The sequence below is a fragment of the Pseudomonas sp. OTU5201 genome, from assembly GCF_038440135.1.
Classification (GTDB): Bacteria; Pseudomonadota; Gammaproteobacteria; order Pseudomonadales; family Pseudomonadaceae; genus Metapseudomonas; species Metapseudomonas resinovorans.
Window position 1 is genome coordinate 110,337 of record NZ_JASATC010000007.1, and the last position, 53,626, is coordinate 163,962.

Annotated in this window: 44 protein-coding genes and 1 pseudogene (1 of these 45 running past the window's edge); 26 read left to right on the forward strand and 19 right to left on the reverse strand. The window is 63.6% G+C overall.

The window, feature by feature from the left end:
• Positions 1 to 352, forward strand: partial view of an SDR family NAD(P)-dependent oxidoreductase gene (locus AAHM40_RS06640; protein ID WP_342243936.1) — the 3' end only. It extends 422 nt beyond the left edge of the window; 352 of the gene's 774 nt are visible here — the last part of the coding sequence; its start codon lies beyond the left edge, outside the window; its stop codon occupies positions 350 to 352.
• Between the two features lie 64 nt (positions 353 to 416).
• The gene (locus AAHM40_RS06645; RefSeq protein ID WP_342243937.1) at positions 417 to 1,991 is read left to right on the forward strand and encodes a FadD3 family acyl-CoA ligase; all 1,575 of its coding nucleotides are present in this window, start codon (positions 417 to 419) and stop codon (positions 1,989 to 1,991) included.
• Between the two features lie 38 nt (positions 1,992 to 2,029).
• On the opposite strand, the gene AAHM40_RS06650 is transcribed toward AAHM40_RS06645, so the two are convergent.
• The 5 genes from AAHM40_RS06650 to AAHM40_RS06670 form a co-directional block, all read right to left on the reverse strand.
• Positions 2,030 to 2,728, reverse strand: a complete 699-nt coding sequence (locus AAHM40_RS06650) for a transglutaminase-like cysteine peptidase (RefSeq protein WP_342243938.1) — start codon at positions 2,726 to 2,728, stop codon at positions 2,030 to 2,032.
• Between the two features lie 301 nt (positions 2,729 to 3,029).
• Positions 3,030 to 3,329: a hypothetical protein gene (locus AAHM40_RS06655; RefSeq protein ID WP_342243939.1), complete on the reverse strand. Its 300-nt coding sequence runs from the start codon at positions 3,327 to 3,329 to the stop codon at positions 3,030 to 3,032.
• A gap of 292 nt (positions 3,330 to 3,621) precedes the next feature.
• Complete coding sequence (adeC, locus tag AAHM40_RS06660; protein WP_342243940.1) at positions 3,622 to 5,055, reverse strand: AdeC/AdeK/OprM family multidrug efflux complex outer membrane factor; 1,434 nt, start codon at positions 5,053 to 5,055, stop codon at positions 3,622 to 3,624.
• Positions 5,052 to 8,186 (reverse strand): efflux RND transporter permease subunit, encoded by a 3,135-nt coding sequence (locus AAHM40_RS06665; RefSeq protein WP_342243941.1) that lies wholly within the window; start codon positions 8,184 to 8,186, stop codon positions 5,052 to 5,054. The genes adeC and AAHM40_RS06665 overlap by 4 nt, the downstream gene beginning before the upstream one ends.
• 11 nt (positions 8,187 to 8,197) lie before the next feature.
• Positions 8,198 to 9,340 carry an efflux RND transporter periplasmic adaptor subunit gene (locus tag AAHM40_RS06670; RefSeq protein ID WP_342243942.1) on the reverse strand — a complete coding sequence of 381 codons (1,143 nt, stop codon included), beginning with the start codon at positions 9,338 to 9,340 and terminating at the stop codon, positions 8,198 to 8,200.
• 201 nt (positions 9,341 to 9,541) lie between these two features.
• Between AAHM40_RS06670 and AAHM40_RS06675 the strand changes: the two genes are divergently transcribed.
• From AAHM40_RS06675 to AAHM40_RS06690, 4 genes are all read left to right on the forward strand, one after another.
• Positions 9,542 to 10,183: a TetR family transcriptional regulator gene (locus tag AAHM40_RS06675; RefSeq protein ID WP_342243943.1), complete on the forward strand. Its 642-nt coding sequence runs from the start codon at positions 9,542 to 9,544 to the stop codon at positions 10,181 to 10,183.
• Between the two features lie 345 nt (positions 10,184 to 10,528).
• On the forward strand, positions 10,529 to 12,265 hold the full coding sequence (locus tag AAHM40_RS06680) for a type I secretion system permease/ATPase (RefSeq protein WP_342243944.1): 1,737 nt from the start codon (positions 10,529 to 10,531) through the stop codon (positions 12,263 to 12,265).
• A 66-nt stretch (positions 12,266 to 12,331) separates the two neighbouring features.
• The gene (locus AAHM40_RS06685) at positions 12,332 to 13,615 is read left to right on the forward strand and encodes an HlyD family type I secretion periplasmic adaptor subunit (RefSeq protein ID WP_446731542.1); all 1,284 of its coding nucleotides are present in this window, start codon (positions 12,332 to 12,334) and stop codon (positions 13,613 to 13,615) included.
• Position 13,616: 1 nt separating this feature from the next.
• On the forward strand, positions 13,617 to 14,960 hold the full coding sequence (locus AAHM40_RS06690; protein WP_342243946.1) for a TolC family outer membrane protein: 1,344 nt from the start codon (positions 13,617 to 13,619) through the stop codon (positions 14,958 to 14,960).
• 97 nt (positions 14,961 to 15,057) lie between these two features.
• Here the strand turns inward: AAHM40_RS06690 and metR are convergent, their stop codons facing one another.
• Positions 15,058 to 15,975 (reverse strand): transcriptional regulator MetR, encoded by a 918-nt coding sequence (metR, locus tag AAHM40_RS06695; RefSeq protein ID WP_342243947.1) that lies wholly within the window; start codon positions 15,973 to 15,975, stop codon positions 15,058 to 15,060.
• Between the two features lie 109 nt (positions 15,976 to 16,084).
• On the opposite strand from metR, the gene metE reads away from it, so the two are divergent.
• A complete protein-coding gene (gene metE, locus AAHM40_RS06700) occupies positions 16,085 to 18,379 on the forward strand; it encodes a 5-methyltetrahydropteroyltriglutamate--homocysteine S-methyltransferase (RefSeq protein WP_342243948.1) in 2,295 nt (764 codons plus the stop codon).
• 41 nt (positions 18,380 to 18,420) lie between these two features.
• On the opposite strand, the gene AAHM40_RS06705 is transcribed toward metE, so the two are convergent.
• Positions 18,421 to 19,326, reverse strand: coding sequence for a LysR family transcriptional regulator (locus AAHM40_RS06705; RefSeq protein WP_342243949.1), 906 nt, complete (start codon positions 19,324 to 19,326; stop codon positions 18,421 to 18,423).
• A 168-nt stretch (positions 19,327 to 19,494) separates the two neighbouring features.
• Between AAHM40_RS06705 and AAHM40_RS06710 the strand changes: the two genes are divergently transcribed.
• The 5 genes from AAHM40_RS06710 (at position 19,495) to AAHM40_RS06730 (ending at position 25,596) form a co-directional block, all read left to right on the forward strand.
• Positions 19,495 to 21,003, forward strand: a complete 1,509-nt coding sequence (locus AAHM40_RS06710) for an aldehyde dehydrogenase family protein (RefSeq protein ID WP_342243950.1) — start codon at positions 19,495 to 19,497, stop codon at positions 21,001 to 21,003.
• A gap of 99 nt (positions 21,004 to 21,102) precedes the next feature.
• Positions 21,103 to 21,276: a hypothetical protein gene (locus AAHM40_RS06715; RefSeq protein WP_169338764.1), complete on the forward strand. Its 174-nt coding sequence runs from the start codon at positions 21,103 to 21,105 to the stop codon at positions 21,274 to 21,276.
• Between the two features lie 3 nt (positions 21,277 to 21,279).
• On the forward strand, positions 21,280 to 22,761 hold the full coding sequence (locus AAHM40_RS06720) for a purine-cytosine permease family protein (protein ID WP_342243951.1): 1,482 nt from the start codon (positions 21,280 to 21,282) through the stop codon (positions 22,759 to 22,761).
• The gene (gene betA / locus AAHM40_RS06725) at positions 22,754 to 24,439 is read left to right on the forward strand and encodes a choline dehydrogenase (RefSeq protein WP_342243952.1); all 1,686 of its coding nucleotides are present in this window, start codon (positions 22,754 to 22,756) and stop codon (positions 24,437 to 24,439) included. Before AAHM40_RS06720 ends, betA begins: the two co-directional genes overlap by 8 nt.
• Positions 24,440 to 24,597: 158 nt before the next feature.
• The gene (locus AAHM40_RS06730; RefSeq protein ID WP_342243953.1) at positions 24,598 to 25,596 is read left to right on the forward strand and encodes an alpha/beta hydrolase; all 999 of its coding nucleotides are present in this window, start codon (positions 24,598 to 24,600) and stop codon (positions 25,594 to 25,596) included.
• A gap of 46 nt (positions 25,597 to 25,642) precedes the next feature.
• Here AAHM40_RS06730 and glpD read toward each other — a convergent pair whose 3' ends face one another.
• Positions 25,643 to 27,172: a glycerol-3-phosphate dehydrogenase gene (glpD, locus tag AAHM40_RS06735; protein WP_342243954.1), complete on the reverse strand. Its 1,530-nt coding sequence runs from the start codon at positions 27,170 to 27,172 to the stop codon at positions 25,643 to 25,645.
• A 137-nt stretch (positions 27,173 to 27,309) separates the two neighbouring features.
• Complete coding sequence (locus AAHM40_RS06740) at positions 27,310 to 28,068, reverse strand: DeoR/GlpR family DNA-binding transcription regulator (RefSeq protein ID WP_342243955.1); 759 nt, start codon at positions 28,066 to 28,068, stop codon at positions 27,310 to 27,312.
• Between the two features lie 102 nt (positions 28,069 to 28,170).
• Here AAHM40_RS06740 and ybaK point away from each other — a divergent pair, with 102 nt between their 5' ends.
• The 3 genes from ybaK to AAHM40_RS06755 all read left to right on the forward strand — a co-directional run bounded on the left by ybaK (position 28,171) and on the right by AAHM40_RS06755 (position 31,354).
• Complete coding sequence (gene ybaK / locus AAHM40_RS06745; RefSeq protein ID WP_342243956.1) at positions 28,171 to 28,641, forward strand: Cys-tRNA(Pro) deacylase; 471 nt, start codon at positions 28,171 to 28,173, stop codon at positions 28,639 to 28,641.
• A gap of 32 nt (positions 28,642 to 28,673) precedes the next feature.
• Entirely contained in the window at positions 28,674 to 30,161 is a 1,488-nt protein-coding gene (glpK, locus tag AAHM40_RS06750; protein ID WP_342243957.1) for a glycerol kinase GlpK, read from the forward strand.
• A 410-nt stretch (positions 30,162 to 30,571) separates the two neighbouring features.
• Positions 30,572 to 31,354 carry a PhzF family phenazine biosynthesis protein gene (locus AAHM40_RS06755; protein ID WP_342243958.1) on the forward strand — a complete coding sequence of 261 codons (783 nt, stop codon included), beginning with the start codon at positions 30,572 to 30,574 and terminating at the stop codon, positions 31,352 to 31,354.
• An 80-nt stretch (positions 31,355 to 31,434) separates the two neighbouring features.
• Here AAHM40_RS06755 and AAHM40_RS06760 read toward each other — a convergent pair whose 3' ends face one another.
• A complete protein-coding gene (locus AAHM40_RS06760; protein WP_342243959.1) occupies positions 31,435 to 32,544 on the reverse strand; it encodes an ABC transporter ATP-binding protein in 1,110 nt (369 codons plus the stop codon).
• Positions 32,541 to 33,458, reverse strand: coding sequence for an ornithine carbamoyltransferase (gene argF, locus AAHM40_RS06765; protein ID WP_342243960.1), 918 nt, complete (start codon positions 33,456 to 33,458; stop codon positions 32,541 to 32,543). The genes AAHM40_RS06760 and argF overlap by 4 nt, the downstream gene beginning before the upstream one ends.
• A 371-nt stretch (positions 33,459 to 33,829) precedes the next feature.
• Between argF and AAHM40_RS06770 the strand changes: the two genes are divergently transcribed.
• From AAHM40_RS06770 to grxD, 4 genes are all read left to right on the forward strand, one after another.
• Positions 33,830 to 35,353, forward strand: coding sequence for a sensor domain-containing diguanylate cyclase (locus tag AAHM40_RS06770; RefSeq protein ID WP_342243961.1), 1,524 nt, complete (start codon positions 33,830 to 33,832; stop codon positions 35,351 to 35,353).
• A gap of 196 nt (positions 35,354 to 35,549) precedes the next feature.
• Positions 35,550 to 35,987 carry a hypothetical protein gene (locus AAHM40_RS06775; RefSeq protein WP_342243962.1) on the forward strand — a complete coding sequence of 146 codons (438 nt, stop codon included), beginning with the start codon at positions 35,550 to 35,552 and terminating at the stop codon, positions 35,985 to 35,987.
• Between the two features lie 135 nt (positions 35,988 to 36,122).
• Positions 36,123 to 38,231: a molybdopterin oxidoreductase family protein gene (locus AAHM40_RS06780; RefSeq protein ID WP_342243963.1), complete on the forward strand. Its 2,109-nt coding sequence runs from the start codon at positions 36,123 to 36,125 to the stop codon at positions 38,229 to 38,231.
• A 93-nt stretch (positions 38,232 to 38,324) separates the two neighbouring features.
• A complete protein-coding gene (gene grxD / locus AAHM40_RS06785) occupies positions 38,325 to 38,651 on the forward strand; it encodes a Grx4 family monothiol glutaredoxin (RefSeq protein ID WP_280282182.1) in 327 nt (108 codons plus the stop codon).
• Positions 38,652 to 38,830: 179 nt separating this feature from the next.
• Here grxD and bfr read toward each other — a convergent pair whose 3' ends face one another.
• Positions 38,831 to 39,301 (reverse strand): bacterioferritin, encoded by a 471-nt coding sequence (gene bfr, locus AAHM40_RS06790; RefSeq protein ID WP_342243964.1) that lies wholly within the window; start codon positions 39,299 to 39,301, stop codon positions 38,831 to 38,833.
• A 204-nt stretch (positions 39,302 to 39,505) separates the two neighbouring features.
• Positions 39,506 to 39,724, reverse strand: a complete 219-nt coding sequence (locus tag AAHM40_RS06795) for a bacterioferritin-associated ferredoxin (protein WP_028626297.1) — start codon at positions 39,722 to 39,724, stop codon at positions 39,506 to 39,508.
• Between the two features lie 285 nt (positions 39,725 to 40,009).
• Between AAHM40_RS06795 and AAHM40_RS06800 the strand changes: the two genes are divergently transcribed.
• Positions 40,010 to 40,612, forward strand: coding sequence for a peroxiredoxin (locus tag AAHM40_RS06800; RefSeq protein ID WP_280282180.1), 603 nt, complete (start codon positions 40,010 to 40,012; stop codon positions 40,610 to 40,612).
• A 70-nt stretch (positions 40,613 to 40,682) separates the two neighbouring features.
• Here the strand turns inward: AAHM40_RS06800 and rnt are convergent, their stop codons facing one another.
• A complete protein-coding gene (gene rnt, locus AAHM40_RS06805) occupies positions 40,683 to 41,357 on the reverse strand; it encodes a ribonuclease T (protein WP_028626299.1) in 675 nt (224 codons plus the stop codon).
• Positions 41,354 to 42,400, reverse strand: coding sequence for a dihydroorotase (gene pyrC, locus AAHM40_RS06810; protein ID WP_342243965.1), 1,047 nt, complete (start codon positions 42,398 to 42,400; stop codon positions 41,354 to 41,356). Before pyrC ends, rnt begins: the two co-directional genes overlap by 4 nt.
• A gap of 166 nt (positions 42,401 to 42,566) precedes the next feature.
• Here pyrC and AAHM40_RS06815 point away from each other — a divergent pair, with 166 nt between their 5' ends.
• From AAHM40_RS06815 to modC, 6 genes are all read left to right on the forward strand, one after another.
• Positions 42,567 to 43,565 (forward strand): flagellar protein MotY, encoded by a 999-nt coding sequence (locus tag AAHM40_RS06815; RefSeq protein WP_342243966.1) that lies wholly within the window; start codon positions 42,567 to 42,569, stop codon positions 43,563 to 43,565.
• Between the two features lie 129 nt (positions 43,566 to 43,694).
• Positions 43,695 to 44,912: an argininosuccinate synthase gene (locus tag AAHM40_RS06820; protein WP_342243967.1), complete on the forward strand. Its 1,218-nt coding sequence runs from the start codon at positions 43,695 to 43,697 to the stop codon at positions 44,910 to 44,912.
• 234 nt (positions 44,913 to 45,146) lie between these two features.
• Positions 45,147 to 45,539, forward strand: a complete 393-nt coding sequence (gene gloA / locus AAHM40_RS06825) for a lactoylglutathione lyase (RefSeq protein ID WP_342243968.1) — start codon at positions 45,147 to 45,149, stop codon at positions 45,537 to 45,539.
• A gap of 57 nt (positions 45,540 to 45,596) precedes the next feature.
• Positions 45,597 to 46,637 carry a sensor domain-containing diguanylate cyclase gene (locus AAHM40_RS06830; RefSeq protein WP_342243969.1) on the forward strand — a complete coding sequence of 347 codons (1,041 nt, stop codon included), beginning with the start codon at positions 45,597 to 45,599 and terminating at the stop codon, positions 46,635 to 46,637.
• 75 nt (positions 46,638 to 46,712) lie between these two features.
• The gene (modB, locus tag AAHM40_RS06835; protein ID WP_342243970.1) at positions 46,713 to 47,399 is read left to right on the forward strand and encodes a molybdate ABC transporter permease subunit; all 687 of its coding nucleotides are present in this window, start codon (positions 46,713 to 46,715) and stop codon (positions 47,397 to 47,399) included.
• A 3-nt stretch (positions 47,400 to 47,402) separates the two neighbouring features.
• A complete protein-coding gene (gene modC / locus AAHM40_RS06840; RefSeq protein ID WP_342243971.1) occupies positions 47,403 to 48,488 on the forward strand; it encodes a molybdenum ABC transporter ATP-binding protein in 1,086 nt (361 codons plus the stop codon).
• 62 nt (positions 48,489 to 48,550) lie between these two features.
• Here the strand turns inward: modC and AAHM40_RS06845 are convergent, their stop codons facing one another.
• The 4 genes and pseudogenes from AAHM40_RS06845 to AAHM40_RS06860 form a co-directional block, all read right to left on the reverse strand.
• Positions 48,551 to 50,044: a sensor domain-containing diguanylate cyclase gene (locus AAHM40_RS06845; protein ID WP_342243972.1), complete on the reverse strand. Its 1,494-nt coding sequence runs from the start codon at positions 50,042 to 50,044 to the stop codon at positions 48,551 to 48,553.
• 55 nt (positions 50,045 to 50,099) lie between these two features.
• Positions 50,100 to 50,954, reverse strand: a complete 855-nt coding sequence (locus tag AAHM40_RS06850) for a DUF4824 family protein (RefSeq protein ID WP_342243973.1) — start codon at positions 50,952 to 50,954, stop codon at positions 50,100 to 50,102.
• Positions 50,951 to 52,021, reverse strand: coding sequence for a DUF2157 domain-containing protein (locus AAHM40_RS06855; RefSeq protein WP_342243974.1), 1,071 nt, complete (start codon positions 52,019 to 52,021; stop codon positions 50,951 to 50,953). The genes AAHM40_RS06850 and AAHM40_RS06855 overlap by 4 nt, the downstream gene beginning before the upstream one ends.
• Positions 52,022 to 52,219: 198 nt before the next feature.
• Positions 52,220 to 53,494: pseudogene (locus AAHM40_RS06860) on the reverse strand (carboxyltransferase domain-containing protein); the annotation flags it as partial.
• Positions 53,495 to 53,626 lie beyond the last annotated feature (132 nt).

The window sequence follows — 53,626 nt, forward strand, 5'->3', positions numbered from 1 at the left end:
GATCTTCGGTGAGCAGGGCTGCGACAACAACACCGCCTACAACGTCTCCAAGGGCGGCATCAGCCAGCTCACCCGTTCCCTGGCTATCGACTACGGCCATGCCAACATCCGTGTCAACGGCCTTTGCCCGGGGCTGATCGACACCCCCATGACCCAGATGGTCAAGGAGCAGGAGGCCTTCCACGCTTTCTTCGCCTCCCAGCACATGCTGTGCCGCGCGGGGCGTCCGGAGGAGGTGGCCAATGTCGCGCTGTTCCTCGCCTCGGACGATGCTTCCTTTGTCAGCGGGCAGATGATCGGCGTCGACGGCGGCTTCTCCGCCGGTCGCCGCTTCGCACCGCCACAAGCCTGATTTCTTTGCCTTCACCACGGCCGGGGTTACCCGGCCGCTGTCCCGTCGCGCCCGAGAAAAGCCCATGCCAAACCTGGAAAGCGCCCTGACCATTCCTGAACTGCTGGCCGCTGCTGCAACGCGCTACGGCGAGTCCATGGCCATCGAGGACGACTGCACCCGCATCAGCTATCACCGGCTCGACCAGCTGCGCCGTCAGGCCGCGCGCGCCTTGTTGGCGCTGGAGGTGCAGTCCGGTGAGCGAGTGGCGATCTGGGCCCCGAACATCCACGAATGGATAGTCGCCGCCATCGCCCTGCAGAGCGTAGGGGCGGTACTGGTGCCGCTGAACACGCGGATGAAGGGCGCCGAGGCGGGTTTCATCCTGCGTGAGAGCGGCGCCAGTCTGCTGTTCGTGATCGGAGAGTTCCTCGGCACGGACTACCCGGCATTGCTGGCCGGTGAGGCGCTGCCGGCGTTGCGTACGCGGGTCTGCCTGCGTGGCATGGCGGAGGGCTGCCTGGGCTGGGACGTCTTCATGACACTCGCCGAGGAGGTTTCTCCGGCGGAATTGGCGGTGCGCGAAAGCCAGATTGGCCAGCACAGCCTGTCCGACCTGCTGTTCACCTCAGGCACCACCGGCAAACCCAAGGGCGTGATGACGGGGCATGGCCAGAACCTGCGTATCGTCCGTGACTGGAGCGCGATGGTCGGTTTGCGTCCCGGTGATCGCTACCTGATCGTGAATCCGTTCTTCCACAGCTTCGGCTACAAGGCCGGCTGGCTGGCGGCGTTGATGCGTGGCTGCTGCATCCTGCCGCAGCAAGTGTTCGACGTGCCGGCAATGTTGGAGCGCATTGCTCGCGAACGGGTCAGCGTCCTGCCCGGCCCGCCGACGTTGTACCAGTCGATCCTGGCTTTCCCCGAGCGTGAGCGTTATGACCTGTCCAGCCTGCGGGTAGCGGTGACCGGCGCTGCCTCGGTGCCGGTGGAGATGGTACGGCGCATGGGGCGCGAGCTGGGTTTCGAAACCATCGTCACCGCCTATGGCCTGACCGAAGCCTGTGGTTTCGTCACGATCTGCCGGCCGGGGGACTCCGCGGAACGGGTGGCTACTACCTCGGGCCGCGCCTTTCCGGATGTGGAGGTGCGCTGCGTGGATGGCACCGGCCAGCCCGTGCTACCGGGACAACCGGGGGAATTGCTGGTACGGGGCTACAACCTGATGCAGGGCTACTTCAACGACCCGGAGGCGACGGCCGAAGCCATCGATGCCGAGGGTTGGCTGCACACCGGGGATATCGGGGTACTGGACGAGGACGGCTACCTGCGGATCACCGACCGCATCAAGGACATGTTCATCACGGGTGGCTTCAACGTGTACCCGGCGGAGATCGAGCAAGTCATCCTGCGTTATCCGGGCATCGCGCAGGCAGCGGTGATCGGTATCCCCGACGAACGCCTGGGGGAAGTGGCCATGGCTTTCCTGCTGCCGGCTGCCGGGCAGCATGTGGATACCTGTGACTTCCTCGCCTGGTGCCGCGAGCAGATGGCCAACTACAAGGTGCCGCGCCGCGCGCAGGTGGTGGAAGCCATGCCGCTGAACGCGGCGGGCAAGGTCACCAAGGATGCGTTACGCAGGATGGTGGAAGTCAGTTGAGTTCGTCCTGACCAGGAAGGATGCCGAGGCCACACGGCTCAGAGCGTGAAGCCTTCCTTCTCCATTCGCGCCAGCAAGCCTTGCCAGAACGGCAGTTCGGTGGTGCTGCCGACGCGTCTGATCGCCCGGCCATTCATCGCGTAGAGGCCTTGGGTGTCGAAGGCGTAGCGCAAGGCCAGGTCCCTGCGGCGGGAGGCGGGGAGGATGTCGTCGACCAGGTTGTCTAGCACCAGGGGCTCGGCATCAGGGGTTTCGTAGTAGGTCACCACCATATGCGCCTGGTTCAGCTCCAGCGCGCGTGCGTAGGTGATGCGCAGCTTGTCCGGGGCGACGCCCAGCTGCAGCAGGGTGAAGTACTTGGCGAGGGCGAAGTCCTCGCAGTCGCCCGCGCCCTTGGCCAGGGTTTCCACGGGAGTCGCCCAGTAGTCGCGGCGCTGCCAGAGTGCAGTGTCGTCGCTGAAGCGTACTTGGCGGTTGATCTCGCGGTTGACCGCTTGCAGTTGTTGCCGCTCGGTCAATCGACGTCCGCTTTCCAGCAGGTCGTGCCAGGCCTGGAGACGGTCTTTGGCCGGGCCGCTGCGGCCGTAGCGTTTTTCCGCCTTGCGCAGTACTGGATCGACGCTCCAGGCGGCGCTCGCATCGCCAGTGCCGAGCAGCAGGCTGCAGCTGAAAAGGGCGAATGCCAGCAATTGCCAGGAAAGGGGTACGCCGAAGCGGCGTGAGACGGGCTTCTGCAACGGGTTGACTCTCCAGTGGAAAGCGGCCGGAGCCGGGTTCAGCGGTGGATCAATCCGTTGAGCGAATCACCGGCAAAGGAAATACCCTCCGCCAGTTCGAGGATGTGGGAACACTAGGGTCAGTACATGTGACGCTGCAAGCAGCAGGAGACGCACGGCAGAGGTGCCGGAGTCCCGCGAGCGGCTCAATGGCTCTGGGGCGAGGTCCGGCGGTTCTGGCCGGTTGTCGGAAACTTCGCTAACGGTCTGCCCGGCGGGCGCGTAGGTTTGGGCGCGCACCCGACGGGCGGTCATTACGGGGTTACTTCCCGTACTCGACCCTCTGTTGGTGGATCAACGACTGATACTTCGGCGTTTGTCGCCCATCGGAACGCATGCCTTCATCCTCATAAGATTGGCCAGCCGCGGTTGGCTGTTCCTCGACCATCCGCGTAAAGCTCTCGCTGGAATCCTCCCTCATCTGCAGCAGTTGCTGGTTGCGTATCCGGTACTCGTCCAGGCGGTCGCTTCCATTCTCCGCGAGGACCGTACCCGGTCCCGTTGTCACCGCCAGGGCCAGAAAAAGGCCGCTGAGGGTGGTCGTGCTGAATGTCGATTTCATCGTCGTTTCCTCTTGTTGCCCACTCGCCTCCCCACGAGTTGGATGAACAGGATCGGCCATTGTTACAGCCCGTGGCGGTGGCCTGACCGATGGCAAGGAAATGGACCGGCGGACACAGGCAAGCCAATGAATGGCATGGAGTTTTCCGAGTTTCATGCCCGTTTTGAGTGCCCTGTTGCAGGGCATCGGGGTGCTTGCGGCAGGCTGCGATGGGCGGAAAAAGTACGCCCCCGCCAAGACTGGCGAGGGCGCCGCGTGGATTCCTCGTCCCTGAGGATAGGGGAGTCGCGGATCAAGCGTTAGGGGAGCTTTCTCCCTGTTCTTTCCAGCCGCCGCCGAGGGCCTTGTACAGGTTCACTTCGCTGGCGAGCTGGTTGAGGCGGTCACCGATCAGTTGCTGGCGGGCGCTGAACAGCTGGCGCTGGGCGTCCAGCAGGGTCAGGTAGCTGTCGACGCCGGTGCGGTAGCGACGCTCGGCGAGGCGGTAGTACTCCTCGGTGGTTTTTACCAGGGCGCGCTGCGCGCCGAGCTGTTGTTGGTAGGTCGTGCGCGCTGCGAGGCCATCGGAAACTTCCTGGAAGGCCAGTTGGATGGCTTTCTCGTATTGCGCCACCTGGACGTCTTTCTGCAGCTCGGTGTAGTCGAGGTTTGCCTTCAGACGACCGGCGTTGAAGATTGGCAGGCTGATGCTCGGCTGGAATAGCCAGCTGCCGGAGCCGGCGTCGAACAGCCCGGAGAGCTCGTTGCTCATGCTGCCGGCGTTGGCGGTCAGGCTGACGCTGGGGAAGAAGGCCGCGCGCGCCGCACCGATATTGGCGTTGGCTGCCTTCAGCTGGTGTTCCGCCTGGACCACGTCCGGCCGACGCTGCAGCAAGTCGGACGGCAGGCCCGGCGGTACTTCAGCGAGCAGGTCCGCGTCCAGCGCCAGGCCCTTGGGCAGGTCCGCCGGCAAGCCGGTGCCCACCAGTTGCGCCAGGGCATTGCGGTCCTGGGCCACCAGACGGGTGTACTGCGCCAGGCTGACTTGGGCACTTTCCACGGCGGTTCGCGCCTGGCTCAGGGCCAGTGCGTCGGCAACTCCTACGTCGAAGCTGCGCTGGGTAAGGGCGTAGCTTTCCTGGTAGGCCTTGAGGGTGTCCCGGGTCAGTTGCAGCAGGGCCTGGTCGGCTTGCCAGTCGAGATAGGCGGTGGCCACCGAGGCCACCAGGCTTATCTGGGTGCTGCGACGCGCCTGCTCTGTGGCGAAATACTGTTCCAGGGACTGTTCGTTCAGGCTGCGCAGGCGGCCGAAGAAGTCCAGCTCCCAAGCGCTGGTGCCGAGGGTGGCGCTGTACTGGCCGCTGGTGGTGGCCTGGCCACTTTCGCTCAGGGAGCCGGGGAGGCGCTGGCGAGTACCGGTGCCGTCGGCCGAAACGCTGGGAAACAGCTCCGAACGCTGGATGCGGTAGAGCGCGCGGTAGGCCTCGACGTTCAGCGCGGCGGTGCGCAGGTCACGGTTGTTGTCCAGGGCGAGCTGCACCAGTTGCTGCAGCGCCGGGTCCTGGAAGAAGTCGCGCCAGTCGAGGTCGGCAGCGACGGTGCTTACCTGGGCCTCGCCTTGGCTGTACGCCTCGCCCTGGGGCCAGGCGTTGTCCACTGGCGCTTCTGGGCGCTGGTAGTCGGGGATCATGGAGCAGCCACCGAGCAGGGTCGCGGCGATGGCCAGGGAAATCAGGGAACGCCTCACTGCAGGGCCTCCTTCTTGATCGCGGCCTTGCTCGCCTTGTCTTTGAACAGCGAGCAGACCAGCACGTAGAACAGCGGCACCCAGAAGATGGCCAGGACGGTGGCGGTGAACATGCCGCCGATCACGCCGGTACCAATGGCGTGCTGGCTGCCGGAGCCGGCGCCGTTGGAGATGGCCAGAGGCACCACGCCGAGGATGAACGCCAGCGAGGTCATGATGATCGGGCGCAGGCGCATACGGCAGGCTTCCACGGCGGCGTCGAACAGGCTCTTGCCCTGCTCGTGCAACTCCTTGGCGAACTCGACGATGAGGATCGCGTTCTTCGCCGAGAGACCGATCGTGGTGAGCAGGCCGACCTGGAAGAACACGTCGTTGGACAGGCCGCGCATGCTGGTGAACATCAGCGCGCCGATTACACCCAGCGGAACCACCAGCATCACCGAGAACGGAATCGACCAGCTCTCATACAGGGCCGCCAGGCAGAGGAACACCACCAGTAGCGACAGTGCGTAGAGGGCCGGGGCCTGGGAGCCGGACAGGCGCTCCTCGTAGGAGAGGCCGGTCCAGGAGTAGCCAATGCCCGCCGGCAGTTGCTTGGCGATCTCTTCCACGGCAGCCATGGCTTCACCCGAGCTGTGGCCCGGAGCCGCCTCGCCGAGGATTTCCACCGCCGGCACGCCGTTGTAGCGGGCAAGCTTGGGTGCCCCGTAGGTCCATTCGCCGCTGGCAAAGGCACTGAACGGCACCATCTGGCCCTGGTCGTTGCGTACGTACCACTTGTTCAGGTCTTCCGGGTTCATCCGCGCTTCGGGTTCACCTTGCAGGTAAACCTTCTTCACCCGACCACGGTCGATGAAGTCGTTGACGTAGCTGGCACCCCAGGCAATGGACACGGTGTTGTTGATGTCGGCCAGGGAGAGGCCGTGGGCGCGGGCCTTCTCGTCGTCGATCAGCAACTGGTACTGGGGCTCGTCGCGCAGGCCGTTGGCACGTACGCGGTTAAGCACCGGGTTCTTCGCCGCCAGTTCGAGGAACTGGTCGCGGGCGGCGTTCAGCGCTTCATGGCCGACACCTGCGCGGTCTTGCAGGAAGAAGTTGAAACCGGTGGCGTTACCCAGTTCCATCACTGCCGGCGGGGCAAAGGCGAAGACCATCGCGTCGCGGAAGCTGAAGAAGTGCTGCTGCGCGCGCTGGGCGAGGTCAAATACGCTCTGGCCTTCCGCGGTGCGCTCTTCCCACGGCTTGAGCATGATGAAAGCCATGCCCGAGCTCTGGCCGCGACCGGCGAAGTTGAATCCGGTCACGGTGAACACGGATTTCACGGTGTCCTTCTCATTCTCCAGCAGGTACTCGCGCATCTGGTCCACGACCACCTGGGTACGCTCGGCGCTGGCGCCGGACGGGGTCTGCACTTGGGCGAAGAGCACGCCCTGGTCCTCTTCGGGGAGGAAGGCGGTGGGAATGCGGGTGAACAGCCAGCCCATGGCGATGAGGATCACCACGTAGAGCAGCAGGTAGGGCGCCTTGCGCTTGAGGATGCCGCGCACGCCACGCTCGTAGCTTTGTACGCTGCGGTCGAAGGTGCGGTTGAACCAGCCGAAGAAGCCGCGCTTCTCGTGGTGGCCCTTGGAGATCGGCTTGAGCAGGGTGGCGCACAGGGCCGGGGTGAAGATCAGCGCTACCAGCACCGACAGGGCCATGGCCGAGACGATGGTGATGGAGAATTGCTTGTAGATCACGCCGGTGGAGCCGCCGAAAAAGGCCATCGGCAGGAACACCGCCGAGAGCACCAGGGCAATGCCTACCAGCGCGCCCTGGATCTGACCCATGGATTTGCGGGTGGCTTCCAGCGGTGACAGGCCTTCCTCGGCCATTACCCGTTCGACGTTTTCCACCACCACGATCGCATCGTCCACCAGCAAGCCGATGGCGAGCACCATGGCGAACATGGTCAGGGTGTTGATGGTGAAACCGAACATCGCCAACACGCCGAAGGTGCCGAGCAGCACCACCGGCACCGCGAGGGTCGGGATGATGGTGGCGCGGAAGTTCTGCAGGAACAGGAACATCACCAGGAACACCAGGACGATGGCTTCGCCCAGGGTATGGATAACGCCTTCGATGGAGGCGGAAACCACCGGGGTGGTGTCGTAGGGGAACACCACTTTCATCCCGGCCGGCATGAAGGGCTCCAGCTCGGAGATGGTGGCGCGGATCGCCTTGGCGGTGTCCAGCGCGTTGGCGCCGGTAGCCAGCTTGATGGCCATGCCGGAGGCGGGCTTGCCGTTGAACTGGGCGCTGATGCTGTAGTTCTCGCCGCCCAGCTCGATCTTTGCCACGTCCTGCAGGCGCACCTGGGAGCCGTCGCGGTTCACCTTCAGCAGGATGTTGCCGAACTGCTCGGGAGTCTGCAGGCGGGTCTTGCCGATGATGGTGGCGTTCAGCTGGGTTCCCGGGGAGGCGGGCAGGCCGCCGAGCTGGCCGGAGGAGATCTGCACGTTCTGCGCCTGGATGGCGGTCTTCACGTCCACCGGGGTCAACTGGTAGTTGTTCAGCCGTGCCGGGTCCAGCCAGATGCGCATGGCGTACTGGGCACCGAACACCTGGAAGTCGCCCACACCCTTGGTCCGAGAGATCGGGTCCTGGATGTTGGAGACGATGTAGTTGGCCAGGTCGTTCTTGTCCATGCTGCCGTCTTCGGAGACGACGCCGATGACCAGCAGGAAGTTCTTCACCGCCTTGGTCACGCGGATACCCTGTTGCTGCACTTCTTGCGGCAGCAGCGGGGTGGCCAGCTGGAGCTTGTTCTGGACCTGCACCTGGGCGATGTCAGGGTTGGTGCCCTGCTCGAAGGTGGCGGTGATGCTCATGCTGCCGTCGGAGTTGCTCTCCGAGGAGATGTAGCGCAAGCCGTCGATGCCATTGAGCTGCTGCTCGATGATCTGCACCACGGTGTCCTGCACCGTCTGCGCCGAGGCACCGGGGTAGCTGACCTGGATGCCCACCGCAGGCGCGGCGATGCTGGGGTACTGGTTGATCGGCAACTTGAGGATCGACAGGGCGCCGGCGAGCATGATCACCAGCGCGATCACCCAGGCGAAGATCGGGCGATCGATGAAGAATCTCGACATCTATGGGCTCCTCAGTGGCTCTTGGCCAGGTTGTCGCCCGCGGGCTGCTGGGCAGCCACATTGGTCGCCGGCGCGGCATTCACTTCCACGCCCGGGCGCACGAACTGCAGGCCTTCGGTGATCAGGCGGTCGCCCGGGTTCAGGCCTTCGCTGACCAGCCAGCGGTCACCGACCGTGCGCTCTGCTTTCAGTTGGCGCAGTTCGACCTTGTTCTCGGCGTTCACCACCAGCGCGGTGGCCTGGCCCTTGAGGTCGCGGGTCACGCCTTGCTGCGGCGCAAGGATGGCTTGCTGCTTCACCGCCGAGCCCAGGCGGGCGTGGACGAACATGCCGGGCAGCAGGGTGTGTTCCGGGTTGGGGAAGACCGCGCGCAGGGTCACCGAACCGGTGCCTTCGTCCACCGAGACTTCGGAGAACTCCAGGCTGCCCTTGTGCGGGTACTCGCTGCCGTCTTCGAGCAGCAATGAAACCTTTGCGCCATTGCCCCCGGTCTTCTCCAGCTGACCTTCAGCCATCTCCCGCCGCAGGCGCAGGAGGTCCTTGGTGGACTGGGTGACGTCAACGTAGATCGGGTCGAGCTGCTGGATGGTGGCCATGGCCAGTGTCTGGCCGTTATTCACCAGGGCACCTTCGGTGACCGTCGAGCGGCCGACGCGTCCGGAAATCGGTGCCAGCACCTTGGTGTAGCGCAGGTCGATCTTCGCTTTCTCCAGTGCGGCCTCGGCCTGCAGGCGGGCAGCCTGGGATTCGTCATAGGCCTGCTTGCTCACGGCCTGGTCGCTGACCAGATCCTTGTAGCGATCCGCCAGGGATTGCGCCGACGCCAGGCTGGCCTGGGCGCTTTTGTAAGTGGCGGAGTAGACGGACGGGTCAATCTGGTAGAGCTGCTGCCCGGCCTTGACCTCGCTGCCTTCGGCGAACAGGCGCTTCTGGATGATGCCGTCCACCTGCGGACGCACTTCGGCAATGCGGAATGCTGCGGTGCGGCCGGGGAGTTCGGTGGTCAGGGTGAAGCTCTGGGGCTGAAGGGTGACGACGCCAACCTTGGGCGTCTGGGCGGGCGGGGGAGCCGAGGCTTCCTGGCAGCCGGTCAGGGCGAGCGTGGCCAGAGCGATGGTGGAAACCAAGGCGGCAAAGGCTGGCTTCATGGGCATCTGAAGGGACCTCATTGTTTCTGGGATGCGGCCCTGGGGGAGGCCGGGCGCAAGGCGGGTTCTGGATTCTTACAGAGGTGTACGAATATACTTACATGCGTGAATGTTTGTAAATCGAATCTTCCGGAGCCGGTGTCAGAAAATATTTCGGCGGAACGATGATTTTTCCTTTGTCAGCAATCAGATAGGTCACAGCGGCAAATGGCCAGACGCACCAAAGAGGAAGCTGAAGAAACCCGCGTGCAGATACTCGACGCCACCGAGCGGGTATTTCACGAGAAGGGGGTTTCCCGCGCCTCGCTGGCTGAGATTGCTGCTGCAGCCGGAGTGAGCCGCGGTGCCATCTATTGGCACTTCGAGAACAAGAACGACCTGTTCCAGGCCATGCTCGAACGCATCCACACGCCTCTGGAGCAACTCGCTCGCGCCAGTGAGAGCGAAGACGAACCCGACCCCCTGGGGCGCATGCACCAGTTGCTGGTGCGTTTGCTCAAGCGCTTGGAGCTGGACCCGCAGAGCCGGCGCATCCACGAGATCCTCCGCTTCAAGGTGGAGTACTCCGAGGAACTGGGCGACCTTCGCCAGCAGATGCAGGACCTCAGCGCCGAGTGCGACGAGCGCATCGCCAAGGCATTGCGTAACGCGGTCAGCCGTGGACAGTTGCCCAGGGACCTGGACTGCCGCCGTGCCGCTGTCAGCGTGCATGCCTATATGGAGGGCATCCAGACCAACTGGCTGTTGGTGCCCCATGGCTATTCCCTGGCGGATGAGGCGGAAAGCCTGGTTAACAGCCTGATGGACATGCTGACTTTCAGCCCGGCGCTGCGCACCAGAAGCGCCTGAAACGCCGCTTTCCACCTCGTGTGTCATTAATCCGGCGCCAGTTTCGTCTTCCCGGTGCCTTCCGCCCCCCATCCAGATTGCCCAAAAAAGTGGGTTAAGCCGCTCTAGAACGGGTCTTCCACCCTTGATGAGAAGCACTCTCGCTCGAGTCCCCCATGTCGTCGGTCGGGGTTAACCCCGCAGCCGTCCGGCAGGCGGGGTTCGAGGCTGGCGGTGCGTCAGAGTCTTGGCTAAGGATGTGTATAGGCTTCTGTGGGGGCAGCGCCGTTTCGCTCCAGGGGCTCGAACTATAAGAAGGCGGCCGGACCATGGCCTAACCCATCACTCAGCCAGTGGATCGCCGAGATGAAGAATTTCTCGCAGCCCCGTACCGAGTTGTCCGAAGCCCTGAACCGCCTGCGCCGCACGTTCTATGTCGTTGGCGGTTTCAGCGGGGTTATCAACCTGATGATGCTGGCGCCCGCCCTCTACATGCTGCAGGTCTACGACCGCGTGCTGGCGAGCAGCAACGTCACCACTCTGTTGATGCTGACGGTCCTGATGCTTGGGCTCTACGTGCTCATGTCTTTGCTGGAGGTGGTGCGCTCGACCGTGCTGATCCGCCTTGGCAACCGACTGGACATGAGCCTGAACAAGCGCATCTTCAACGCTTCCTTCGAACGCAACCTGCGCCGCGCTGGCGGCAATCCGGCCCAGGCCCTGCAGGATCTGTCCCAGGTCCGCCAGTTCCTCACCGGCAACGGCTTGTTCGCCTTCTTCGACGCCCCCTGGACACCTATCTATCTGCTGGTGATCTTCCTCGTGCACCCGCTGCTGGGCATTATCACGCTGGTCGGTTCGGCCATCCTGTTCGGCCTGGCCCTGCTCACCGAGGTAATAACCCGTGGCCCGCTGATGGAGGCCAACCAGGCGGCGATGGCGTCTGGCTCCTTCGCCAACAACAACCTGCGCAACACCGAAGTGATCGAAGCCATGGGGATGTTGCCAGCGATTCGCGAACGCTGGTACGGCAACCATCAACGCATCCTCGAGAAACAGACCCTGGCCTCTGACCGCGCTGCCTACATCAACGGCGCCAGCCGTTTCGTGCGGATCACCCTGCAATCGCTGATCCTCGGCGCTGGCGCGTTGCTGGCAATCAAGGGTGAGATCACGGCAGGCATGATGATTGCCAGTTCGGTCCTAAGCGGTCGTGCCATGGCGCCGGTGGAGCAGGCCATCGGGGTCTGGAAGCAATTGCTGTCTGCCCGCACTTCCTGGGAGCGCCTGTCCAAGCTGCTGCAGGACTTCCCCGCACGCAAGGACGCCATGGCGCTGCCCAAGCCCCAGGGCGCGCTGTCAGTGGAGCAGGCCATGTCGGCGGCTCCTGGCGGCGTATCGACCATCTTGCGTGGGATCAATTTCAGCCTTTCGCCTGGTGAGGCCTTGGGCATCATCGGGCCTTCGGCTGCTGGAAAGTCCACCCTGGCCCGCCTGCTGGTGGGTGTCTGGCCGGCGCAGTCGGGCAAGGTGCGTCTGGACGGTGCTGACATCTACCAATGGAACAAGGAAGAACTGGGGCCCTGGATCGGTTATCTGCCGCAGGACGTGGAGCTGTTCGAGGGCACGATTGCCGACAACATCGCCCGCTTTGGCGAGCTGAACAGCGAAGAAGTGATCCTCGCGGCCAAGCGTGCCGGGGTGCACGAGATGATCCTGCGCTTCGAGAAGGGCTACGACACTCCGCTGGGGGTAGATGGCAGCCCGCTGTCCGGTGGGCAGAAACAGCGCATCGCCCTGGCCCGTGCCATCTATGGCGACCCTTCGATGATCGTGCTCGACGAGCCCAACGCCAACCTCGACGACCTGGGCGAGGCGGCGCTGGTGGAAGCCATCCTCGACCTGAAGAAGCGCGGCAAGACACTGATCCTGATTTCCCACCGCCCCAGCGTGCTCAGCACGGTGGACAAGGTCCTGCTGCTGCGCGATGGCGGCATGCAGTTGTTCGGTCCTCGCGACGAGGTGTTCGCAGCGCTGCGCCAGGCCAGCGTCATGCCCTCTGTGGGCACGCCCAACCTGGCCTCGATGCGGGCAAAGGAGTAATCGATCATGCAAGCGGCAAGCGAAAGCAAGGCCCTGGTACGGGTCGAACAACCGATACAGGTGGACATGGATGACACCCGCCCGGCCCGTTGGGGCGTCTGGATGGTGCTGGCTGGCTTCGGCGGCTTCCTGGTCTGGGCCGTGCTGGCTCCCCTGGATGCTGGCGTAGTGGCCAATGCCACGGTCAACGTCACCAACGCCCGCAAGACCGTCCAGCACCTCACAGGAGGCACGGTGGACTCCATCCTGGTACGCGAGGGCGACAAGGTGCGCGCCGGTCAGGAGTTGGTGCGCCTGGACCCGACCCAGGCGATCGCCGAGCAGGGTGCCCTGAGCTCCCAGTACATCGTGGCCAAGACGGTGGAAGATCGCCTGTCTGCCGAGCGTGATGGCGCCGATTCGGTGACCTTCACACCGGACCTGCTGGAACGTTTTGCTGGCGACCCGCGCCTGCAGGAGGCCATAGCCTTGCAGCAACGGCTTTTTCACACCCGGCGCAAGGCCCTGTTGGGCGAGGTCAGCATCCTGCACGAGAACCTCAATGGCGCCGAAGAGCAACTCAAGGGGCTGCGGCAGGTGCAGGCGACCCGCGCCAGCCAGTCGAGCCTGTTGGGGCAGGAGTTGGAAGGTGTGCGCAGCCTGGCCGCGGAAGGCTACATCCCGCGTAACCGTATGCTTGAGCTGGAGCGCAGTGCCTCGGAACTGAACGGCTCCATGGCGCAGAACATCGCGGACATCGGCCGCACCCGGAACCAGATCGCCGAACTCAAACTGCGCATCCTCCAGCGTGAGCAGGATTTCCAGAAGGAAGTGGAGTCGCAGTTGACCGATGTACAGAAGGAAACCACGTCCTTGGGCGAACGCCTGCGTTCGGTGGACTACCAGGTGGAAAACACTGTGATCCGTTCCTCCATCGACGGCATCGTCCTGGGCCTGAATGTCGCCACCGTCGGCGGTGTCATCCAGCCCGGTGAGCGGATCATGGACGTGGTGCCGGACAAGGAACCGTTGCAGGTGGATGCCCAGGTGCCGGTACAGGCCATCGACAAGATGGTTCCTGGACTGCCGGTGGATATCACCTTCCCGGCCTTCAACCATGCACAGACACCCAACATTCCCGGTCGGGTGATGACGGTCGCGGCCGACCGTCTGGTGGACGAAGCCAGCAAACAGCCCTATTACTTGACGCAGGTGGAAGTGACCGAGGAAGGCATGAAGCTGCTCGGGCCTAACAATATCCGGGCAGGTATGCCGGCCACCGTGACCATTAAGACCGGCGAGCGCAGCCTGATGAGTTACTTGATGAAACCACTGCTGGGCCGCGTCGGAAGCGCATTCAAGGAGCAGTAAAATGAGACTCCGGAAGGCTCTAGCCGGTTTTCTCGGAGCCGTCGCCCTGCCTGCGACGGCCATGGACCTCAGCGAAGCTTGGAACGTCTACCAGAATCAGGGACCGACCTACCTGGCCTCGATACACGAACGCCAGGCCGGCCAGGAATACAAGGAACTCGGCAAGGCCGGCCTGCTGCCGAACATCAGCAGCACCGCCTACTGGAAACGGGTGGACGGGACCAGCGAACAGGACAATGTCTTCGGTAGCTCCGTGGAGAGCGACCTGGAGTACGACTCAAGGGGGGCGGTGGTGGAGTTGCGCCAACCGCTGTTCAACAAGCAGCGGATGGCGGAGTACCGCCAAGGCAAGCAACGCACCCTGTTCAGTGACGCAGTGTTCGATGCCAAGACCCAGGAATCGGCGGTCAGTCTGGCTAGCCGCTACTTCGCCGTGCTGCTGGCGCTGGAAACCATCGACCTGGCCAAGGCCAAGTTGAAGAACCTGGAGAACCAGGTGATGGCCGCCAAACGACGCTTCGAGCTGGGCGACGGGACGGTGATCGACGTCGATCAGGCGTCCGCTCGACGCGACCTCGCCCAGGCGGAGTTGATCGAAGCCGAGGACAACCTGCTGGTGGCACGGCGCCTGCTGCAGGAATTGCTCGGCGTGCTGCCGGAGCAGATGTCCACCTTGCGCACCGAGTTCCCTACGCCGCCATTGGAGCCCCCAAGCCTGCAGGACTGGATCAACGACGCACGGGCCAATAACCCGACCATCATTGCTCGAAGCCGCAGTCTGGACATCGCCGATGAAGAGGTGAGCCGGGCCAGGGCGGGGCACTGGCCGACCCTGGACTTCGTTGCGGCCTACAACGATTCGGAAAGCGATTCGGTCTCTACTCAGGATCAGACGAACAAGTACGGTTCGGTGGGCGTGGAGTTCCGCATGCCGATTTTCACCGGTGGCGCCACCAGCGCGCAGGTGCGTCAGGCGTCTGCCAACCGCGAGCTGGCCAACGACCAGTTGAACTCCAGCCGTGAGGAAGTGCTGTCGGGCACTACTCGTGAGTTTCGCGGTGTGCAGAGCGGCGAGCAGCGGGTGCGCGCACTGGAAACCGCGGTGGTGTCCAGCGAACGGGCGCAGGACTCGGCGCGCAAGGGCTTCCAGGCGGGCACCAGTACCAACCTGGACATCCTCAATGCCGAGGAGCAGGCCTTCATCGCCCGCCGTGACCTGTTGGAGGCCAAGTTGCGATACCTGCTTTCACGCCTGCGCCTGGCCGCGTCGGTGGGCTCACTGGGTGAGGACGATATCCAGCAGGCGAATGCCTACCTGGGGCCGGCACTTCCGATGCGACCGTGATGGTGCGACTGGCGAGGTGACACAGGATTGGCTCACCCTTGTCGGCGCGAATCACCCTTCTGCCTTTCCGGGGCGCAGGGCGGGGTTGAGGGTTCGTTCACCGCGCAGCACATACTCCTTCAAGGGTGGCAAACGACGTGTCCTTGGCCGTCAGCAGGAAGTCGCGCATGAAAGGCGCATCGAGCATGTCGGCCCGGATCGCCGCGAACAGGGTGCAGTACAGGCCTTTCTCACCCAGACGCTTGGCGGTGACGTAGCCGCGCGAGCTGTACTCGTGCAAGGCCCAGTTGGGCAGGCAGCAGACGCCGCGGCCGCTGGCGACCAACTGCATCATCATCACCGTGAGTTCCGAGGTGCGCACCTGGGCGGGCTCTACGTCGGCCGGTTCGAGGAAGCGGGTGAAGATATCCAGGCGGTCGCGTTCCACCGGGTAGGTAATCAGGGTCTGGCTGGAGAGGTCATCGGGAACGATGAACGGCTTGCTTGCCAGAGCGTGCTGGTTGTCGATCGCCAGCAGGGCCTCGTAGGTGAAGAGCGGTACATAGGTGATGCCGGCGAGGTCGATGGGGTCGGACGTCACCACCAGATCCAGGTCCCCTCGGGCCAGGGCGGGCAGGGGGGCGAAGGAGAAGCCTGAGGCGAGGTCCAGCTCCACCTCGGGCCAGGCATCGCGAAACTGGTCGATGGTCGGCATCAGCCACTGGAAGCAGCTATGGCACTCGATGGCCATGTGCAGACGGCCTGCGGTGCCACCGGCGAGGCGGGCCAGATCCCGCTCGGCGCTGCGCAGTTGCGGTAGCACGCTGTCGGCCAGCTGCAACAGGCGCAGGCCGGCGCTGGTGAATCGAACGGGCTTGGTCTTGCGTACGAAGAGCTGCATGCCGAGGCGCTCTTCCAGTTCCTTGAACTGGTGGGAGAGGGCGGACTGAGTCAGGTGCAGGCGTTCTGCAGCTTCCACCAGGCTGTCGGCTTCGCGCAACGCGTGCAGGGTTTTGAGGTGGCGCAGCTCGAGCATGGCGCTCTCCATGAATAGAATTTGAGATCAACACGAATTAGTTGAGTTTGTCTCAAGTGCCAGAGGCTGTCGACAATTGGCTCCATCGTTTGCATGGAGATTCGACAACATGGCCCTGTCTCATTCCCTCGGCTTCCCGCGCATCGGCCGCGACCGTGAGCTAAAAAAAGCCCAGGAAGCCTTCTGGAAGGGCGAACTGGATGAAGCCGGCCTGCGTGCTGTCGGCCGGCAACTGCGTGCCGAACACTGGCAGTTGCAGAAGGATGCCGGCATCGAGCTGCTTCCGGTGGGTGACTTCGCCTGGTACGACCAGGTGCTGACGCATTCCCTGACCTTCGGCGTGATTCCTGAGCGCTTCCGTCCAGAGGGCGGCAACGCCAGCCTGAACACCCTGTTCGCCATGGCGCGAGGTGTCAGCAAGCCCTGCTGCGGCGGTGCTCATGCCCAGGAGATGACGAAGTGGTTCGACACCAACTACCACTACCTGGTACCGGAATTCGCCGCTGACCAGCAATTCACCCTGAGCTGGGAGCAGCTGTTCGAGGAAGTGGAAGAAGCCCACGCCTTGGGCCACGCAGTGAAACCGGTACTGATCGGCCCGCTGACCTTCCTCTGGCTGGGCAAGGCCAAGGGGGGCGAGTTCGACAAGCTGGACCTGCTGGAGCGACTGCTGCCGGTCTACGGCGAGATTCTCCAGCGCCTGGCTGCCCAGGGCGTGGAATGGGTGCAGATCGACGAACCGATCCTGGTGCTGGACTTGCCGCAGGACTGGAAGAACGCCTTCGAGCGCGCCTACAACCTGCTGCAGAGAGATCCGCTGAAGAAACTGATCGCCACCTATTTCGGCGGCCTGGAAGACAACCTCGGCCTGGCCGCCGGCCTGCCGCTGGATGGCCTGCACATCGACCTGGTGCGCGCGCCCGAGCAGTATCCGACCATCCTTGACCGCCTGCCGGCCTACAAGGTGCTGTCCCTTGGCCTAGTCAACGGCCGCAACGTCTGGCGCTGCGACCTGGATAAGGCGCTGGATGTGCTGCGCCATGCCCACGAACGCCTGGGCGACCGCCTTTGGGTGGCGCCGTCCTGTTCGCTGCTGCACAGCCCGGTCGACCTGGTTCGCGAAGACAAGCTGGATGCCGAACTGAAGAGCTGGCTGGCCTTTGCCGTGCAGAAGTGCGAGGAGGTCGCCGTACTGACCCGCGCCCTGACTGAGCCGGAAGCGCCGCAAGTGCTGCAAGCCTTGGCCGCCAGCCGTGCCGTGCAGGCCAGCCGCGCTGCCTCGCCGCGCATCCACAAGCCGGCCGTGCAGGCTCGCGTGGCGGCTCTGAAGCCGGAAGACTGCCAGCGTCCGTCGCCCTTCGCCGTGCGTCTAGCCAAACAGCGTGAGCGCCTACACCTTCCGGCGTTCCCGACCACCACCATCGGCTCCTTCCCGCAGACCCCTGCCATCCGCCTGGCGCGCCAGTCCTACAAACAAGGCAAGCTTTCCCAGACCGAATACACCGAGGCCATGCACAGCGAAATCCGCCACGCTGTGGACGTGCAGGAGAAGCTGGGCCTCGACGTTCTGGTGCATGGCGAGGCCGAGCGCAACGACATGGTCGAGTACTTCGCCGAACAGCTGGATGGCTATGTCTTCACCCGCTTCGGCTGGGTGCAGAGCTACGGTTCCCGTTGCGTAAAGCCGGCGGTGATCTTCGGTGACCTGAGTCGCCCGAAAGCCATGACCGTGGAGTGGATCAAGTATGCCCAGGGTCTGACTGCCAAGTGGATGAAGGGCATGCTGACCGGCCCGGTGACCATGCTGATGTGGTCCTTCCCGCGCGAGGATGTCTCCCGCGAGGTGCAGGCCAGGCAATTGGCGCTGGCCATCCGCGACGAAGTGGTGGACCTGGAAGAGGCCGGCATCCGCATCGTGCAGATCGACGAAGCGGCCTTCCGCGAAGGCTTGCCGCTGCGCAAGGCCGATTGGCAGGCGTACCTGGACTGGGCCACCGAGGCTTTCCGCCTGACCGCCAGTGGCGTGCAGGACGAAACCCAGATCCACACCCACATGTGCTACAGCGAGTTCAACGATGTGATCGAGTCCATCGCCGCAATGGATGCGGACGTCATCACCATCGAGACCTCGCGCTCGGATATGGAATTGCTGGATGCCTTCGAGGCATTCGCTTATCCAAACGAGATCGGGCCGGGCGTCTACGACATCCACTCGCCGCGGGTGCCGGAGAGTACCGAGATGGCCAAGCTGCTGCGCAAGGCCGCCGAGCGCATTCCTGCCGAGCGTCTCTGGGTCAACCCCGACTGCGGCCTTAAGACCCGTGGCTGGCCGGAAACCGAAGCGGCGCTGGTGAACATGGTCGCGGCCGCGCGGCAGTTGCGGGCGGAGTTCAACTGCCGTTGAGGGGGGGGCTTCCTGCCCCTCTTCGCAGTGGGAAAGGGGGCTCAGACGTGCAGCGCGCTGCTGGCCAGGTCATCGAGAAATGCCCGCAGTATGGGCGGCGGCGCCACGCCACGACGGGTGATGGCGTCGAAGCTGGCCGACGGCGCCAGGCGTTCGGCTAGTAATGGACGCATGTCGCCACTTTCTACCCAGCGCGCGGCGAAATGCCGGGGCAGGAAGCCCAGGTAGGCGCCGGAGATAATCAGGATCGCCAGTGCCTCGATATTGTCCACCGTTGCGGCGGCGCGGTTTGCGCCGACCAGTTCCAGATCGCTTTGCTGCATGAACCCGCGTGCTACCAGCTTCGAGGCAGCGATCTGCCGTTGCAGTTCGTCGTCCTTCGCTTCGCTGCTGTACAGCGGGTGGTGGCGGCCGCAGTAGAGGCCCAGCGCTTCCTGGTAGAGCGGTGAGTAGTTCAGGCCCGGAACACGGAACGGGAAGTGGCCGATGGCGAGGTGCAGCCGACCGTCCAGGACCCGTTCTTCCAGCTCTGAAGGGGTGCCCACATAGACGCTGAGATGGACATCGTGCCCGCGCGCGACGAAACGCTGGGTCGTACTTGGGAGGGGGGAGTCCGGGTCTGTGATGGTGGTGTCGATGATGCCGAGGTTGAGGGTGCCGCTGATGTGCTGTTTCAACCCGTCGGCATCCATGCAGAAGGCCTCGACCGCCGATAGCAGGCGCTGAGTCGCTTCGTGGATGGCCACGCCCTGCTCGGTGAGGCGAAAGCCGCTGCGCCCGCGCTGGCAGAGCTTCACCCCAAGGCGTGCCTCCAACTGGGTCATTTGTTCGCTGATGGTGGACTGGCCGACATTGAGAGCGGCCTGGGCAGCAGAGAAGCCGCCGCATTTGACGATGGTCTCGAAAACTCGCAGCAGTTTCAGATCGACGTCATAGAGCTGGATCATCGCAACCTCACGCCATCACATGCTTCGGAAAATGCCGATTCATGCATCTGATATTTTGCATTTTACCAATGTTAGGCCGGGGCCATATTCAGCTCAACGGCGATCCCTGGCAAGACCTGTTCGCCGTCATTCCCTCCACGCGACCTGCGTATGAAGACGAGAGCGACGATGGACACCAGAACAAAAAACTACCTGCAGCAATTCGGCGTTTCCGAAGCGACCCAGCACTTCCTCTCCCGGCCCAGGCAGCTGTTCATTGGCGGTGCCTGGCAGGGCGCCTCCGACGGTGCCAGCGCCGACGTGATCGAACCCTCCAGCGAAGGTGTGCTCGGGCGCATTCCCATGGGCACGGCTGATGATCTGGATCGCGCCGTGCAAGCCGCCCGCGCGCAATTCGATGGCGGCCCCTGGCGCCAACTCAAGCCCCTGGAGCGTGAGCGTCTGCTGCATCGTCTGGCCGACCTGATCGAAGCGAACGCCGATGAGCTGGCCGAGATCGAATCCATCGATATGGGCAAGTCCGTGACCCAGGCCCGCGCGGTCGATATCCAGGGCACCATCGACACCTTCCGCTATTTCGCCGGCTGGGCCAGCAAGATTCATGGCCGTACTGTGGATCCCTCGCTTCCCGGCAATTACCTGGCCTACACGCGCAAGGAGCCGGTGGGCGTAGTGGGCGTGATCGTGCCCTGGAACTTCCCGCTGCAAACCATGGCCTGGAAGCTTGGGGCTGCACTGGCAGTAGGTTGTACCGTGGTAGTGAAGCCCGCGGAGCTGACCTCCCTCTCGGCCTTGCGCTTTGCCGAGCTGGTGCAGGAGGCGGGCATTCCCGACGGCGTGGTGAACATCGTTACCGGGCGCGGCAGCGTGGTGGGAGCGGCCATGGCCAGCCACCCGGGCATCGACAAGCTCAGCTTTACCGGCTCGACCCCGGTGGGATGTTCGGTGGGCAAGGCAGCCATGGACCAGATGAAGCGCCTGACGCTGGAGCTGGGCGGCAAGTCGCCGGTGATCGTCCTGGCCGACGCCGACCTGAAGGCGGCGGCCCAGGCGGTGGCCAACGGGGTGTTCTTCAACTCCGGGCAAGTCTGCGACGCCGGCACCCGTGCCTATGTCCACCGCAGCGTCTACGCCGAGTTCCTGCGCGAGCTGGCCGATTACACGGCAACCCTGAAGATTGCGCCCGGGTTGGATCCCGATTGCTTCATCAGTCCGATGGTGTCCCGCGAGCAACAGCAACGCGTGCTGGCGTACATCGAGGCTGGCAAGGCGGAAGGCGCGGAGCTGTTCTACGGAGGCGAGCCCGTGGAAGGACCTGGCTTCTTCGTGCAGCCGACCATCTTCGCCAACTGCCGAAATGACATGCGCATCGTCCAGGAGGAGATCTTTGGCCCGGTGCTGGTGACCGCCCCCTTCGACGATGAGGAAGAGGTGCTGGCCCTGGCCAACGATTCGCCTTTCGGGTTGGCCGCCGCGCTGTACTCCAACGACCTCGGTCGCGTTCACAGCCTGATTCCGCGCTTGCGTGCCGGTTCGGTTTACGTCAACGCCCACAGCACCATCGACCCTGCCATGCCCTTCGGCGGCTACAAGCAGTCGGGCTATGGCAAGGACCTCGGGTCGGAGCAACTGGAATACCTGCTGGAAACCAAAGCCGTGTGGATCACACTGCCCTGAGGAGTGGGGCGGAACCCGCCACCGGGGCTTCGGCGCCGGTGGCCACTGGCCGGGATGCATCGAATTTCAATAACAAGAACCCCTTGAGGTGATGCCCAGATGAACAGCCAACCCGATATCGAGCGTGCGCAGGAGCTTGAAAGACGCATACGCGTGTATGAGCAGTTGGAAGAGAGCAAGGAGTGGCCGGGGGCGTTGACCGCCGTCGACTACATCGCAACCACCCTGATGACGCTGGTCCTGGTCGTCGGCTTCTACCTCTGGGGGTACTGAGCCATGGCCAATCACGAACCCGTCAATCACAGTCTCGAAGCGGAGCGGGGAGACACGCCGCTGCTACCCGCCGAACGCATGTGGGGTTTCTGGGAGTTCACCTACGCCAACTCCGCCCTGGCCATCGCTACATGGGCCTTCCTCATCGGTGGCGCCACGGCACTGTTCGTCGGGCCCATGCAAGGCATTGCCGCCATCGTAATCGGCAACATTCTCGGCGTGCTGCTGACCACCTTCGCCACCTGCGTGCCGTGCGGCAAGTACGGCACCGAGCAGTTCACCTTCCTGCGCAGCATGTTCGGCGGCAACGGCAGCCGGCTGGTCTACGTGCTGGCGGTGGTGTTCCTCACCATGGGCTGGCTGGCGGTACTGGGGCTGATGTTCGGACGCTCCATCGACGGCCTTGCCGGACTGGTGTCCGAGCACAAGACCGATGCCAATGGCTGGCTGGTCCTGGGCGCGGGATTCTTCGCGGTGGTCCTCACCGGCCTCGTGGTCGCCAAGGGGCCGACGTCGATCAAGGTGTTCAACACCATCGTCGCGCCGGCGCTGGTGGTGATCATGGTCGTGATGTTCTACATGATCCTCAGCGAACACGCCTTCTCCGAGCTGATGGCCATGCCCGCGCTGGACGCCCCCTTCGACGACAAGCGGGTGAACTTCATGATCGCCGTCGAGGTGAACATGGCCGCGGGCTTCTCCTGGTGGCCCTATGTGGGCAACCTGGCGCGACTCTCGAAGAATCAGCGGACGTCCTACTGGCCGAACATCATCGGCATCTTCGCCGCCGCCGCGCTGGGTGAAGTGGTGGGCCTGCTCGCCGCCGCCGCGCTGGGTGACAGTGACCCCACGGTGTGGATGACCCGCATCGGCGGCCTGACCTTCGGCGTCATCGCCCTGGGTTTCGTGGCCTTCGCCAACGTCACCAGCATGGTGAACATCCTCTACACGTCCATTGTCGGCCTGCGCCAGTTGGCGGGGCAGACATTGCGGGAGATGAGCTGGGAGTGGTTGGTGGTGCTGTTCTGCGTGGCGCCGGGGCTGATCGTGCTGTTCGCGCCGGGTATCTACGACGGCTTCTTCATCTTCCTGGTCTGGACCTCGGCCCTGAACAGCGCCCTGGCGGGCATCGGTATCGCCGATTACTTCTTCCTTCGCCGCCAACGCCTGAACCTGCGCCACCTCTACGCCGACGAAGCGCACTCGCCATTCCGCTTCTGGCGGGGTTTCAACCCGGCCGCCTTGGTTGCGCTGGTAGCGGGCTTCGTCATCTACGTGGTGGTGTTCAACCCGCAGACCCTGGTCAACACCACCTTCTTCACGTTCGCCACCGCCTCCCTGCCGTCCTGCCTGCTGGCCGGGGTGGCCCACTACGCACTGACACGCGTGCTGGCTGCTCGCCTGGGCTGGGGCGCCTACCCAAAGGGCAGCGACCGCAAGACCGAGGCCCTGGGCCTCACCGCAAAGGGTTACAGCAATGAATAAGCGATACGACTACATCATCATCGGCGCGGGCTCTGCAGGTTGTGTCCTGGCCAACCGCCTGACCGAGGATGCCGGCACGTCCGTGCTGGTTCTGGAGTTCGGCGGCAGTGACCGCAGCGTGCTGATCCAGATGCCCAGCGCCTTCTCCATTCCGATGAACACGAAGAAGTACAACTGGCGCTACGAGACGGTATCCGAGCCGCATCTCGACGGCCGTCGCCTGCATTGTCCGCGGGGCAAGGTGCTCGGTGGATCGTCCTCCATCAATGGCCTGGTTTACATCCGCGGCCACGCGTACGACTTCGACGAATGGGAAAGCCTGGGGGCGAAGAACTGGGGCTACCGGAACTGCCTCCCGTACTTCAAACGTGCCGAGACGTACAAGTTCGGCGGCGACGACTACCGAGGCGCCAGCGGCCCACTCGCCACCAACAATGGCAATAACATGCAGAACCCGCTGTATGGCGCCTGGGTGGAGGCGGGTGCGCAGGCCGGCTACATCAAGACCGACGATTGCAACGGCTACATGCAGGAAGGTTTCGGCGCCATGCACATGACGGTGAAGGATGGCGTGCGCTGGTCCACCGCCAACGCCTACCTGCGCCCGGCCATGGAACGGCCCAACCTGACGGTGGTCACCCACGCCATGACCCGGCGGATCCTCCTCGAGGGTAAGCGCGCGGTGGGCGTGGAGTACGACCAGGGTGGCCAGACCCACACGGTTCACTGCAATCGCGAGGTGCTGGTGTCCTCGGGCCCCATCGGCTCGCCGCACCTGTTGCAGCGTTCCGGCATCGGCCCGACGGAGGTCCTGAAGCAGGCTGGTATCGAAGTCCGCCACCATCTGCCGGGTGTAGGGGAAAGCCTCCAGGACCACTCGGAAATCTATATCCAGTACGCCTGCAAGGAGCCGATCACCCTCAACGGCAAGATGGGCTTGCTGGGCAAGGCTCTGATCGGCCTGCGCTGGTTGTTGTTCAAGGACGGCCTGGGTGCCAGCAACCACTTCGAGGCGGGTGGTTTCATCCGCTCCGAGCAGGGGCTGCGTTGGCCGGACATCCAGTTCCACTTCCTGCCGGCGGCGATGCGCTACGACGGTGACAAGCCGTTCCGTGGGCACGGGTTCATGGTGCTGACCGGCCCCAACAAGCCAAAAAGCCGAGGGCATGTCCGTGCCTTGTCGGCCGACCCCTACGAGCATCCGGAAATTCGTTTCAACTACCTGGAGAGCGAGGAGGACCGTGAGGGCTTCCGTCGCTGTGTGCGTCTGACCCGCGAAATCATCGGCCAGCCGGCCATGGACCGATACCGTGGTGAAGAGTTGGCACCCGGCCCGGCGGTGCAGACGGACGAGGAAATCGACGCCTTCGTGCGTGCCAACATGGAAAGCACCATGCATCCCTGTGGCTCCTGCCGCATGGGCGAGGACGATATGGCGGTGGTGGATTCCGAACTGCGGGTGCGTGGCATCCAGGGGCTGCGGGTGATCGATTCGTCGGTCTTCCCCACGGAGCCCAACGGTAACCTCAACGCGCCGACCATCATGCTCGCCGAGCGTGCTTCGGATCTGGTGCGCGGGCGTCGGCTACTGGCTCCCGAGGATATGCCGGTGGGTCTTGCCGACAACTGGGAAACCGCCCAACGCACTAGCGCCCCTCTGCGCCAGGTCGGCGCCTGAGTCCAGGCCTGGGGCAGCGGCCGGATCGGCCGCCGCCCCGGGCCTGGCAATGACCGTTCAGCGCTCGTCATGAAATTGTCACGGTTCTGTGGCAGTGCGAACGCAAGGGATTCATCAGAATCGCGTTCAACTGGGGTTTTGCGTTCTGGATTTCCATCATGCGTGTGCTGATCCTGCTCGCCGCGCTCATTTGCGGCCTGCCTTCCTTTACTTTTGCCGATACCCGCTGCGGTGTGACCGCGCCGACGGAGACTGTCGACTTGGGTGAGGTGCGCCTGGCATACCAGAGCGTGGGTCGTGAGCGGGACCCGGCGCTGTTGCTGATCATGGGGCTGGGCGGGCAACTGATCCATTGGCCGGACGAGGTGGTGCAGCGCCTCTGCAAGAGCGGCTTCCGGGTGATTCGCTTCGACAATCGCGATGTCGGCCTGTCCGCCTGGACGGGCACCGCCCCCACGGCGAACCTGGCCTATGAAGTGGTGCGCTACCGCCTCGGCCTACCGGTCTCGGCGCCTTACGGCTTGCGCGACATGGCCGGTGACTCGCTGCACCTGCTGGACGCCCTGGGGATTCGCCAGGCCCATGTGCTCGGTGCCAGCATGGGCGGCATGATCGCCCAGCACCTGGCCGACATGGCGCCGCAACGGGTGCTCAGCCTGACCCTCATCATGACCAGCTCAGGCGCCCAGGGCCTGCCGGCGCCGAGCCCGGCACTGCTGGAACTGTTGGCGCGTCGCGAGGCGCCGAGTCGGGACGTGGCCATCCAGCAGCAGGCCGACCTGCTGGCCGCGCTTGGTAGCCCCGAGGTCAGTGACGAGCGCGGGCAACTGATGGAGCAGGCGGCCCGGGCCTATGACCGCTCCTTCAACCCCGAAGGCGTGCAGCGGCAGATCCTGGCGATACTCGCCGAGCCCAGCCGCGTCGACATGCTCAATCGCCTGCAGGTGCCGACCTTGGTGGTGCACGGTACTGCCGATCCACTGCTGCCCGTGATGCACGGTGTGCATGTGGCAGCGCACATCAAGGGTTCGGAGCTGAAGTTGATTCCCGGACTGGCCCATCGCTTCCAGGAAGCCTTCAAGGAACCGCTGCTGTCGGCGGTGCTACCGCATCTGCTGGCCCATCGCCGGGCAGTGGGGCATGTTGCGCAGCTCTGAGCCGCCTTGCAGTTGGGAGGGTAGGGATTGCTCGCGGATGGTTGGCTTACGCCGCATCTGCCCGTGGCCGGCGCGGGTGCTCCTGTTTGAGGTACTGGGACAGGCGAGCCTGCTGGCTAGTGCTCATGAACAGGCCCAGTTTGGTGCGACGCCAGAGGATGTCTTCGGCGTTGACGGCCCATTCTTGCTGGCAGAGATAATCCACTTCCCGCGTGTAGAGGCCGGCCCCCAGGTGTTCGCCGAGGTCGGCCAGCTCTCGCACGTCGCGCAGCAGGTGCCAGCAGCGGCTGCCGTAGAGGTTGACCCAACGCCGGGCGATGTGGGTGGGCAACCAGCCGAAGCTCGAGCATAAGGCTTCGACCAGGGCGCTGCGGCTTTCCATCTTTTCGCCACCGGGCAGCGGCGCGGTCGCCGTCCAGGCGCCCTTGGCGAGCGGGAACCAGGGGGTCAGTTGTTCCAGGGCTGCTTCGGCGAGCTTGCGGTAGGTGGTGAGCTTGCCACCGAACACCGAGAGCAGTGGGGCGTCGCCGGGGTGGGCGGAAAGCGCCAGGGTGTAGTCGCGGGTCACTGCCGACGGATCGGCCGACTCGTCGTCGCACAGCGGGCGAACGCCAGCATAGCTGTGGAGAACGTCTTGCTCGCTCGACTGGCGCTTGAAGTGGCGGTTGACCACATCCAGCAGGTAGCGGGTTTCCTCGGGCGTGATCGCCACTGAGGCCGGGTCGCCGTGGTACTCGCGGTCGGTGGTGCCGATCAGGGTAAAGCGTTCCAGATAGGGAATGGCGAAGACGATGCGGCGGTCTTCGTTCTGCAGGATGTAGGCCTGCTCGCCGTCATGCAGGCGCGGCACGATGATGTGGCTGCCCTGGATCAGGCGGATGCCGTAGGGCGTCGACTGCTTGAGGTCCTGTTCGATGAAGCGAGCCACCCAGGGACCGGCGGCGTTCACCAGGGCGCGAGCACGGATCGACAACAGGCTGCCGTCGGCGCGCTCCAAGTGGATATGCCAGAGCCCCTTGCTGCGCCGGGCGCTGACGCAGCGGGTTCGAGTATGAACATGGGCGCCGCGCTCGCGGGCTGCCATGGCATTGAGCACCACCAGTCGGGCGTCGTCGACCCAGCAATCGGAGTACTCGAACCCGTGGGTGATTTCCACCTTCATCGGGCTGCCGGCACCGAAGCGCAGGCCACGGGAGGCGGGCAGGCGCTTGCGCTTGCCGAGGTGGTCATAGAGGAACAGGCCCGCGCGTATCATCCAGGCCGGACGCAGGTGGGGTCGGTGGGGCAGGATGAAACGCAGAGGCTTGACGATGTGCGGCGCCTTGGCGAGCAGCACTTCGCGCTCGGCCAGGGCTTCGCGCACCAGGCGGAATTCGTAATGCTCCAGGTAGCGAAGGCCACCGTGGATCAGTTTGCTGCTGGCCGAAGAGGTGTGTTGGGCGAGGTCGTCCTTCTCGCAGAGAAATACCGACAGACCCCGGCCAGCTGCGTCGGCGGCGATGCCGACGCCATTGATGCCGCCGCCGACGACCGCGAGGTCATAGACTTCGGCGATGGGGGAGTGGTTGTGGTTCATGGGCAGGCACCAAGGTCGAAATCGAACTTTCAATGTTCAGTTTCGAAAATAGCCTAGTCGAGCGGGCGAAAAATGACTAGCCCGGTGCGCGCTTTCGCGCCGGGTGGTCATGGAAAATTCATACAGTTGGAAGGGGCTCAGACCTGCTCGAGATGCACCTTGTGCTCGGCCAGCAGACGGGCCAGGGCAGGGGAGGGCTGGTGGTCGGTGAACAACCGGTCCACCAGGGTGATGGAGCCCAGGCGTACCACGGCGTTGCGGCCGAACTTGCTGGAGTCGGCGGCGAGGAACACATGTCGGGCGTTCTCGATGATGGCCTGGGACACGCGTACTTCCTGGTAGTCGAAGTCCAGCAGGCTGCCGTCTTCGTCGATACCGCTGATGCCTACCAGGGCGTAGTCCACCTTGAACTGCTGGATGAAATCCACCGCTGCCTGGCCAACGATTCCGCCGTCGCTGCGCACCGTACCGCCCGCCACCAGGACTTCGAAGTCCGGCTTGTCGGCCAGTTGCGCGGCCACGTGCAGGTTGTTGGTGATCACCTTCAGGCCCTTGTGGCCCATTAGGGCGCGGGCAATCGCTTCGGTGGTGGTGCCTATGTTGATGAAGAGCGATGCATGGTCGGGGATGTACTCGGCCACGGCGTCGGCGATACGCTGCTTTTCGTCGCGGTTCTGCCCGGCGCGCATGGTGTAGGCAGTGTTCTGGGTGCTCGAGGCTTCGCTGGCCGCGCCCCCGTGGGTTCGCCGCAGCAAGCCGTGCTCGGCGAGCTGGTTGATGTCGCGGCGGATGGTCTGCGGGGTGACGGCGAAGGCCTGGGCCAGTTCATCGATGCTGACGTAGCCGCGCTCACGAGTGAGGTCGAGAATGTCTTGTTGCCGGGGGCCGAGGTTCATGCTGGCTCCTTGTTTTGCGCGGCATTATAGCGGCGGGCTGTCGAATGACGGTTTTTCCCGTTAAGGTACGCCGAATCTGTCGCCGGATTTTCACAATCGAACATGACGCCTGCCATCGACCTGCTGAAGAAAGCCAAGGCTGAGCACAAGGTGCACAGCTATCAACATGACCCGAAGGCGCCCTCTTATGGCCTGGAGGCCGCCGAGAAGCTCAACCTGGATCCGGCGCGAGTGTTCAAGACGCTGCTCGCCGCCACCGAGAAAGGCGAGCTGCTGGTCGCCGTGGTGCCGGTGGTAGGCAGCCTCGACCTCAAGGCGCTGGCCCATGCAGCCGGTGTCAAGAAAGCGGAGATGGCCGATCCCAATCTGGCCCAGCGCACCACCGGTTACCTAGTGGGTGGCATCAGTCCGCTGGGGCAGAAGAAGCGTCTGCGTACCTTCATCGACAACACGGCCCGAAACTTCTCCACCGTGCATGTCAGCGCTGGCCGGCGCGGGCTGGAAGTCGAGCTCTCCGCCGACACCCTGGCCGCCCATACTCAAGGTCAGTTCGCCGATATCGGTCGTCCATAAAAAGCCCAGAACAAGAACAAGGAAGCATCGCCATGGCCCACTACCTGCTCGCCATCGACCAGGGCACCACCAGCAGCCGCGCCATCGTTTTCAGCGCCCAGGGCTTGCCAGTGGCGCGTGCCCAGCAGGAGTTCAAACAATACTTTCCCAAGGACGGCTGGGTGGAGCATGACGGCGAGGAAATCTGGCTGACTACCCTGAAGGTCTGTCGCGAGGCCATCGAGCGGAGCGGATTGAATCCGGCCGAGATCGCCGCCATCGGCATCACCAACCAGCGTGAAACCACCCTGGTCTGGGATGCAGTGACCGGTACTCCCATCCACCCGGCTATCGTCTGGCAGGACCGCCGCACGGCCGACTACTGCGCCACGCTCAAGGCCGCCGGCCGTGAAGCGGACGTGGCCCGTCGAACCGGTCTCCTCATCGACCCTTACTTCTCCGCCACCAAGCTGCGCTGGGTGCTGGAAAACGTGCCAGGTGCCCGCGAACGCGCCGAGCGCGGCGAACTGCGTTTCGGCACCGTGGACTGCTTCCTGCTCTGGCGTCTGACCGGCGGCAAGGTGCATCGCACCGATGCCACCAACGCCTCGCGGACCCTGTTGTTCAATATTCACAGCCAGCAATGGGATGCAGAGCTGCTGCGTCTGTTCGACATCCCCGCAAGCTTGTTGCCGGAAGTCCTCGACTGCGCCGCCGAGTTTGGAGATACCGAGGTCAGCTTGCTCGGCGCCAGCATCCCGGTGCGCGGCATGGCCGGAGACCAGCAGGCGGCGTTGATCGGCCAGGCCTGCTTCCAGCCGGGCATGGTGAAGAGTACCTACGGCACCGGCTGCTTCATGATCCAGAACACCGGTGAGCAGCCAGTGGTCTCGCGCAACCGACTGCTGACGACGGTCGGCTACCGCCTGAATGGCAAGGTGACCTACGCGGTGGAGGGCAGCATCTTCGTTGCCGGCGCTGCTGTGCAGTGGTTGCGTGATGGTATCAAGCTGATCAGCCACGCCCGCGATACCGAGGCCCTGGCCGAGCAGACCGGCGATGCCTGCGGCGTCTACCTGGTGCCGGCTTTCACTGGCCTTGGGGCGCCCTACTGGGACCCGCGCGCGCGCGGCGCCATCTTCGGCTTGACCCGCGATACCGGCATCAAGGAAATCGTCACTGCCGGGTTGCAGTCCGTCTGCTACCAGACCCGCGACCTGTTGGAGGCCATGGCCCAGGACGGCGCTGCCGCGCCCAGTGCCCTGCGGGTGGACGGCGGTATGGTGGAGAACAACTGGGTGATGCAGTTCCTTGCCGACATCCTCGGGGTACCGGTGGAACGCCCGGAAGTCACCGAGACCACGGCCCTGGGCGTGGCTTACCTCGCAGGTTTGCAGGTAGGGCTCTATCGCGATCTGGACGAAGTGGCCAGTCACTGGCATCGTCAGCAACGTTTTGCCCCACGCATGGCCGAAGACCACCGCAAGAAACTTTATGGCGGCTGGCTGGACGCCGTGCAAAGGGTGCGCAGCGGTGCGTGAAGACACCGCGTAGACGCCGGGAGGCAGGATCGGAAAAGGGCGAGGATTGCTGAAACACCGTTGGCAGGTACTGGGCCTGCTGGCCGCACCTTTGCTCTTCCCGTCGGCTCGTGCTGAGACCCTGGTGATCGCCGGGGACATCTGGTGTCCGATCAATTGCCAGCCCGGCTCGGAGCGGCCGGGCATTTTCCCCGGCCAGGGAGGCCAGCCCGCGTCATGCGGCGATGTTCGACGCCGGGCTCAAACGTTTGCGCGTGTCCGGGCGGATGAGCGAGCTGCTGCAGCGCTATGGCCTGCCTCCGCTAGAATGAACTGACTGTATCCGCGATAGAACCTGGCCACTGTACGGTGCGTGGGGCGTTGCTGGCTGGCATGCTGAATCTTCCCGTCCCCACTCCAAGGAGCGTGTCATGCAGCTGGATTTCCATCAGGTCGATGCCTTTACCCAGCGTCCTTTCGGCGGCAATCCGGCCGTGGTCTATCGCCTGGATGCCTGGCTCGACGAGCAGCTCATGCAACGCATTGCCGCCGAGCACAACCTGTCGGAAACCGCCTTCCTGGTGAAGGAAGGCAATGCCTGGCACATCCGCTGGTTCACCCCCAGGGCCGAGGTTCCGCTTTGCGGTCATGCCACCCTGGCCAGTGCCCATGTGCTGTTCGAGCTCTATCAGGAACCAGGGGATCGCCTGGAGTTCATGAGCAAGTCCGGCGAGCTGCGGGTGACTCGCGAAGAGGAGGGCCGCCTGGCGTTGGACTTCCCGGCCCTGGTACCGCAGGAGGTGGGCGTGACCCTGGACTTGGAGCATGCCTTGGGTGTGGCGCCGGTGGATGCCCTGGGGGCCAACTTCCTGTTGGCGGTGCTGGAATCGGAACAGGCGGTGCGCGAGTGCACGCCGGATTTCAAAGCGCTGGCCAAGTTGCCCTGGTCCGGCGTGATCATCACCGCACCGGGTATGAAGCATGACTTTGTCTCGCGCTTCTTCGCTCCGGTGATCGGCATCGAGGAGGACCCGGTGACCGGGGCCGCCCACTGCGCACTGATACCTTACTGGGCGAATCGCCTTGGGAAGCGCGTGCTGCGAGCCGAACAGTGCTCCATCCGCAGCGGCGATCTCTGGTGCCGCCTGGATGGCGACCGGGTGAGCATTGCCGGGCATTCAGTGCTGGTGGCCAGCGGGCGGCTGTGGGTGTAGCGCAGGCCGAAGGTCAGCCTCGGAAGCTCTGTCAGGGGCAGCTGCGCCGCCCTTGGCGATTGAAATCGCCCCTACGGGTTTCAGAGTGCACCGCTGATGCGGCGTACTCCGGATTCCTGAGGGGTGAAATGGGCGGCGACGCTCCCCTGCGCAGGGAATACCACCAGGTGATCGGCGGCGATACGGATGCCAACATCCTGCCCGGGCTGGTGGTCGGCATGGCTGGGGAATATGGATTCCAGCTGACTGCCGGTGGCCAGTTGCAGGCGATAGAGGGTGGCGGCACCGAGGAAGGTCTTGCCAATCACTGTGGCGCGCAAGTCGCTGTCCGGTGCGTGAACGATGTCGTCCGGGCGTAGCAGGACATCCACTGCCGAGCCCTGGGGCCAGGTATAGGCGCGGTTGCCGCGGATGGTGCCCAGTTCCGTATTCACTGCGTCGGCGGAAATCAGCTGACCGCGTATGAAATAACCCTGGCCGACGAAGCTGGCGACGAAGGGGGTCAGCGGCTCGTGGTACAGGTTATAGGGAGTGTCCCACTGCTCCAGCAGGCCGTTTCGAAACACGCCGACATGATCACTGACGGCAAAGGCCTCTTCCTGGTCGTGGGTCACCAGGATGGCGCTGGTACCGCGTGCCTTGAGAATCTCGCGAACCTCCTGGCTGAGGCGTCTGCGCAGTTCGCCATCGAGGTTGGAGAAGGGCTCGTCGAGCAACAGCAGGCGTGGTTCCGGTGCCAGGGCACGGGCCAGGGAAACGCGCTGTTGCTGGCCGCCAGACAGTTCATGGGGATAGCGCCTGGACAGATGGCCCAGCTTCACCAGCTCCAGCAGCTCGGCGACCTTCGGCTCGCAGTCGGGCTCCTTGCGGATGCCGAAGGCAACGTTGTCGGCCACGCTCAGGTGCGGGAACAGGGCGTAGTCCTGGAAGACCATGCCTATCCGTCGCTTCTCCGGTGCCAGGGTGTAGCCGGCGCGGGAGATGACCTCGTCAGCCAGCTGGATTTCACCTTCCAGCACCGGTTCGAAACCGGCGATGGCACGCAGGGTGGTGGTCTTGCCACAGCCCGAGGGGCCCAGCAGACAGCCGATATCGCCGGCATTGAGATGCAGGTTGAGGCCCCGCACAACCTGTTGGTCCTGATAACCGCAGGTAAGGTTGCGCAGGCTGAGGAGCATTTCGCGATTCATGCGTGATGGGCGTGTTCGACCAGTAGTTCGAGCAGGGCCTTTTGGGCGTGGAGACGGTTTTCCGCCTGGTCCCAGGCTACCGAGCGCGGATCATCGAGCAGATCGACGCTGATCTCTTCACCGCGGTGGGCTGGCAGGCAGTGCATGAATATCACGTCTTCCGCGGCCAGGTCGAGGAGTGCCTTGTTCACCTGGTAAGGGGCGAACAGCGCCAGACGACTGGCGGTTTCCTCCTCCTGGCCCATTGACGTCCAGACGTCTGTGCTGACCAGGTGGGCTCCGGCCACGGCTTCACGCGGGTCGCGCACGACCTTGACGCGGTCGCCGGCTGTGGCGAGGAACTCGGCCTTGGGTTCGAAGCCTTCAGGGCAGGCGACACGCAACTGGAAGTCGAACTGGATGGCCGCTTCTATATAAGTGTTGCACATGTTGTTGCCGTCGCCGATCCAGGCCACGGTCTTGCCCTGGATGTTGCCGCGATGCTCTAGGAAAGTCTGCATGTCGGCCAGCAGCTGGCAGGGGTGCAAGTCATCGGACAAGCCGTTGATCACCGGCACCCGCGAATGGGCGGCGAACTCGGTCAGCTTGCTGTGGGCAAAGGTCCGGATCATTACCGCGTCGAGCATGCGCGACATGACGATGGCGCAGTCGCTGATGGGTTCTCCACGGCCGAGCTGGGTATCGCGCGGCGACAGGAAGATGGCCTGGCCGCCGAGCTGGATCATGCCGGCCTCGAAGGAGAGGCGGGTACGGGTGGACGCCTTTTCGAAGATCATGCCCAGTACGCGGCTTTTCAGGGGCTCGTAACGCACGCCTCGATTGCGCAGATCCTTCAGCTCGGTGCCTCGACGGATCAGGCTGTTCAGCTCCTGGGGAGTACAGTCCATCAGGGAGAGAAAATGCCTAGCGCTCATGGTTACTACCTTTCTTCTTTTGCCACTGGCCGCGTGTCCTGGCCGGGTAATGCGGGAACAATGCAGGCGGGACGGGCGGTTGAAGCCGCACGGGGCGACGATTTAGGGGGAAGGCGCGATCTTATAAGGAAATGTCGCGGTTTTCCAATATGTGCCGGAGGCCGCGTCGTTCGTGGTTATGCGCCTGACGGATCGGCATTCGCCGACGCCTTCCTGCGCAGTCGAGCGGGGTGCTCTAGCGCGGCGTTCGCGCCAGCTCGTACGTTGTACAACGTCATCGTGGGTGGCGGCAATCACCCATCAATCCAGATTGTTTCGGCACAGGCGCTTGCCTAAGGTGTGTCCAGGCACGGGCGTCGAGGAGTGTGTGAATGGCTGGGTCCGGTCCGGAACCTGTTCAGGGCTACCCGGGAGCGCAGCGCTCCCTGTGGCTGGCCTATGCCCTGCTGCTGCTGGCCGGGCTTGGGGCTATTCTGGTGAACCTGGCGCAGGTGCTGGACTCCAAGCAGATCTACCTGCAGGAGGCGGACAAGGCCAATGCCAACCTGGCCTATTCCATCGCCCAGCATGCCCAGGAATCCATCAAGGAAGCCGATATCGTCCTGAGCGGTCTGGTGGATCTGCTGGAGCGCGGCGAAAACAGCCCTGAAGCCATCAACCAACTGCTGGTGAGCTACAAGCAGCGCGCCCAGCAACTGGCCGGCATTTTCGTCTACGACGCCGAGGGGCGGTGGCGCTACTACACCAACCCTCCGCCGACAGCCCATGCGAACAACTCGGATCGCGCCTATTTCCAGCATCACCTCCATTCGGTGAGCCGCGACACTCAAGTGAGCAACCCGATTCGCAGCCGCTCCACCGGCGAATGGATATTGCCGATATCACGCCGCTTAAATGACCGGGAAGGCCTATTTGCCGGTGTGGTGCTGGCAAGTATTCGCATTGATCACTTCCGTGAGTTCTACAAGCACTTCGACATGGGTGAGCAGGGCACGATCCTGATCACCATGAACGACGGCACCATCATCTACCGACGGCCGGAGAGTGTGGGTCGCACGGGAGACAGCATGGCTGGCAGCTTCATGTTCCAGTCCGACCTGAAACGCTCGCCCGTGGGGCTGGGCGCTAGCATTTCCGTGCTCGACGGGGTGGACAGGGTCTATGCCTACCGTGCGTTGGACCACTTCCCGCTGGTGGTGGCGGTGTCCATGTCCCGGAACGAAGTGCTGGCCGAATGGAAACGCAAGGCAGCGGTAGTGGGCTGCCTCGTGGCCGTGTTGGTTCTGGCGCTCATGGTGGTTGGCGGTGGGCTGGTGGCGCGAATGCGCAAACGCATGGCCGCTGCCCAGCGCATCGCGCAGGAGAACCGCGAACTTTTCCGTCTGGCCACCCGCGATAGCCTGACCGGCATTTCCAATCGACGTCAGTTCGATCAGGCCCTGCAAGTCGAGTTTCATCGCGCCGCCACGGTGAACACGCCTCTGGCGTTGGTGATGATCGATGTCGACTACTTCAAGGCCTTCAACGACCGCTATGGCCATCAGGCCGGAGATGTCTGCCTGAAGGCGGTGAGCGATGTGTTGCGGCGTTTCAAGGTGCGCGCCGGCGATACCGTGGCGCGCTACGGAGGCGAGGAGTTCGCCGTGCTGCTGCCGCACACCGATCTTGCCGGTGCGCAATTGGTGGCGGAACGGATTCGGCAGGCAGTCTACGAGCAGGGCCTGATTCATTCGGGAAATCCCTTCGGTGTCGTGACGGTGAGCGTGGGGGCGCACAGCCAGGTGCCGGGGCCGGATGACCGGCCGGAGCAGTTGCTGGAATGCGTCGACGCTGCGCTCTATCGGGCCAAGAGTTCGGGGCGGAACCAGGTCTGCCTGGCTGAGCCGACACCCTGAAGCCGGATGCCTGGGTGCTCAGGAGCGGTACGACGGGAAACTATCTGAACGTCTTTTCGGAAAGCATGAACTGATGCTTCGCGGCGCCGGTTGGTAGGTTTGCGGGCCCCCGGAATCGGGTGATTCCCGGGGTCGGCATCCGCGCAAGGAACATCAGCGGAGCCGCTCAGACATTCAATGATCCATGGAGATCCCAATGAATAAGTTCCTCGTTCCCGCCGCCCTGGCTGCTGCCCTTGCTGCCCTGACCGGTTGCAGCAGCTACAACGTCAGCCAGCCGACTTCACCGCTGAATGGCAAAGTGAAGACCGACCTGAAGGCTGATGTCGCTGTGGGCGAGCAGATCAGTGGACAGTCCGAGGTCAACATCCTGTTCAACGTCCTGCAGTTCGGTGGTGACTCCCAGTTCGCTGACGGCGTTGCCTACGGTGGCGCTTCCGGTGGCGGACTGCCCTTCGGTCCGGACCCGATTTCCGCCGTCAAGGCCGCAGCCGCCTACAAAGCGGTCAAGGAGTCCGGTGCCGACCTGATCGTCGCGCCGCGCTACGAACTCACCGTGCAGGACTATGTCGTGTTCAAGAAGGTGACCGCCAAGGTCACCGGCAACAAAGGCACCATCAAGTCCATCCGCTGACCGGGGTGGCGAATCGGCAGGCATGATGCCTGCCGATTCATGGCGCTGACGCTGCTGGTCGAGCAGCGAATCTGGCTCCATAGTCTTGTTCTTGCGACCCGACCGGTCGTCTCGAACAAGAATAGAGGCCAGGCCATGACCAAGACCCTCCACCACCGTGCGTGCCATCTCTGCGAGGCCATCTGCGGCCTGACCATTGAGACCGAAGATCAGGATGACGGCACTCGTCGCATCCTTTCTATCAAGGGTGACGCCCAGGATAGCTTCAGTCGTGGCCATATCTGCCCCAAGGCCGTGGCCCTGCAGGACATCCAGAACGATCCAGATCGCATCCGTCAGCCCATGCGCCGTGCCGGAAACGAATGGTTGCCCATTGAATGGGACGAGGCCTTCGCCCTGGTCGCCGAGCGCCTGGCCGACGTCCAGGCGCGCCACGGTAACAACGCGGTGGCCGTGTATCAGGGTAATCCGAGCGTGCACAATTATGGGCTGATGACCCATAGCAACTACTTTCTCGGTCTGCTCAAGACCCGAGGGCGTTTCTCCGCCACCTCGGTGGACCAACTGCCCCACCACCTGATCAGCCAGCAGATGTACGGCCATGGCCTGCTGATCCCGATCCCCGATATCGATCACACTCAGTTCATGCTGATCCTCGGCGGCAATCCGCTAGCCTCCAACGGCAGCATCATGACCGTACCGGACGTCGAGAAGCGCCTGAAGGCCTTGCAGGGGCGAGGCGGCAAGCTGGTGGTGGTGGACCCGCGTCGCAGCGAAACCGCGGCCATGGCCGACCAGCATCTGTTCGTGCGACCGGGGCAGGATGCGGCGCTGTTGTTTGGTTTGCTCAATACGCTGTTCGAAGAAGGGCTGGGCCGCGCGACCCATTTGCAGGTCGAAGGGCTGGAGCAGGTGCGGGAGGCGATCGCTCGCTTCACGCCGGAAACCATGAGCCGGCGCTGCAGTATTCCGGCAGAGCAGATTCGCCAACTGGCGCGGGACTTCGCCGCAGCGGAAAGCGCGGTCTGCTATGGTCGGATGGGGGTGTCCACTCAGGCCTTCGGTAGCCTCTGTCAGTGGTTGATCCAACTCATCAACCTGGTTACCGGTAATGTGGATCGGGTTGGAGGCGTGCTCTGCACCGAGCCGGCAGTCGACCTGGTGGCTGCTACCTCCGGTGGCCACTTCAATCGTTGGCAGAGCCGCGTATCCGGTTTACCCGAGTACGGCGGTGAGCTGCCGGTGGCGGCGCTTGCCGAGGAGATGCTCATCCCCGGTGAGGGGCAGGTAAGGGCATTGGTGACGGTCGCCGGCAACCCGGTGCTGTCCACACCTAACGGCCGGCAACTAGAACAGGCCCTGGACGGTCTGGAGTTCATGCTCAGCATCGACTTCTACATCAACGAGACCACCCGTTACGCCGACCTGATCCTGCCACCCACCGCACCACTGGAGCACGAGCACTACGACACCACTTTCAACCTTTTCGCCGTGCGCAATGTCACCCGTTTCAACGAAGCGGTGCTGGCCAGGCCAGTGGGGGCGTTGCACGATTGGGAGATCTTCGTCGGCCTGGCCAAGGCATTCGCCGCGCGTACCGGCATCGAACTGAAGCCGACCCTGGCCCCGGAGCAGATGATAGACCTCGGCCTGCGTGCGGGCCCCTATGGCGACCGCACCGAGCACAAACTTTCCGTGGCTCGCCTGCGTGACTCTCCCCATGGCATCGACCTTGGACCGCTGAAACCCAATCTGGCCGGTCGTCTGAAGACCGCCAGCGGCAAGGTGGAGGCCGCGCCGGCGATCCTTCTCGGCGACCTCGAACGCTTCACGTCGCAGCCCGCGCCCCGTGAAGGCGAGCTGGTGCTGATCGGTCGACGCCATGTGCGCAGCAACAACTCCTGGATGCACAACTATCACCGTCTGGTGAAGGGCAAGCCGCGCCACCAGTTGCTGATGCATCCGCACGATCTGGAAGTCCGCGGGCTGGTGGATGGGCAGCGGGTAAAAGTGCGCTCGCGCGTGGGCATGATCGAGGTGGAGGTGGGCGCCAGCCTGGACATGATGCCCGGCGTGGTCAGCCTGCCCCATGGGTGGGGGCACGCGCGGCCCGGCGTGCGCATGGGCATCGCCAGCGAGCAGCCGGGCGCCAGTGCCAACGACCTGACCGACGAGCGCCAGCTGGACGCGCTTTCCGGCAATGCGGCACTCAATGGCGTTCCTGTGGAAGTGGTGGCCGCCTGAGGACAAGGGAAGCCCGAGCGCGCCGCTCGGCTTTCCGTTACAATGCCGCCATCCTGCCGACTCGACAGTCGGAAAGTTCAGCCGAGGTGCCCAATGGATATCATCGAAACCATCAAAGAGCAGATCGCCAACAACACTGTCCTGCTGTACATGAAAGGCTCGCCGAACGCTCCGCAGTGCGGCTTCTCGGCCCGTGCCGCGCAAGTCCTCATGGCTTGCGGCGAGAAGTTCGCCTACGTCGACATCCTGCAGAACCCGGAAATCCGCGCCAATCTGCCGAAGTACGCCAACTGGCCGACCTTCCCGCAACTGTGGGTAGGCGGTGAACTGGTTGGTGGCAGCGACATCATGACCGAGATGTTCGAGAAGGGTGAGCTGCAGACCCTGGTCAAGGAAGCTGTGAGCAAGGCTAGCGCCTGATCCCCTCCCTTGAATAAAAAAAGAGCCCCGCAAATGCGGGGCTCTTTTATTTCTAATGGTTATTCGTATATGTGCGTATTCTATTTTTAATAGAAAGCAATCCTGTTTAGAAGGTTTGATTAGTAAACGTCATGAATGGAAGAGCCCCGCATTTGCGGGGCTCTTTGTCTGGTGCCGGATTACTCGTCCATCTGCGATTGCAGGTAATTTTCCAGGCCGACTTTCTCGATCAGGCCCAGTTGGGTTTCCAGCCAGTCGATATGTTCTTCCTCGGACTCGAGGATTTCTTCCAGCAGTTCGCGGCTGCCGTAATCACCCACGCTTTCGCAGTAGGCAATGGCTGTCTTCAGGTCCGGTATGGCCTGCTGCTCCAGCTTCAGGTCGCTGGCCAGCATTTCCTTGGTGTTCTCGCCGATCATCAGCTTGCCAAGGTCTTGCAGGTTGGGGAGGCCTTCGAGGAAAAGGATGCGCTTGATCAGCTTGTCAGCGTGCTTCATCTCGTCGATGGACTCGTGGTACTCGTGGTCGCCCAATTTCTTCAGGCCCCAGTCTTCGTACATACGGGCGTGCAGGAAGTACTGGTTGATCGCAACAAGCTCGTTGCCCAGGATCTTGTTGAGATGCTGTATGACTTTCTTGTCGCCTTTCATGTGGAATCCTGCCATCGGGAGAGTTGAAGATCAGCAAATTTTGATCTCCGTATTGTTGTATGTCAAATATAAGTAGTTGAATTGTAAATGAATTTGAATATGAATAAGAATGTTTAACTTCTACATTTGAAGTCTAAATGTTTGAAAAACAGGCACAAAAAAACCGGACGCTGAGGTCCGGTTCTTTTCGTTTCCGCCAAACGGTCAGCCGATAGCGTATGCGGCAGGGTAGGCGAGGGCGGCCTGGCTGCTCTGCACCTCGGCGAGGGTTTCCTTGACCACCTGTTTGGCAAGGCAGGCGCACTTGCCGCATTGGGTACCCACTTCGAGGGTGTTGCGCACTTCGCGGTAGCTGCAGCAGCCTTCGTAGATGGCTTCGCGAATTTGACCGTCAGTGACACCTAGACAGAGACAGACGTACATGGCGACTCAAAGCTCGGAGGGAGTTGTTGGATGGATGGGATACTAATAGTAATGAGAATGATTGTCAAAACTTTGGCTGGAAGACCCGGATTAGAGGCTTTCCTGGCCTCCCGAGCGGGGATTCGCCGGACTTGACCCACTAGTCGAAAGCGGTGGGCGGAGACCTTTGCCGAGTGTATGATTGCCAGTCCTTTTTGGAGCGGGTGTCATGGCGTCGCCACATTGGCCGGCCAGGCTGTGACGCCCGGCCCCGTTGATTACTCATGACAACTCAGGAGACATGGAATGAGCGTACTCGTAGGCAAGCAGGCTCCGGACTTCACCGTTGCCGCCGTTCTGGGCAATGGCGAAATCGTTGACAGCTTCAACCTGTCCTCGGCCATCAAAGGCAAATACGGTCTGGTGTTCTTCTATCCGCTGGACTTCACCTTCGTTTGCCCGTCCGAACTGATCGCACTGGACCACCGCATTCCCGAGTTCCAGGCTCGTGGTGTGGAAGTGATCGGCGTATCGATCGACTCCCACTTCACCCACAACGCTTGGCGTAACACCCCGGTAGACAAGGGCGGCATCGGCCCGGTCAAGTACACCCTGGCTGCCGATATGAAGCACGACATCGCCAAGGCGTACGACGTTGAGTCCGAAGACGGCGTGGCTTACCGTGGCGCTTTCCTGATCGACAAGAATGGCGTTGTCCGTTCCCAGATCGTCAACGACCTGCCGCTGGGTCGTAACATGGACGAGCTGCTGCGTCTGGTCGACGCCCTGCAGTTCACCGAAGAGCACGGTGAAGTCTGCCCGGCCAACTGGAAGAAAGGCGACAAGGGCATGACCGCTTCTCCGGAAGGCGTTGCCCAGTACCTGGCCGAGAACGCTTCTTCCCTGTAAGCGTTTCCAGGCTGAAAGAAAAAGCCCCGAAAGTTCGGGGCTTTTTCATGTCTGGCGTTTCGCCGACGACTCAATCGTCGTCGTCGATCCAGCCGCCCATTTCCTTCCAGCGGTTGACGATGCCGCAGAACAGTTCGGCAGTCTTCTCGGTGTCGTAGCGCGCCGAATGAGCCTCGCGCCCGTCGAACTCGATGCCGGCTGCCTGGCAGGCCTTGGCCAGGACGGTCTGGCCATAGGCGAGGCCGGCCAGCGTCGCGGTGTCGAAGCTGGAGAAGGGGTGGAAGGGGTTGCGCTTGAGCGCGGTCCGGTTCACCGCGGCGTTGAGGAAGCCGAGGTCGAAGCTGGAGTTGTGGCCCACCAGGATGGCGCGCTTGCAGCCGTTGGCTTTGATCGACTTGCGCAGGCCACGGAAGATTTCTGTCAGCGCGTGCTCCTCGCTCACCGCCATGCGCAGCGGGTGATCCAGCTTGATCCCGGTGAACTCCAGTGCGGCCTGTTCGATATTGGCGCCTTCGAATGGCTCGACGCGGAAGAAGTGCGTGTGATCCGGGTAGAGGAAGCCCTGCTCATCCATGGCGATGGTGGTCGCGGCGATTTCCAGGAGGGCGTCGGTGGCGGCATTGAAACCGCCGGTTTCCACGTCCACCACAACGGGCAGGTAGCCGCGGAAGCGCGCCGCCATGGGGTGGCGGGGGCCTGACGGCAGGCTGCCGTCCAGTTCGTCGTCGTACAGGTCTTCGCTCACGCTTGTTCCTCCAGCAGACGCCAGCTCAGCTTCTCGCCGGCGCGCAGCGGCACGACCATCTGCTCGCCCAGCGGCAGGGTGGCAGGGGCGGTCCATTCCTCGCGCACCAGGGTGATGCGGTCGGTATTGCGCGGCAGGCCGTAGAAGTCCGGGCCGTGGAAGCTTGCGAAGGCTTCCAGCTTGTCCAGGGCGTTGCGCTGCTCGAAGGCTTCGGCGTACAGCTCGATGGCTGCATAGGCGGTGTAGCAGCCGGCGCAGCCGCAGGCAGCTTCCTTGGCGTGCTTGGCGTGCGGAGCCGAGTCGGTACCCAGGAAGAACTTGGTGCTGCCACTGGTGGCGGCATCCAGCAGGGCTTCCTGGTGCACGTTGCGCTTGAGGATCGGCAGGCAATAGAAGTGCGGACGGATACCGCCTACCAACATGTGGTTGCGGTTGTACAGCAGGTGGTGGGCGGTGATGGTGGCGCCGACGTTGGCCGAGGCCGACTCTACAAACTGCACCGCGTCGCCGGTGGTGATGTGCTCGAACACCACCTTCAGGGTCGGGAAACGCTCAACCACGCGGGTCAGGTGCTCGTCGATGAACACTTTCTCGCGGTCGAATACGTCGATCTCGCCGCGGGTCACTTCACCGTGGACCAGCAGCAGCATGCCGACCTCGGCCATGGCTTCCAGGGCCGGGAAGATCTTGTCGACGCTGGTGACGCCGGAGTCCGAGTTGGTGGTGGCGCCGGCCGGGTAGAGCTTGGCGGCGTGGACGAAACCGGAAGCCTTGGCCGCGCGGATGTCCTCCGGGCTGGTGCGGTCGGTGAGGTAGAGCACCATCAGCGGCTCGAAGCGGCTGCCGGCCGGACGCGCCGACAGGATGCGCTGGCGATAGGCATCGGCTTCCTCGGCATTGCGCACCGGGGGCACCAGGTTGGGCATGATGATGGCACGGCCGAAAGTACGGGCGGCATCGGCGACGGTATGGGCCAGGACGGCGCCATCACGTAGATGGATGTGCCAGTCGTCGGGACGCAGTAGGGTCAAACGGTCGGACATGAGGGGCTTCCAGGCGGGCAGAACTGGGCCGACATGCTACCGGAAAAGCCCTCCAGGGGCACGCAGGGCTTGAGCCAGCGGCAATCGGGCAACCAAATTCGCGCTCAAGTTTTGCCGAGCGGCACCGATATCCAGCAGGAACGCCGTAATTCCCGTGGAGCCCGCCGTGCGCCAGCGCTATCTCGTCTTCCTGAGCTTGTTCGCCAGCCTGCCGGCCATGGCCATCACCTTCCAGACGCGTCTGGAGAAAGTCGAGTGGAAGGTCGAGGGTGACAAGTTCGAATGCCGCCTCTCGCAGCCCATCACGGACTTCGGTTCGGGCGAGTTCGTGCGCCGAGCTGGCGAGCAGGCCACCTTCCGCCTGAAGGCCCGCGAGCGCTGGATGGGAGCCGGCTCCGCCACCTTGCTGGCGGCTGCGGCGCCCTGGCAGCCGGGGAGGGGGGACATCAACCTGGGCGTCGTCAGCGTTGGGGGCGGCGAAGTACCCTTCAACAGTTCCCAGCAACAGGCCGGACGCCTGCTCACAGGCCTTTTGGAAGGCCGCAGCCCGCTGGTGCGCCACCGCACCCTGCAAGGCGGCGATGCCATGGAGGTACGCCTGCTGCCGGCGAAGTTCAATCAGGCCTATCAGGATTACCTGGCCTGCACCGCCAAGCTTCTGCCGGTGAACTTCGACCAGATCAGGCAACTGCAGCTCGGTTTCCCCGGCGGGGGCGTCGAGCTGGACGACATGGCCAGGGCCAAGCTGGAAATCATGCTCGACTTCATCAAGGCCGACCCCAGCGTCAATCACATCGAAATCGACGGTCACTCCGACAACAGCGGTAACCGCCTGACCAACCGCGATCTGTCGCGTCGCCGCGCGTTGGCCGTGTTCGACTACTTCAAGGCCAATGGCTTCCCGGAGGCGCAAATGGTCATGCGTTTCCACGGTGAGCGTTATCCGCTGGCACCGAACAACAGCTCGGCGAACCGGGCGAAAAATCGCCGCGCCACGGTGCAGCTTTCCCGCGTCGAGTTGCCTGTGGAGGCCCCAGCGACCGCTCCGGCTTCAACCTCCACTCCGGCAGAGACACCTGCTCCCGCCGCTGCCCCGGCCGAGGCTCCCATCAAGCCTGGCGTCCAGGGTGCGGCCCCCAAATCCCAGTCGCCGGCCGGTTCCTGACCCGACCACTCGTCGCGCGGCCGACAGAATCTGTCGCCTCGTCGTCATAAGCTGTCGCGCCACTGTAATTTGGCCGCCAGGGTCAGTAGAATCACGGGTTTTTCGTACAACCCCCGTGGAGTTGATGGCATGGCGGACGTGAAGAAGGTTGTCCTGGCTTATTCCGGTGGCCTGGACACCTCGGTGATCCTCAAGTGGCTGCAAGATACCTATAACTGCGAAGTGGTGACCTTCACCGCTGACCTCGGCCAGGGCGAAGAGGTCGAGCCGGCCCGCGCCAAGGCCCAGGCAATGGGCGTCAAGGAAATCTACATCGATGACCTGCGCGAAGAGTTCGTCCGCGACTTCGTCTACCCGATGTTCCGCGCCAACACTGTCTACGAAGGCGAGTACCTGCTGGGTACCTCCATCGCTCGTCCGCTTATCGCCAAGCGCCTGATCGAAATCGCCAACGAGACCGGCGCCGATGCCATCTCCCACGGCGCGACCGGCAAGGGCAACGACCAGGTGCGTTTCGAGCTGGGCGCCTATGCGCTGAAACCGGGCGTGAAAGTGATCGCTCCCTGGCGCGAGTGGGACCTGCTGTCCCGCGAGAAGCTGATGGACTACGCCGAGAAGCACGCCATCCCGATCGAGCGTCACGGCAAGAAGAAGTCCCCGTACTCCATGGATGCCAACCTGCTGCACATTTCTTATGAAGGCGGCGTGCTGGAAGACACCTGGACCGAGCACGAAGAAGATATGTGGAAGTGGACCACTTCCCCGGAAAAGGCGCCGGATACCCCGACCTATATCGAACTGACCTACCGCAATGGTGACATCGTCGCCATCGACGGCAAGGACTTGACCCCGGCCCAGGTGCTCACCGAGCTGAACCGTGTCGGTGGCATCAACGGCATCGGTCGCCTCGACATCGTCGAGAACCGCTACGTCGGCATGAAGTCCCGCGGCTGCTACGAGACTCCCGGCGGCACCATCATGCTCAAGGCTCACCGCGCCATCGAGTCCATCACCCTGGACCGCGAAGTGGCTCACCTGAAAGACGAGCTGATGCCGAAGTACGCCAGCCTGATCTACACCGGTTACTGGTGGAGCCCGGAGCGTCTGATGCTGCAGCAGATGATCGACGCCTCCCAGGCCAGCGTGAACGGCGTAGTGCGCCTGAAACTGTACAAGGGCAACGTCATCGTGGTCGGCCGCAAGTCCGACGACTCCCTGTTCGACGCCAACATCGCCACCTTCGAGGACGATGCCGGCGCCTACAACCAGGCTGACGCCGCTGGCTTCATCAAGCTCAACGCCCTGCGCATGCGCATCGCCGCAGGCAAGGGTCGCAAGCTGTTCTGATAAGCTTGTCAGCATTAGCCTACGAACCCCGGCCATGAGCCGGGGTTCGTATTTAGAGCCAGTTACGATCTGCTGCGCGTCGGAATAACTGCGTTGAAAATGGCTTCGGAATGCTCATTTACGACCCGTAAACTCCGCTTCCTCAACCATTTTCGCCTTGTTCTTCACTAGCTCGCGAGATCGTCGAAGGGCTCTCAAAGCCCGGGATAACGGGCAACCGATGAGGAACCAACGATGAGACTGCTGCATACCATGCTGCGAGTCGGCGACCTGGATAAATCCATCGCCTTTTACACCGAAGTACTGGGCATGACCCTGCTGCGTCGCAAGGACTACCCGGACGGCCAGTTCACCCTCGCGTTCGTCGGCTACGGTGACGAAGCCCACAACAGCGTGATCGAGTTGACCTACAACTGGGGTGTGGACAAGTACGAGCTGGGTTCCGCGTACGGTCACATCGCCCTGGAAGTGGATGACGTCTACAAGGCCTGCGAGGACATCCGCGCCCGAGGCGGCAAGGTCACCCGTGAGCCGGGGCCGATGAAACATGGCACTAGCATCCTGGCGTTCGTGGAAGATCCCGACGGTTACAAGATCGAATTGCTGTCTCCCTCTCGCAACGACTGAAGCTCTGTGCTGATATGAAACCGGGGCGCCATCGCCCCGGTCAGGAGGCGTGGGTCTATGGATGGTTCCGCAGTCAGCTACGAACGTAATCTCGAATGCCTGGTTCGGGCCATCCAGGAGCTTTCCCTGGCCCGTGATCTCGACCGTATCGCCGAGATCGTGCGCAGCGCGGCGCGGGAGTTGGTCGGTGCCGACGGCGCTACCTTCGTCCTGCGCGATGGCGAACGCTGCTACTACAAGGACGAGGACGCCATCTCGCCATTGTGGAAAGGCCTGCGCTTCCCCATGGAGACCTGCATCAGCGGCTGGGCCATGCTCAACCGCGAACCTGCGGTGATCGAGGACGTCTACCAGGACTCGCGCATCCCCCACGACGCGTACCGCCCGACGTTTGTCAAAAGCCTGGTCATGGTACCCATCCGCAGCATGGCCCCGGTGGGGGCTATCGGCACCTACTGGGCTACTCCGCGCCTCGCCAATGCGCGGGAGGTCGGGCTGCTGCAAGCCCTGGCGGACTCCACCTCGGTGGCCATGGAAAACGTCCAGCTCTACAACGAGCTGGAGCAGCGGGTCGTCGCCCGTACCCAGGAACTGGTGGCGGCTAACCGCCTGCTCTATGACGAAGCCTGCGAGCGCGAGCGGGTCGAGCAGGACATCCAGCGCTTTTCCATGACCGACGAACTCACCGGCCTGCACAACCGTCTCGGCTTCCTGCGCCACGCTCCCGAGGAGCTGGATGCTGCACGCCAGCGCGACATGCCTAGTCTGTTGCTCCATCTGCAAGTGGACAGCAACGACAGCGGACCGGGCGAGAGCCTGCCGCTGGTGGCCGCGCGCATGCTGCGGGCGCAGTTCCGTCGAAATGACCTGCTGGCGCGCCTTGGCGGTGGTGAGTTCCTCGTACTGACCACCGGCTACAGTGATCCGGTTGCCGTGCTGCAACGCCTGCGTGCCGGTTTGGGTGCCTTCAACCGTGCTGCAGAGCAGAGCCTGACGCTGCGCATTGGCCATGCCGAGTCCACTCGCGGCCAGGAACTCGAACAACTGCTGCTCGAGGCGGACAATGCCCTGCATCGCAGTGGGCCGGAAATGGGCTGACACCCGATTCTGGCTGGACGCAGCACTTCGCTATATAGTTCGCCACATAGCGAAAACCGATCATCCGGCCAACCCATGAACTTCCCTCTCGACCGTACCGACCTGGCCGCCATCTGGCTGACCCTGGAACTGGCGACCCTCACCACGGTGCTCCTGCTGTTGCTGGGCACGCCCATCGCCTGGTGGCTGGCGCGCACCCGCTCACGCCTGAAGGGGACCGTGGCTGCCGTGGTCGCCCTGCCACTGGTGCTGCCGCCCACCGTCATCGGTTTCTACCTGCTCGTCAGCATGGGCCCCCATGGGTTCATCGGGCAGTTCACCCAGAGCCTTGGGCTCGGCACCTTGCCCTTTACCTTCGCCGGCCTGGTGGTCGGGTCGGTGATCTATTCCATGCCTTTTGTGGTGCAGCCCCTGCAGAACGCCTTCACCGCCATCGGCCAACGTCCGCTGGAAGTGGCTGCGACCCTGCGCGCCAGCCCCTGGGACACCTTTTTCTCGGTGGTACTGCCCTTGGCGCGCCCCGGCTTCGTCACCGCCTCCATCCTCGGTTTCGCCCACACGGTTGGGGAGTTCGGCGTGGTGCTGATGATCGGCGGCAATATCCCCGAGAAGACCCGCGTGGTCTCGGTGCAGATCTTCGACCATGTCGAAGCCATGGAGTACGCCCAAGCCCACTGGCTGGCCGGCGGCATGCTGCTGTTCTCCTTCCTCATCCTGCTGGCGCTCAACACCAGCCGGCGCCTCAAACCCGGCTGGACCTGAGCCATGCAACAGATTCGTGCATGTTTCCGCCTGCGCCACCCGGGTTTTGCCCTGGAGGCCGACCTCGAACTGCCCGGCCGGGGCGTCAGTGCCCTGTTCGGTCATTCCGGCTCGGGCAAGACCAGCCTGCTGCGCTGCCTCGCCGGCCTCGAGCAGGCTGCGGAGGGGTTCCTGGAAGTCAATGGCGAGGTCTGGCAGGACAGCACCCGTGGTCATTTCCTGCCCACCCACAAGCGTCCCCTGGGCTATGTGTTCCAGGAAGCCAGCCTGTTCGAGCACCTCTCGGTGCGGCACAACCTGGCGTTCGGACTGCGGCGCATTCCTCCTGGGCAGCGTCGTGTCGAACTGGAACAGGCCGTGGAATTACTGGGAATCGGCCATCTGCTGGAACGCATGCCGGTCGGTCTGTCAGGCGGTGAACGGCAGCGCGTCGGCATCGCCCGCGCCCTGCTGACCAGCCCGCGCCTGCTGCTGATGGACGAACCCCTGGCGGCGTTGGATCTCAAGCGCAAGGCCGAGATTCTGCCCTATCTGGAGCGCCTGCACGACGAACTGGATATTCCGGTGATTTACGTCAGCCACTCGCCGGATGAAGTCGCGCGCCTGGCCGACCATCTGGTGCTGCTCGACAACGGCCAGGTGTTGGCCAGCGGTCCGTTGGACCAGACGTTGGCGCGCCTGGACCTGCCCATCGCCCGGGAAGATGAAGCGGGCGTCGTCATAGAAGGGCGGGTGCAAGGTTTCGATGCCCGGTACCAGTTGCTGACCCTGGGGTTGCCCGGTAGCTCACTCAGCGTGAGAGTGGCCCATTCGCCCGTTGCCGAAAGCCGTACCCTGCGCTTCCGGGTGCTGGCGCGGGACGTCAGCTTGAGCCTGGAAAAACAACGCGACAGCAGCATCCTCAACCTGCTGCCGGCGAGGATGGTGGAAGAGTCTCCCGCCGCCAATGCGGCCCACGTTCTGGTACGCCTCGATGTGGATGGCACACCGATGCTGGCACGCATCACTCGCTTCTCCCGCGACCAGTTGGACCTCTACCCCGGCCAGACCCTCTGGGCGCAGATCAAGTCGGTAGCGCTGCTGGCTTGAGGTTGGTGGGGATGGGGATTGTGGGAGCGAATTCATTCACGAATGAATTCGCTCCCACCGGATCACACGGCGTCGTGATTCCCCGAAGGCTCCACGCACACGCAGTTGCGTCCTGACTGCTTGGCCCGATAGAGGCCACGGTCGGCGCGGCCGATCAAGCTGTCGAGCGAGTCATCTGGATGCATCTGGGCCAGGCCGATGCTGGTGGTCACCTGCAGGTTCACCCCTTTGAAGGGATAGCGCTTGGCGGCCACTTCGCTGCGGACCTTCTCGGCCAACTGGTGGGCGGTGGAATTTCCGGTGTCCTTGAGCAAGATGATGAACTCCTCGCCACCCCAGCGGCAGATGATGTCCGACTGACGCAGGCTGTCCCGCAGATTCCGGGCGAAGCCCAGCAGCACTTCATCGCCAGCCTGATGGCCGTAGGTGTCGTTGAGCATCTTGAAGTGGTCGAGGTCCAGCATCAGTGCCACAAGCGGTTTGCGGTCACGCCGGGCTTCTTGCAGCGCCTGGCCGGCGAGCAACTCGAAGCCGCGCCGGTTCGGCAGCCCGGTCAGGCTGTCAGTGGTAGCCAGCGCGGCGATGCTGTGCTGGTAGCGGCGCATCAAGCGGGTCACCAGCACCAGCACGACGGCGGTGACCAGCAGGCATATCAACAGGTTGAGGTAGAGGGTGTTGCGCAGGCTGGCGAGCAGGCCGCCTTCGTGTTTGTCGACGAACAGGTACCAGTTCAGCTCGGGGATGTAGCGCACGTTCAGGTAGTGGTCGCGGCCGCGTTCGTGGTACTCGAACTTGCCGGTCTGTGGACGGCGCAGCTTGGCCTGCAGGTCCTCAAGGCCCGGCACCTCGGCCAGGGATTGGCCGACCCGCGCACCCAGCGGGCCGCCATCCGCCCCGGTGAGGACGATGCGTCCAGTGGTATCGACGAAGTAGACGCTGCGGTCGTAGCGGCGCTGGTATTCGTCTATCAGCTTGATCACTGCATCTACCGTCAGGCCGACGCCGGTGGCGCCGAGGAACTTGCCGTCGTAGTCGAACACCTTGTAGTTGATGAAGATGGTCAACTGGTCCTGGTTGGCCATGTCCACATCGACGTTGATCTCGTAGGGCTCCTTCATGTCCCGCACGCGGAAGTACCAGATGTCCCGGGGCTCCTTCGGGTTCACCTTTTTCAGCACACCCTTGGTCTGGTAGTAGGTAAGCGTGCGGTCTGAGATGAAGAAGCTGGTGAAGGCGCCGTAGTGTTCCTGGATCTCGCGCAGGTAGCGGGTCATCGGCTCGATGTCTTTCTCACCCTGCATCACCCAGTCACGCACGAAGGTGTCGCGGCTCATCATCGAGGAAATCAGGATGGGCCTGACCAGATCCTTCTGGATTTCCGAGTAGACGTTGTCCGAGGTCAGCGGCAGTTCGGTGTTGATGATGCTGTTGCGAATCGACTTGAGCGACGCCTGGTAACTCACCAGAGACGTGGCTAGGAAGCCGCTGCCAAGCAGCAGTACCAGGGTGAGGACCAACAGGCGATGGCTTTGCTTGGCGTGTTCTTTTAACGGCATCGGGCAATCTGGCCTCTGGGTAGTGGCGCAATGCTAGCGTGCGCTAATGCGAGCGTCACGGACGGGTACTTGACGCCAGGCTAACGGCGTCTACTGCCTTTGCTCGGGGCCCTTCGCGCGGAAACTCCGGGGGCGAATCGATCCAGGGTTCCAGGCGCTGGCCGACGCTGAGCCACAGTCGAAAGCGCGGCGGTGTGTCGCCAATGCGGTTGCGCGCCAACTCTTCGTCCAGCCTTTCGCGCCAGGCGTGGGGGACGTTGATCTCGGTGATGCGCAGTCGGCTGATCTGACCGGTCAGGTGCCCCTCGCGTACCCAGGCGCTCACGTGTCCGGGCACGATGGCGTAGCGGCTGCGGTCAGGGTAACGACTGCGCAGGACCTCCCTCTCCACGCCCACATCCACGGCAAGAAGTCGGCTGTCGCGTTGCTCTGCATCTTCAACATAGTCGCGGGCGGCGCTTTCGGCGTCCTGCCGGCGCTTATCGGTTGGCGCGGCGTGCAACTCGCTGCGGGCCTTCCTCAGCTGTTGGTTAGCGCGTTCGAGTTCGGCCTTGTGTGCCGGGCCGTCCAGTTCCAGCACCACCAGCGCTTCGCGGTTGCGGTTGTCGAAACGCTGTCCAGCGCGCACTTCGGTGGTGAAACCCAGGCCCAACAATTGGGCCTCGCTCAGCATCAGGCTCTGGTAGCGGTCATCGCTCGCGGGATCGCTGGGACGGCGCCAGTCCAGACGCAGGGCCAGGCCGCTGTTTTCTCGGTCGGCCCAGTCGTGGCTGCGGCGCAGTTCGCGCTCGGTGAGCAGCAGGCGGCTGTCCGGCTCGCCGCTGCGGTTCAGCCAGACGCCACCAAGGGCGATGGCGTTGGTCAGGCCGATCAGGGCGAGTCCGCCGAGCAGTGCGTTGCGGGTTTTCATGTGCGCTGGCCCCCTTTGTGGGTGCGACGCAGGCGACCGAGCACCAGCAGGATGAGCACGGCGACCAGGCCAAGGACGAGGAAGAACAGGTACTTGGGCATCACCTCCCACCACCAGTCGAACAGCTTGATATAGAGGAAGAGGACGAAGAACAGCAGGCTGGTGTGCACCACTTCCGGCCAGTCACGGCGGTTGCCGAGCCAGATGGCCAGGGCCGCGCCGCCGAAGCCGAGTAGCTGATAGATGACTTCCACCAGGTCGCGTGACCAGGGCAGGTAGCTGCCGTCAGCCCAGGTGGACAGCACCAGCACCGGCACGAACAGACCGAACAAGCCCAATACCCGGAAGATTGCGGCGAAACCGCTGTAGCGCGCCTGAGAGATGAACTGCGGCACCAGGAAGATCAGCAATCCGGCCGGCAGCAGGTGTTCCGGCCGTTCGGTGCAGTCCAGCCAGTAGAGCCCGCTCCAGCTCGCCAGGCGGGTGGCCACGAACGCCATGATGCACGCCAGTCCGGCCCCCAGCAGCACCCGTACCTCGCAGGCGTAGGCCAGCAGCAGGGCGTAGGCGGCCCAAGGCAGCAGGGCTTTGTCGCTGGGGGTGATGTTGAAGATTTGCCCGAGCATGACCACGTTCAGCACGAAACAGGCAAAGGCCAGGATCGCCGCCAGCTTGGTGAAGTACCCGGAGGGCGCGCGCTGGCGCAGCAGCAGGGTGAGCAGCAGGCTGCCCAGGGAGAAGCCGGTGAGAATGCCCACCTGGGCGGTTTCCGGGAACAGGCCCCAGAACTGATAGAAGAAGAACAGCAGGCTGGCGGCCAGGGCCAGAGCGCCCAGCAAGGAAGCGATGCGCATGCCCAGCGACAGGCGTCGGGCCTGGGCGTCCGAGTCGATGTCGAAGGCGTTGCGGTAGTCCGCCAGCAACTGGCGATGGTGCTCGCCGAGACGCTCGATCTGCTCGGGGGAGAGCAGCAGTGTCTGCTCTTCGTGCAGGCGCTCCACTTCCCGGTAGAAGGCCTGGATGTCGTCGGCGCGGTGTTGCGCCTGGTCGCGGCTGAACGGCGGCATTGCGGGTCCTTTTGCGTGCGGTGCCGCTTGAACTGTAGGGCCGCGGAAGGGGAGCGGCAATGAGGGCCGGATGTTTCTGTAGGGGCGATTTCAATCGCCAGGCAGGCCAACGGTCTGCCCGAGGCGCCCCAGAGGGTCAGCTGCGCTGCCCTTGACGAATGAATTCGCCCCTACATGGGGTTCAGCCCAAGAGATTCCTCACGCCTCTTCCATCACCACCACGCGCTGCCCGGCACGCACCGGCGAACCCGGCTGCACCCGTACCTCGCGCACGACGCCATCACGGGGCGCGGTGAGGGGGATTTCCATCTTCATGGATTCGAGGATCACCAGAATGTCCCCGGCCTTCACGCTGGCGCCTGGTTCCACCTGCACCTGCCAGAGGTTGCCGGCGATATGGCTTTCCACTGCATGCTGGCCGGCCCCCAGCGGGGCATCCTCGCCCAGGTCGGTGGCGATGTCCTCGCTTTCGAAATGAGCCTGGCCGGAGGCGATCCAACGCTCTCGTTCAGCGTGGAAAGCGGCCTGCTGCTGGCTGCGGAAGGTGGCAATGCCCTCGGCTTCGCGCGCGAGGAACGCCTGGTAATCGGCCAGGCACAGCTCGCTTTCTTCGATTTGCAGCGGATAGCGACCCAGGGGGAAGTCGCGGCGGATGCGCGTGAGTTCCTCGGCCGAGACCGGGTAGAAACGGATCTGGTCGAAGAAGCGCAGCAACCAGGGTTTGCCGGCGAAGGCTTCCACTTCGCGGTAGCGGTTCCACATCTGCAGGGTGCGGCCGACGAACTGGTAGCCTCCGGGGCCTTCCATGCCATACACGCACATGTAGGCGCCGCCGATACCCACCGAGTTCTCGGCGGTCCAGGTGCGCGCCGGGTTGTACTTGGTGGTCACCAGGCGATGGCGCGGGTCCAGCGGCGTGGCCACCGGGGCCCCGAGGTAGACGTCGCCCAGGCCCATTACCAGGTAGCTGGCGGCGAACACGGTGCGCTGTACGTCGTCCAGGTTCGGCAGGTCGTTGATGCGGCGGATGAACTCCAGGTTGCTCGGGCACCAGGGCGCGTCCTTGCGGACCGTGGTCATGTACTTCTCGATGGCCAACTGGCAGGCGGGGTCGTCCCAGGAGAGCGGTAGGTGGATGATACGCGACGGCACTTTCAGGTCGCCGGCAGCGCAGACGCCATCCCAGAGTCCGGCAATGATTTCCAGCAGCGACTCCAGGGGCAGGGTTTCCGGCTGGTAGTGCACCTGCAGCGAGCGAATGCCTGGCGTCAGGTCGATAACCCCATCCAGGGCTTTGGCCTCCAGCGCCTGCATCAGCGCATGGGCGCGGAAGCGCAGCACCAGGTCCAGCTCCGGCGCACCGATCTCCAGCAGCAGGTGGGTGTCGCCGGAGAGGCGTGCGACCAGGCGTTTGTCGGCTTGGCCGAGGTCGAGCACGACGGGGGAGCTGAACGGCGGACGACTCCCTCTCCCTCCGGGAGAGGGTTGGGGTGAGGGGGGTTCGGCGCGCGCTGAGGTGGGGGGGGGGGGGGGGGGGGGGGGGGGGGGGGGGGGGGGGGGGGGGGGGGGGGGGGGGGCGGGGCGGGCGGCGGGCGCGCGACACCG

Coding starts and splice junctions, on each gene's coding strand:
- AAHM40_RS06645 (WP_342243937.1), top strand. CDS start 417: ATGCCAAACCTGGAAAGCGCCCTGACCATTCCTGAACTGCTGGCCGCT.
- AAHM40_RS06655 (WP_342243939.1), bottom strand. CDS start 3,329: ATGAAATCGACATTCAGCACGACCACCCTCAGCGGCCTTTTTCTGGCC.
- AAHM40_RS06665 (WP_342243941.1), bottom strand. CDS start 8,186: ATGTCGAGATTCTTCATCGATCGCCCGATCTTCGCCTGGGTGATCGCG.
- AAHM40_RS06670 (WP_342243942.1), bottom strand. CDS start 9,340: ATGCCCATGAAGCCAGCCTTTGCCGCCTTGGTTTCCACCATCGCTCTG.
- AAHM40_RS06675 (WP_342243943.1), top strand. CDS start 9,542: ATGGCCAGACGCACCAAAGAGGAAGCTGAAGAAACCCGCGTGCAGATA.
- AAHM40_RS06680 (WP_342243944.1), top strand. CDS start 10,529: ATGAAGAATTTCTCGCAGCCCCGTACCGAGTTGTCCGAAGCCCTGAAC.
- AAHM40_RS06685 (WP_446731542.1), top strand. CDS start 12,332: ATGGATGACACCCGCCCGGCCCGTTGGGGCGTCTGGATGGTGCTGGCT.
- AAHM40_RS06690 (WP_342243946.1), top strand. CDS start 13,617: ATGAGACTCCGGAAGGCTCTAGCCGGTTTTCTCGGAGCCGTCGCCCTG.
- metR (WP_342243947.1), bottom strand. CDS start 15,975: ATGCTCGAGCTGCGCCACCTCAAAACCCTGCACGCGTTGCGCGAAGCC.
- metE (WP_342243948.1), top strand. CDS start 16,085: ATGGCCCTGTCTCATTCCCTCGGCTTCCCGCGCATCGGCCGCGACCGT.
- AAHM40_RS06705 (WP_342243949.1), bottom strand. CDS start 19,326: ATGATCCAGCTCTATGACGTCGATCTGAAACTGCTGCGAGTTTTCGAG.
- AAHM40_RS06710 (WP_342243950.1), top strand. CDS start 19,495: ATGGACACCAGAACAAAAAACTACCTGCAGCAATTCGGCGTTTCCGAA.
- AAHM40_RS06715 (WP_169338764.1), top strand. CDS start 21,103: ATGAACAGCCAACCCGATATCGAGCGTGCGCAGGAGCTTGAAAGACGC.
- AAHM40_RS06720 (WP_342243951.1), top strand. CDS start 21,280: ATGGCCAATCACGAACCCGTCAATCACAGTCTCGAAGCGGAGCGGGGA.
- betA (WP_342243952.1), top strand. CDS start 22,754: ATGAATAAGCGATACGACTACATCATCATCGGCGCGGGCTCTGCAGGT.
- AAHM40_RS06730 (WP_342243953.1), top strand. CDS start 24,598: ATGCGTGTGCTGATCCTGCTCGCCGCGCTCATTTGCGGCCTGCCTTCC.
- glpD (WP_342243954.1), bottom strand. CDS start 27,172: ATGAACCACAACCACTCCCCCATCGCCGAAGTCTATGACCTCGCGGTC.
- AAHM40_RS06740 (WP_342243955.1), bottom strand. CDS start 28,068: ATGAACCTCGGCCCCCGGCAACAAGACATTCTCGACCTCACTCGTGAG.
- ybaK (WP_342243956.1), top strand. CDS start 28,171: ATGACGCCTGCCATCGACCTGCTGAAGAAAGCCAAGGCTGAGCACAAG.
- glpK (WP_342243957.1), top strand. CDS start 28,674: ATGGCCCACTACCTGCTCGCCATCGACCAGGGCACCACCAGCAGCCGC.
- AAHM40_RS06755 (WP_342243958.1), top strand. CDS start 30,572: ATGCAGCTGGATTTCCATCAGGTCGATGCCTTTACCCAGCGTCCTTTC.
- AAHM40_RS06760 (WP_342243959.1), bottom strand. CDS start 32,544: ATGAATCGCGAAATGCTCCTCAGCCTGCGCAACCTTACCTGCGGTTAT.
- argF (WP_342243960.1), bottom strand. CDS start 33,458: ATGAGCGCTAGGCATTTTCTCTCCCTGATGGACTGTACTCCCCAGGAG.
- AAHM40_RS06770 (WP_342243961.1), top strand. CDS start 33,830: ATGGCTGGGTCCGGTCCGGAACCTGTTCAGGGCTACCCGGGAGCGCAG.
- AAHM40_RS06775 (WP_342243962.1), top strand. CDS start 35,550: ATGAATAAGTTCCTCGTTCCCGCCGCCCTGGCTGCTGCCCTTGCTGCC.
- AAHM40_RS06780 (WP_342243963.1), top strand. CDS start 36,123: ATGACCAAGACCCTCCACCACCGTGCGTGCCATCTCTGCGAGGCCATC.
- grxD (WP_280282182.1), top strand. CDS start 38,325: ATGGATATCATCGAAACCATCAAAGAGCAGATCGCCAACAACACTGTC.
- bfr (WP_342243964.1), bottom strand. CDS start 39,301: ATGAAAGGCGACAAGAAAGTCATACAGCATCTCAACAAGATCCTGGGC.
- AAHM40_RS06795 (WP_028626297.1), bottom strand. CDS start 39,724: ATGTACGTCTGTCTCTGTCTAGGTGTCACTGACGGTCAAATTCGCGAA.
- AAHM40_RS06800 (WP_280282180.1), top strand. CDS start 40,010: ATGAGCGTACTCGTAGGCAAGCAGGCTCCGGACTTCACCGTTGCCGCC.
- pyrC (WP_342243965.1), bottom strand. CDS start 42,400: ATGTCCGACCGTTTGACCCTACTGCGTCCCGACGACTGGCACATCCAT.
- AAHM40_RS06820 (WP_342243967.1), top strand. CDS start 43,695: ATGGCGGACGTGAAGAAGGTTGTCCTGGCTTATTCCGGTGGCCTGGAC.
- gloA (WP_342243968.1), top strand. CDS start 45,147: ATGAGACTGCTGCATACCATGCTGCGAGTCGGCGACCTGGATAAATCC.
- AAHM40_RS06830 (WP_342243969.1), top strand. CDS start 45,597: ATGGATGGTTCCGCAGTCAGCTACGAACGTAATCTCGAATGCCTGGTT.
- modB (WP_342243970.1), top strand. CDS start 46,713: ATGAACTTCCCTCTCGACCGTACCGACCTGGCCGCCATCTGGCTGACC.
- modC (WP_342243971.1), top strand. CDS start 47,403: ATGCAACAGATTCGTGCATGTTTCCGCCTGCGCCACCCGGGTTTTGCC.
- AAHM40_RS06845 (WP_342243972.1), bottom strand. CDS start 50,044: ATGCCGTTAAAAGAACACGCCAAGCAAAGCCATCGCCTGTTGGTCCTC.
- AAHM40_RS06850 (WP_342243973.1), bottom strand. CDS start 50,954: ATGAAAACCCGCAACGCACTGCTCGGCGGACTCGCCCTGATCGGCCTG.
- AAHM40_RS06855 (WP_342243974.1), bottom strand. CDS start 52,021: ATGCCGCCGTTCAGCCGCGACCAGGCGCAACACCGCGCCGACGACATC.